Genomic DNA, 57,671 nt, shown 5'->3' with positions numbered 1-57,671 from the left:
CCGGATGTAATTTTTTCATAGCCGCAACTACCGCAGCCATATCGTTTCCTTTAAAAATAGCGCTAATTGTCAGTGCCACCAGCAATAAAAGAACTCCTGCACTGATTAAATTTTTCCGATTCATAAATTCTACTGCTCCATTCCCGATATCAACATGCTTTCTGTTCCAACCCTTCAGGCAAATTAAGCCACGCCATTTCTCACATAAGACAGCTTCCGCATTGCCTGACGGAAAAATCCCGGATTTTTGACAGGGTAACGCAGGCAGCTCTCATTAAATTCATGCAGCGTTCCCTCAAATTCCAGATTGGTATCCTTCAGTTCATAGAAATCCCTTGGAGTTACCAGGGAAAAGTGTTTGCCAAAGAGATCCAGCCCGTTATCCTCCAGAATACTTGCCACAAAAGAAGAACAGGTGTAATGGTTCTTCTGATAAAAAGGTATATTACATAATAACATGGGAAGGCCAAGGATACAATAATGAAACTGAAATCTCCTGGAAAAACATTCCTGCAATTGCCTGGATATATTTTCCTTCTGTTCCTTCGTGCATTCCATGCTTACAATCTTGTATTTCGCTGAGGGAAATACCTGTTCAATTTTCCTTGCATCTTCCTTTTCAAAGCCTGCCAGAATCGGAACAGCCGGATTCCTCCTGCCCACACTGTAGGCTTCATTCAGCTCTTCGTCCATAGAAAGCACCACATGTATGTAATCAATGCCAATCACCCTGCGTATCACAGATGCAAACAATCCCGGTGTATCCACTAATGCCAAATATAATTTTTCCATATTGTCCTCTTTTCTTCCTGTAAGTATTGTTTCTAATTAAATTTGTAAAATTTCTGAGCTGTCTTGTATCCTGCCAGCGTAAGCCCTGCGCCAAATTTCCCTGGAAGAAAGGTAAATCCGCTTAACGTTCGGAAACGCAGCGTCTGATACAGCTTCCTGTCATGGTTTTTCACATAATTCCAAAGCATTTCCCTTTTCTCCCATGCTTCCGGCGTTCCGATTAACAGCAGATGAATCGAAGAGATCGCCATCATAATCGAAATATTCCGTGTCAGATAATCTGCCAGCTTGGGATGTTTTTCTCTGACCTTTTCTAAATCGCTGCAGCCGGAAACCAGCTTAGTAACCCGGATCTGCTGATCAATCCGCTGCATCAGAACCTTTTCATTCACCGACTGGTCTTCCCTTCCCAGAAAATAATGGTACATATCCAGGTTCAGGTAACAAAGCGTCTTCACATAAGGCAGCGGCTGGTTGGCAAAAATATTATCCACATAAAAGGTATGCTTGGGCAGCTTCACTCCTGACTGTCTCAGCACTTCCGTCCTGAAAAACAAGGAGTGCATCACCAGATATTGGGAGGGACGGAAATGACGGATATCATCCCAGCCGCAGACCTGATTTTCCCTTAACACATTTTTATAGCCCATCCGCTTGGTTTTATTTTCATAAAAATGATCATAAATGTAATTGCATATAATTAAATCTACCTCTGTACCATTCTTTTCCCACTGACGGATTCTCCGGATCAGTTTCTTAAGCTCCCCTTCGTCCAGCCAGTCGTCGGAATCCACCACCTTGAAATATCTTCCCTCTGCCAGCGCAAGCCCTGCATTGACTCCGGCCCCGTGACCACCGTTTTCCTGGTGCACCACCCGGACAATTTCCGGATAATTCCTGGCGTAATTATCTGCAATTTCTCCGGTGCCGTCTGTAGAACCATCATCTACAATAATAATCTCAACACATTCATCTCCGCTGAGCAAACTGTCAATACACCGCTCCATATAGTCTTCTGAATTATAACAGGGCACCGTAAATGTAATGTCTTTCATCATCTTTTCTCTCCTACTGCTTTTTGCTTCTATCTTATTTAACGAAAATATTCTTGATATTTCTTCATAAAATTTCTTAATATTTTTTTAAGAATGAAAATAACCTCTCTGCTTGATAAAACATTATGCTGTATCACCTTCCTGTATATCAATTTTCTTCATTATACGTAATCTTCCTTAATTCTGCATTGTCTTTACCTTACAGTTATCTTACATTTCTGTTAGAATGCCGGAATATTTTTACATTAAAAAGGCCGGACACTTTTCACAACGAAAAATGTCCGGCGCTTCCATATGCTTTTTCTTTCAAGTTCTGTGAAACTGTCAGAAAACAATTTCTTCCAAATCCATCTACGGAACCGCTTCGCCCCGTTCCTTCTCCACAATCTCTCTCCATTCTTCCAGAGAACGGCTTCCAGAATAAGTTTCACCTACAATATTTCCTTCTTTATCTACAAAAAATGTTTCCGGAACCGCATTAATCCCTGCAAGCCTGCCGCCCAGATACCCGGCGTCCGGAATCAGAAAGGGATAGGCTGCTCCTGTTTTTTCCGCCAGAAGCTTTGCCTGTTCTACTGTTTCTGGGTCTGCATTGCCAGAACCATTCGCTGCATCCAGCACAATTCCTACAATATTTACGCCCTGCTCTTTCACTTCCTCAGACAACTCCTGCAGATCAGGAATTTCATTTACACAGGGGGTACACCAGGTTGTAAACACATTTACCATCGTCAGATCATAATCCGCAAACATTTCCTGGGTAAAAGAATTGCCCTCAATATCCTCCATCGCAAATTCTCCGATATTTTCCATGCTCCCCATCGTTTCCTGCTTCCCGGAATCCAAAGGCTCCTGAAGGGAATCCGCTTCTGCGGATGGAGCCTTTTCATTCTTTCCCTCTTCGGCAGAATTGTTTCCTTCCGAGCCGCAGCCGGCAAGCAAAGCCAGACAAAAGAAGCCGGACAGGAACATCCTGCTAATTCTTTTTTTAAGTATCATGGTCCATTTTCTCCTTTTCACATATTTCCTTTCGATAATTCATGAACTTTTTCTCAGGGTAGATGCATAATAATTCCCAATGCTGTTTTGGGCACGGAATCTGTGCCGTCTTCGCCGGGTACCGCCTTCCCTATAATTGCAAATTTATATTTCCAGATAGTTTTCTTCATTTTTCTTCACCTGGCACTCCTGCATCGAAACATCATTTTCCGGCAAGGCAATGGGAAGGTCGATTTTTATGTCCGTTTCAATCATAGCTTTTTGAATCACTTTCTCTTCCGAAGTAATCGTCTCATTAGCTTCATTGACCTTATCTTGTGTATCAGTTCCTTTCGTCCCATCCTTCTGCTCTGTTTCTTTCCAATCCGATGCGGTTTCCCCTTTCTTAGCCGGCTCCGTCTTTTCTGATTTGGGATTGGTCAGAAGGCAGGCGCCTCCTGTTCATTGGTAATAAACTAACTTTAGTTTATCGTCAATAAACTAATGTGTCAACAGAATATTTCATATATTCAGACATCATACACGCCCCGGCAGCATTTGCTTTTTTAATCTCAGGAAGATTTTCCGGGCATATTCCTCCAATGGCATACACCGGCATCGTTACGCTGCCGCAGATTTCCTCCAGAAATGCAATTCCTCTGGGCGGCGCGCCCCGCTTACAGTCAGTGGCAAAAATGTGGCCTGCCGTCAGGTAAGCGGCTCCCAGCCGTTTTGCCGTTTTTGCTTCCTCCAGAGAGTGAATCGAAACGCCAATGTGTTTTACTTCCAAAAAAGGATGATTATCAGGAAAAAGGCTCTGTTCTTCCCGATATTTTTTCAAGAGAAAAAGGGGCAGATGCAGACTGGAACATCCCATCCGGCGGACCACTGACAGATGGGTGTGGGGAATAATCAGGGCTGAATTGTTTCCTTGCTTCTCAGATGCATTCCATATCCGGCCAAACAGCTCCAGATATGCTTCCTTTGGCAGATTTTTCTCCCTGACAATTAAAATATCTGGTTTTCTCCGAATATCTTCCTGCCTAGATACATCTGCCCTGTTCGGAAGCTCCTTCTGCCTGGACAAACAATCTTTTTCAGGGACGGCAAGCCCAATCAGAAATTCCGCATATTCCTCCAGAGTTCCGCCTCCATGGAACTTACGGTAGAGCCCATAATCGGAAACGGCAATCCGCTTAAACGTACACATAATCATTCATCACAGGCTGCAGTCCCTGTGTTCGAAGGGCGGCAAGCACCTCCGATACATTCCTTTGATCCGCAATCTCAAACTGGCTGTCCCCCTGCCTTTCTACCTCGCCGGAATGGTTTCCGATGCCGGTGCTGACTCCTGCAGAAATTTTTGTCGCCGCCAGCCCCACCACATGATCCCTGAACTGTGCCCGCTCCCTTGTGGAAATGGTCATGCCTGCAAATGGCAGAAACAGCCGGTATGCGCACATAATCTGTAAAAGCTGGCGTTCCGTCACCTTTTCTTTCGCTGTCCACACAGCATCTTCCTCCGGCTTTTGTTCTGCCGGCGCACACTCCCCGACCCAGGCGTGAACCGGCCGGAGTCTTGGGCAGGAGAAAGAAATTTCCGCATAAGGATATTTCCGCTGTATGTAATAAGCATGAAGTCCCGTGGCAAACGCGTCCTTATGATAGTCTGACAGTCCCAGCAATGCAGCAAAAGCCACGCCGCGCATTCCCCCAAGCAGCGCCCGCTCCTGGGCATGAAAGCGATAAGGAAATACACGTTTCTGTCCTGCCGGATGCAACAATTCGTACTGTTTTGGATCATAGGTTTCCTGAAACACCGTCACATAATCTGCCCCGCAGTCCCGAAGACGCCTGTAATCCTCAGAATTCATGGGATACACCTCAAGACCTACCATTTTAAAATATTTCCGGGCGGTTTTACAGGCTTCCCCAATATATTCCACATCGGACTGACTGCGGCTCTCCCCGGTGAGTATCAGAATTTCCTCCAGCCCGTCTTCGGCGATTGCCGCCATTTCTTTCTCAATTTCCTCCTGGCTCAGTCTCATTCTCTGAATACGATTTTGGCAGTTGAATCCGCAATATACACAGTGGTTTTCACAGTAATTAGAAATATAAACAGGCGTAAACAGGTACACGGAGCTGCCGAAATGCTTCTGGGTCTCCTCCTTTGCTTTTCCCGCCATTTCCTCCAGAAACGGCTCTGCAGCCGGAGACAATAGTGCGGCAAAATCCTCTATGGTCCTGCGTTCTGCCTGTAAGGCGTTTTTCACCTCCTGCCCGGTATAACGCCGGGGCTGATACGCTTCTCTTGCCGCCAGCACTTTATCCAAAATATCTGAATTAATCTGTTCCATCCCGTCCTTATATTCCATGCAGCTGGTTCTTTTCCTCTGATTTTCTTCCATATGATTTCTCCATTCTGAAATAAATTTTCTCTGCTAAACGAAATTTACAGCAAAAACAATGACATACGCAGCCTTCGTCAGTCCCGCAAAAATCCTGTCATCGGCGAGGACGCTTCCCCGCCTGTTTCCCGCACTCTTCCCAGGCCGGAGCGATAAGCTTCCCGCCCCGCCTCAATTGCCTTGCGAAACGCCTGGGCCATCAGAGGAATCTTCCCTGCTGTGGCAATTGCCGTATTTGCCATCACTGCCGCCGCTCCCATTTCCATTGCCTCACAAGCCTGGGAGGGCCTGCCGATTCCTGCATCCACAATAATCGGCAGATCGATTTCATCAATCAGAATCTGAATAAATTCCCTGGCGGCAAGCCCCTTATTGGAACCAATGGGCGCAGCCAAAGGCATCACTGCCGCCGCTCCTGCCTGCACCAGATCCCTTGCAATGTTCAAATCAGGATACATATATGGAAGCACGGAAAAGCCTTCCTTTGCCAGTAATTCCGTTGCCTTTACCGTTTCCTGATTATCCGGAAGCAAATATTTGGAATCCCGCATAATTTCCACTTTTACAAAATTTCCGCATCCAAGCTCTCTGGAAAGCCTTGCAATCCGCACTGCTTCTTCGGCAGTTCTGGCTCCAGAGGTGTTGGGCAAAAGGGTCACTCCCTCTGGAATAAAATCCAGAATATTCCCTGCTCCGTCAGAGTTGGCCCGGCGCACTGCTAATGTGATAATCTCTGCCCCGGCCTGCTCAATAGCTGCCCGAATCAGCTCCACGTTATATTTTCCAGAACCTAAAATAAATCTTGAGGTAAATTCCTGACCTCCCAAAATCAACTTGTCTTCCTTTTGATTATTCCATGTGCTTTTCTCTTCTCCCATTTTTTCTTATTCCTTTCTTCTGTCATCCGGACGTTTCCCCCAGCATCAGCCGGATCGCCATGTTTGCCTGATGGGCTGCACACACCATCACCCGTGAAGGCATCAGGCAGACGCCGGAGGCCAGATCTGTTTCTCCGTCGCCGCAAAGATATAACCGCTTCATTTTCCTCTGGGTGACAATGGTATTTGCCGAGGAACATCCCGCCATACCGTTTCCGGAAATCACCACTGTATGAGGACATTGCTCTAAGACCGCATTCACCAGCATTGCTTTCTGTCCCGGTTTGTCAAATGCTTCACAGAGGATCGGGTATCCCTGAAATAATCTTCCCGCATTCTCTGCCGTCACCTTTTCCCTGACTGCTGTCACTTCCAGATAGGGATTAATTTTTTTTAAAATCTCCGTCAGCGCTTCTGTTTTCTCCCGGCCCAGATGGGTAAGATCATAAGCCTGCCGGTTCAGATTGGTAAGCTCTATCCGGTCAAAATCCACCAGAAATAATTTTCCCACGCCTGCTCTTGTCAGCATCACGGCAATCTGGGAACCCAGGCCTCCTAGGCCTGCAATTGCCGCAGAGCCGCCAGAAATTTTCTCATACATTTCCGGGGTATACCGTTCCAGCAGCGCTTCCTTTAGCTGCCGGCGGCTGATGTGTTTCTTTTCAGATTCCAAAGCCGCTTCGGGCTCCGGGGACGTCCCCTGCCCGCTTGCTGCTTTGGTTTTAGCGTACTCACAGAACAATTTTTCTCTTCCCATCAGCCCCCTCCCACAAAACTCACTACTTCCAGCTTATCTGTTTCACTGATCCAGGTTGCTTCGTAAGCGGCTTTGGGTATAATTTCACCGTTTTTTTCTACTGCAATTCTTTCTGTCTGAAATCCCTCCTGCTGCAGTAATTCTAACAGGGAAATCTTACCAGGCACTTCTTTTTCCACTCCATTCAATGTCATTCCATTCCTCCTGAACTTCTTTATGGGCCGAGTGCGGCTGCGCAGCGACATGGGTCACTGCCTTTTCCAATTGAACAAAAAAAGACCGCCACAAAGGAATTACACCCGCGGTGGTGTACCCCTTCGTGTGGTCTTGTCCTGAAACTTTTCCAACACTCTGCCTGAAATTATAAGTCATATTGTTTCAGCTGTCAAGAGATCACAGCTCTTTCGCATCTTACAGCTATTTTAATTAAAACCAACCACTTTCTGAGATATCTTATAAGCGGCAACCGAAATCTTCCTTCCGCCCTTTCCCGGCAGGTTCATAGCCTGCCCCATAATTCCGTTCCTGAGATGCCAGAACAGCCGGATATCATAATTTTTCAGATATTTCCAAAGCTCTCTCTTCTTCTCAAGATTCTCCTTCGTGCCGGAACGGATCAGCATAATTGTAGAAACAACGGTTATAATTTCCAGATAATTGAACATATATTTCCGCAGCCTGCGGTTGGGAAGCTTCCACAAATCCACCGTTTCCACCATGATTTTATTTACTTTAATCTGCTGATCGATTCTCTGAATCATTACCTTTTCATTGACAGACTGATCGTCCCTTCCAATATAATAGCGGTAGAAATCCACATTCAGATAATACATATTCTTAACGTAAGGCAGGGGCACATACACAAAGAGATTATCCACATAAAAAGTATGCTTCGGCAGCTCCAGTCCGCATTCCCGCAGCAGTTGGGTACGGTAAATCACAGAATGCATCAGGATATACTGCCCCTTGCGGAAATGCTTTGCATCGTTCCATCCAAAAACCCTGCCTTCCGGCAATGTTCCTGTATATTTCATTACTTTTTTGCGCTTTGCACCTTCTTTTTCATAGACAAAATTGCTGATTAACATATCCAGAACGGTTTTTCCGCCGGACAGCTCCCGCAAAGTGGAAAGGATTTTCTGATATGCTTCCCCATCTACCCAGTCGTCACTGTCCACTACTTTGAAATACAGTCCCGTAGCGTTGCGGATTCCGGTATTCACCGCTTCCCCGTGTCCTCCGTTCTCCTGATGAATGGCTTTCACAATGGCAGGATATTTCTCAGCATAGGCGTCTGCAATTTGTGCCGTCCGATCCTTTGAACCGTCGTCTACCACAATAATCTCCACATCCTCCCCGCCCGCCAGCAGAGATTCTATACAATGCTCCAAATAATCTTCTGAATTATAGCTTGGAATTGCAACAGATAGTAATTTCATTCCTCTTCTCCTTTGTCCTTGCATTCACTGTTCTAAAACGATACTTTCTTATTATACACAATTTATTCCGAGAATCAAAATTTTTTCTATTAATATTTTTATAAATATCTTCCATACAAAAACCTTACAGGAAATAAATTTGTTCATATATTCTTTACACAATTCTCATATTATGAACACACCGAAGTCACATTTTACGTCTATACTAACAACCATAGAAGAAAAACATTACTTCTTTCATAAAATGAATATCTTTTTCATAGCCTTGCCCGCCAGGGCAAGGTCCTCCCGATAACATAGTGTATCCTCACTTTTTTATATAAATCTTTTTCATATGAAAGCCGGTGCAGCTAACGCACCGGCTCCTCTTTTCTTCTCAGCCGACAACACAGGCAAACCATTCCATACTTTCATACCTTTCCGGCATATCAAATGTTCCTCCACTGCGGTGAACACTTCCAAATTGCCCTCCATATCCACATACAGCATGCCCGTTTATGAACCACCCGAAAATTTCTCATTTCCAAGGCGGATGTTTATATATTTTGTATATGCGCCAAAAGCCGCCGGAATAGGATAGCGCTCCTCCGACTCCGCCTGTTCCACAAACATCATATTCCCCTTCTGTTCCGCAAGCTCGTCCACACGGATCACATATCCTGTCATATGCCATTCCACATGGGAAAAAATATGCTTTGCCGGTTCTAATTTCCGGATGCGGATGGGGGATAAATTCTGTTCCTTCAGCCAGAGAAGGGCTTCCTCTTCAGACAGATGGCCGCTGATATTGGGAAATTCATACAGACCTGCCAAAAGCCCTCGGGAAGGCCTTTTGCGAAGGACGATTTTTTCTTCATCCTGTATGATAAACACCGTCTTTTCTTCAATCTTTCTGGGCTTGGCTTTGCTTTTTACCGGAATTTCACTCCAAAGATCCTGCCTGTATGCTTCACAAAAATCCTGCCAGGGGCACTTGTCACACTGAGGCGCACCGCCTGGCAGACAGACCGTAGCCCCCAGCTCCATCAATGCCTGGTTGAAGGGGCTGGCCTGATCTTTTGGTATGATTGCCTGCAGGGCGCCTTCCACCTTTGTGCGGAAAGACTGCTTCATAATGTCGGAATCATCTGCAGACACTCTGGTAATGACCCGCAGTACATTCCCGTCCACAGCCGGAACCGGAATCCCATAAGCAATGGAGGCAATGGCTCCTGCCGTATAATGGCCGACGCCCTTTAACTTTAACAGCTTCTCATAATCTGCCGGCAATTGTCCGCCATGCTCTTTTATCACTGTTCTGGCTGCCTCCTGCATATTCCGCGCCCGGTTGTAATAGCCTAAGCCTTCCCATAACTTCAGCAGCCTTTCTTCCTCACATTCCGCCAGGGAAGATATCTCTGGCAGCGCTTTGATAAAGCGTTCAAAATACGGTTTCACTGCTTCAACCCTGGTCTGCTGAAGCATAATTTCTGATACCCAGACATGGTAGGGAGTTGGATTTTCCCGCCAGGGCAGGGTTCTTGCATTGTTCTGAAACCATTCCAGCAACGGCTTCACGGTTTGTTCTAATGGAAAGTTCTTTATCATAAGGTCCCTCGATTCGGCATTATTCTATCATAAATTGTTGGCTGCAGTATGAAAGCGTACTAGAAAAGTACATTTTTCAAGCACGCTTTCATCTTAGATCAGAACATGAATTTTTTCAAGTCACAATTGCATGTTACACTGCAACACGCTCCAGCCGTTCTCCCATTCGGCTTAAAATCTCATTGCTGATAGTTCCTGCCCACCCCGCCATATCCTCCGCTCGGATTTCCAGTTCCCCAGATGTTCCAATCAGCACGGCTTCATCTCCCGGCGCCGCCTGTTCAACGCCGCTGAGATCCACCAGCATCTGATCCATGCAGATACGGCCAATTACCGGAGCCGCCTTGCCATTGCAAAGCACCTGGCCCCGATTGGATAAATTGCGGGGAATGCCGTCAGCATAGCCAATGGACAATACGCCGATTTTCTGAGTTTTCCCGGCGCTGTAAGTCAGCCCGTATCCTGCGCTTTCCCCCTGATACAGCATTCTCACGCTTTCCAGCCTTGCTTTTAAGGAAAGCACTGGTTTTAAATCCACCGATGCATTGACCCTGTCATTTTTCTCACTTAAAATCCCATACAGTGCAATACCGGCCCTGGCGTAATCAAAACACAGCTCGGAATAATTTAAAATCCCATAGCTTCCCTGCAAGTGGCATTTAAATCCGTCAATTCCTCTCCTGTGAAGCTCTTCCACCACGTATTCAAAATGATGGATCTGCTCTAAGGTATACGCCTTTTCTTTCGAGTCCTTTCCGTCTGACACACACAGATGGGAATATACGCCCGTTACATTCAAATTGGGAATCCGGAATATTTTTACAATTTCCTCCAGATTATCCCAGCGTTCCCCCAGACGGTGCATGCCTGTGTCAATTCCGACATGAACCGTGAATCTTCTGCCGTCACGCTTCAGTTCCTGTGCATAATTTCCGTCTACCACGGTTTGAGTTAAATCATATTCTATCAAATCGCCAAACTGCTCTGGGTGGGTATAGGCCAGCACCAGGATTTCTCCGTCAATTCCGCTTTTGCGAAGTTCTGCCCCTTCTGCTGCAGAAGCAACGCAGAAGCTCTTCACTCCCTGCTTCTGCAGCGCCTTTGACACCAGAACTGCCCCATGGCCGTACGCATTGGCCTTCACTGCCGGCATCAAAGCACAGTCCGGCGGAAGCAGAGCGCGGAACTGTTCCATATTATGTTTTAAATGCTCCATATTAAGTTCAATCCATGCCCGTCCTTTTTGATACATAATCACACCTCTATGTTCTGTTTTTCACAAATCGCATTCCTTCTGCTGTGCAAAAGGAGAGAACCAGCGTTACCAGACAAACCAAAAGATAATGCACCAGTGACTGCTTCACCATCAAATCCGTCATCTTCACTGCGCCTGCCATGCCCCGCACCAGAATAATGCTGATGGGATGAATGATATACACGCACATAGACAAATCCCGCACAATCTCTGCAGATACGCCTTCCAGCCCAAGCAGCAGCTCAAACAGGAAAAACATCACTGGAATCAGCATCAAATACATGCTGTTATGCTTCTGCCACTCCATAGCAAAGGTCAAATATCCTTCCGCTAACATTCCCGCCATGGAAACGGCAAGCCCAACAGCCGCTTTCTGCGTTTCCATTTCCACCTTCCCATTGGCCAAAAGCACTCCCATCCACAGAAATAACGGCGCAAAAAAGATTCCGTTTCTGGTATAGGAACTAATGCAGAAAATTCCCTGGTAAATCATTTTCAGAACCGGAACCTGGCTGATCAGCTGATAATAACTGTCTCCCGCCGTCCCAATCAAATACAGAAGAAAAGTAACCAAGGATATGGCCATTGGGCTTAGAAGCCGCATGCATCCGGCCAACAGCAGACACCCCAAAAGCACAGCCGGCAGATACCAGAGATGGTAAAATGTTCCGTCAAAAAAGATTTCCTTCAGCCATCCTCCCAGGCCAATGTTCCACTGTTTGGCATAAATTTTTACAGGCAGATACAGGCAAGTTGCCGCGCCGTACAAAAGAGCCGTTTTTTTCAGAAATTTCCCTAATTTTAACGATGCCTGCTCCGCCTGACGTGAATTTCTTCCTATAGATTTCTGATAGGGAGCCAGTACAAAAAATCCGGTTACCATCAGGAAAAAAGGCACTGCAACCCTTCCAATGCAATACGTTACAAGAAAATCTGCAGTTTCACTGAAAGACTGCAGGGGCGACGTGTGAATAGCCACAATCAAACATGCAGCAATCAGCCGGAACTGATCAATTGCGCCGTAATTTTTTATTCGTCTCATGGTCCCTCCCTTTGCGCTGAAAATCATTCTGTCTCATAAAGCGGCGATGGTGATGATAAATCCATCTGCATTGTTTCCGGAAATTACTGTCTGCAGTTCTGCTTCTGCCCCAATGCCCGAAAGGCTGTGTTCTCCCGTTTTTTGCAAAGCAGTGAGTCCCTTCCATTCCGTAACAGCGCCCCGCGCCCTTACATATCCGATTCGGTACTGTTTCCAGGTCAGGGGATGCACTGTCAAGTCAAACTGTTTCAGCCACTGAATATATTCCTCCAATGCCAGCCCTGTTTTTTCCATGATCTTTGCATGAGGGGTTCCCACATACCTAAAATGCCAGGGTTCTGAGCCGATTCCCGTAATTTTCTGCTTCTCCGTTTTGTAACGTTCCACAAAGCCATAGGCAGACGCCCGCTCCCGGAATCTCTGGCAGATTCCATATCTGGGAAATTCCGGCCTGATAAAATCAATCTCCGGCCGATTCTCTGCCAAATCCATGGCAAGTCCTGTCTGGTGCTCGCTGTGATCCGGAAACGCCACATATGTTTCTGTAAATTCCCTGCCGTTTTCCATCAGGGAATTTTCAAAAATCTCTTTCTGTTCTTTCTTTGTGCGGTATCCGCTGACTCCTGCAATTTCCCCAGGTTTCTGATGTATTTGGCTTTCTCTTTCTACTGCCGTCTGCGCCCGGCGCCTGAAAGATTCCCAGGCCTGTTCTGTATCTCCCGTAATTTCTTTCAACAGCAGCTGCAGCATTTTTGCGCTTTTCTTTTCCATCAGAATTTCCGGCTGTTTGGGAAATACAGAGCACAGCTCTTCCCTGGAAAGCCGGTATCTTACCGGATGCTTTTGATTTACCAGTACAAGATTGCCCTGATAAATCTGTTCTTCCTTGAGCAGTATACCGTCTGAACTGCTTCTGTACAAAAACACATTCCTTTTTTCTTTTTCCGCCAGCATGGTATGTTCCATAATGTTTCCTCCTAGTCCCTTCCAGATAATTCCAACAAACGTGATAACAGCTCTTCAAAAGAAACTCCTGCTGCTTTCATCATATTGGGATAACGGCTGTGGGAGGTGAAGCCGGGAATCGTGTTGACTTCATTAAAATAAATCTCCCCTGAGGGCGTTAAAAACATATCCACCCTTGCAAAATAATTGCATCCAAGCCCCCTGTAAATGATTTTTGCCGTCTCCTGGATCTCTTTTGCTTTCTCAGGGGAAATCCGGGCAGGCACATGTATTTTTGAGGTTTTTAACGTGTATTTCTCCGTATAGTCAAAAAAACCTTCCGACAATTCGATTTCATCCACTGCGCCTGTCATCAATTCTTTCGTTCCAAGCACGGCGCAGCCCACCTCAAATCCTGCTATCATTTCCTCTAAAATCACAGAAGAATCATATTCAAAGGCATGTTCCACTGCCAGGCGCAAATCCTCGGCTTTTTCCACTCTGGTAATTCCAAAGGATGAGCCTGCCCGCAGAGGCTTAACAAACAGGGGATATCCCAGTTCTCTTCCTTTGATTTTTATGTCCATCAGATTCAAATCTTCTCTGGGAATTGTGTAAGACCTGGGAACCTTTACTCCCTGTTCCCCTGCCAGCCGGTGGGCCATTTCTTTATCCATACAAACAGCAGAACTCATTGTGCCGCATCCAATTACAGGAATCTCCGCCAGCTCCAGCGCTCCCTGCACCGTTCCGTCCTCCCCGTTTCTTCCATGCAGAATGGGCAGCGCGCCGTCTAAGGAAATCTCTTCCGTTTCCCGCCCCTTCATCAAAAGAATTCCGTGCAGCTCCTTATCAGGAGAAACAACGGCAGGAATACATTCCTCCTCATTGTACCAGCTGTCTCCCTGAATATTGACCGGATCTCCCTGATACAGATACCATTTTCCTGTTTTCGTTATTCCAATGAGAACAAGCTCATATTGTTCCGTGTCAATGTGGGTAATGACTGCATATGCTGATTGAAGGGAAACTTCATATTCACTGGAGCACCCTCCAAATAAAACCGCTATTTTCTTTCTGTTTTTCATTTCCATAACTTATTTCTCCTTTTGTATTTTTCTTTATCTTACCCTCGGGAAATGACAAGCCAGTGACTTTCCTGTGACAAAATTGTCATTTAGCTCGCAGGTATGAAAAGTCCCGCCTGTTTCATAAATTAATTCTACGAAACAGGCGGGGCTCTTGTCTTAATATTCTGTTGTTTCTTTCCTAAGAAAAGATTAAGTCTTTTTCATGTTTTTCTGAAGGCCGCAGGCGGAAAAAGCCAATTCCTCCATGCAATTATTCCCAGCGTTTTCCAGTTGTTTGATATGTTCTGCCTCCTTGCATGAAAGCTATCGGGAAATGATTAGCATCCCACAATATATACTTTCCTTCTTTGGGCATTGCAGCAATATGTCCTTTCGTAAATTTTATTTTCCTGCTGCCCAGTATTTTTCTTTAGTATATCCCAGAAAAAGCATTTTGTACATGAGAAATTAATTGCAACTTACTTGAGCAGCTCTCTATTTTAAAAAGAATTGAAGCTGCAACAAATGACGAAGCTGCATGAAAACAACTTGCCATCAAAAGACAGCATATGATTTACAGTAATCGGAAAAATGAAAACAAAACCCCTGCTTTGCATATCAACGATACAAAACAGGGGTTTCACTTTCATTTTTTATGTATGCTTACCATACAGTAACTTTGATATAAATTTTCTTCACAACGCCATCTGCATTGGTCGCTTTGATTAACTTCGCATATCCCTCTGCATCACTGTCTGTGATTTCGGCTGTAATAGACGTATCTTCAAAAACAAAGCTTAATTTGGACAAAATCTCTTCCTCTGTCACATCTTCATTCCGTTCAATCCTAAGAACCGCACGCTTTCCGATTTCATTCTCTTCGCTTTCATCATATACGATTTCCTGTGTCGTCCACCAGTCTTCGAGCCCTGCGTCTGCAGTAACTGTATCAATGCTGAATGCATTGGAAAGTTCCTGGTATTTATACAGAATTTCATAAAGGCTGCCACTTGCTGTTTGATAACTTTCTGTATTTGTTATCTGATCTAAGTTGGTTATAATACCATCTACAGCAGCTTTATCTGCCGTAATTTCCGAATTTTCTACAAACAGACTCATCCAATTGCTGCAATTCTGCGCCAGGTTCGACAATTCTACCTGTGCCTGATTTGCCAATATCTGTACCCATACGTCGCAGACAAGTCCTGTTGCAGTGTCTGTGACATGAATCACATAAGCATATTCTGTTTCGGCTGTGGCTTCTAACACTGCTGTTGAGCCTTCATAAGCTTCAACACTGGGATTTGCCAGCTCTTCCCCAAAGTTAAGGCTGCACCGCATAACAGAACGCACTCTGGTAAGATTATCGTCTTCGTCATATTCATTAACAACATCCCTGGAATACTCTATTAAATTGTCCGCTTTCAGGTAGAAAGAGCTTATTGCATTGTTCAGCGTTTTCTGAATCTGCTGCAATCCATTTATTACAGCTCCTATGGCATCCAAATTCGCTGCAGACTCCACCTGGCTTTCCAATGCTGCAATCTGTGCAGCAACTTCCGTTTTTGCTGCATTATCAGAGAATCTCAATAAATATCTCTTTACTGACGCGGCGTTTTCTAACGCCTCTGATTTCTTCCTCTCCAGATATTTAGCGTTCAATTCCTCTTCGGAAAGGCCGATATCCCCTGTATTACCTATAAAATTGCTCACGATGTTTTTGGGAATAATCGTATGGGTTCTGGAATCATAATCGCACACATACCACAGATTTCCTTTTTGGTTGGGACAATGGTATACATAAGAGTTTGAACCAATAGTCACCCGTACCCTTATGGATGATTTTCCAAACATTTCTGAATCCACTGTTTCTCTTTGTGAGAAATTGTGGATATAGAACCGGTAAACCCCATCTGTTTCTTCATAGATGGTGGTATGCTCCGGCCCTTCATAATCTGTGTCATCTACGTCTAAATCCGCCATTTTCTTTCCATTGGCATAATAACTTTCATCACCGTAATACACATGGAATTCTCCATCGCCGTCCGCCCTTGGCCCTACCAAATGAGAATCAATATCCGCGCTGGCTCCGGAGGCTTCCGTTCCCCAGGTTAAGGTAAACTGCACCCGGCCCCGGCCGGTAACCGTTTCCATCTTCTGGTCCACTACGCATTCAGGCAATGTGATAAGATACGGATAGGCCACTACAATATCAACGCTGGAAGAATTATACCGCTCTTCGCCTCCGGTTAGATTTTGCCGCAGATCTAATACTTCTACCGTATAAATTCCTGCCGGAACGTTGTTAAACTGATACTTTCCTTCTGCATCCGTTTCAGTTGTCATAAAAGCTTCGCCTAATACATTGCCGGCGCCTTTTCTTAATTTTACCTGGAATCCGGCGGATACCGGCTGTGCAGTCAAGCCAATCCTTACCAACCCTGTAATGGAAGGCGCAGGTTCGCGCGCTGCAAGTTCATTGCTTAGAAGGATGGTTGTGCCGCATGCATATCCTTCTGCCTGGTTGCTGGTGATTACAACATTCTTAACATTTGCCTGATAGCCCTCTTTCTCTGCAATCAGCCAGTAATTTCCAACTGTGGCGTTTTCTATCCGAAAGCTTCCCATACCGTCTGTGACAGCGGAGCTTTCAATTCCCTGAAGAAAGGTTTTGTAATTTTCTTCATTTATGCCGCGGTTTCCATTGGAATAAGGCAGCAAATATATTTTTGCATTTGCAGAAGCTTCCTCTACCGCCTGTTTTTCTCCAGTGCTTTCACTTTCAGACGCCCTTTCTGCCTCTTCTGGAGTTACTATGTCTGGATTCTCTGGCTCTGGTTCTTTCAAATTATACTCATTGACGTTGCCTGATACATTCACTTTCTGGCTAATGCCCAGATCCTCTTTCATTTCGGCGGGAATATTCACAACATCATTGTCCGAAATAATTGTCACGGAAATACATCCCAGGCCCCAGATGGAGGGCATGCAGGATTTATTATCAATGTTTGCCCTGGTATGCTCCCCGCCCGGCAGGATTGTCATATCCCAGGATACGCTTGCCATAATCCGCAGCTCTGTTTCTGCTACTATGGATGAGTCCGCTGCCTGGGCGCCCAGCGTAACATTCACATACTCTGTTCCCTTAATATTCAATGCGGTATTTCTTCCAGGAACATTTAAATCTTTCACATATCCATTATTTTCCAGCGTAAACTGCTGGTTTCCGCTGTTGCTCAGATTGATGGTTGCGCTTCCGTTCCTGCCCACTACAATCCGGCCTTTTGACGCATTGAAATACACCACATTCAGGGAATTTTCCACATATGTATTCTGTGCAATGGCGTTTATTGTCACTTGCTTGAATTTGCCGTTATTGTCCACATCTGCATTTGGCGCATTGATCTCCAAAGTCTTGCTGCTGTAATCTCCTTCCGGAATTACAATTTGCCCGGCAGCGTTTGAAGTATATACAATACTGCTTACCATTTTGCTGGAAAGAGCCTGATTAAGCTCTGTCTGATTGGTGACATCGCCTTTATAGGCAACCTTTACGCTACAGGCTGCGCTTTTGCCGTTGGAAGCGGACGCGGTTATATTCGCTGTCCCTTCTCCCACTGCCTTAATGGTTCCGTCATTGCTTACTGTTACAACAGCTGGTGCAGAGGATTTCCAGGTAATTGTCTTGTTGGTTGCATTGTCAGGCTTTACAGTTGCTGACAATTTTTTCGATTCACCTGGCAGCAGGCTTAAGCTTGTCTCATTCAAAGCAACGCTTCCTACTGCAATATCAGGATCTGATGGCGGCGTAACTACTTTTTTTCTCTTTACCGTCACTTTGCAGGTTGCAGATTTTCCCGTTCCGTCTGCTGCTGTCACTGTAATTTTCGCATTTCCGGCTTTTACTGCCTTGAGTTCTCCTTTGGAATTTACCGTAACCACAGATTTCTTGGAAGATTTGTAGATAACTTTTTTATTGGTGGGCTTTTTGGGCGACACCGTAGCTTTCAGCGTAAGCTTTCCGCCCTCTTCCAATTCCACGGATTTCTTATTTAATTTCACGCTGGTCACAGGCTTTCCCACTACAATCTTGCAGGTGGTTTTTATTTTTGTTCCTGCAAGTTTAGCCGTAATGGTAGTCTTTCCATTCTTTTTCGCCTTTACCTTTCCCTTTGAGGAAACTGTCGCAACCTTCTTGTTGCTGCTGGTCCATACTACCTTTTTCTTCTTCGCCGCTTTATTCTTCGACGCTTTTAACTGTACGGACTTTCCCTTTTTCATTGTATAAACCGACTTATTCATTGTCACCTTATACTTGGGGGATGATTTTTTGGCTGCCTGGGCTGTGATGCACTGGCCTGCGGTCAGACATACCAGCAACAGCAGCAAAAGTGCCTTTCTCCATTTCTTCATAAATTTTCTCCTTTTTGAAAGATTATAACTGCAGCGTCCTAAAAGTCTTCCAGTTTGTACAGACAATGATTTCTCTGCAGCAAATTAATTTGAAATATTCAGGAATATGCAATTATTATATTTATGATAAGTTACCCCTCCCCAAATTGTCAACACGATACTGGAAAATTTGTGAAAATTTTGTGAAAAAGTAGTCAGAGATTCATTTCTGTTTTTTTAAATTTCTTCTTCCCTCATTGCTTTACATCCAACTTCATATCATCAAATCTGGCATTTTTTTGATGCCGATATTTTAAGAGAAGATTCAGTTCGGATTTCCATGTAAACTTTTATGTTTTTGATAATCAAGGAAACAAATTAGCAGATAGTACAAGCGATGAATACAAAAAATATTATTAAAACGCTGATACGCTTTCAAAAACGATTTTACGTTGTCTTTATCACTTCTAAATGATATTTTTAAATACCTTGTTTTTAGTGACTTTTATAGTTATACAGATAGTACTGGGAATGAACAAGGCAGCCATGTTACATTTACAGATAAGAATGGTTTGAATTTATGTTTTCTTCCCGTAGCTAATATGCACAACGCTATAAAATTAAATATAAATAGTGTGCTTGATAAATTAAAACAACACATGAAAAAAACAGGGTTCTATACATTACAGAGACCAACACTTGAAAGTTTGCTTAATGAGATAAAAGAAAATCAGGATAAAATAGATGATTATAATAATGAATTACAGGAAATATTAAAAGGAAGAAGCTCTCCGCAAGATAGAGAAGAATACACAGGCGTGTTGGAACGCTGCAAAGGTTCATGTTTAGAGAGGATATATCGGATAGAACAAAGTATAATTGTAAATCACAAGGAGATGCTTCAAAAGAAAGATTTTTCACGTTTTCCTGTTTGGCAACAGTCACTTTTTGAAAAACTTTATAACGAGAATGAATACTATATAACTGAAAAGCTATGATAAAACATATATTAATGCTACATTGATTCTGAATATTATGATTGTACGACAAGAAAATGTATGCTACACTTCCTTTATGGGAAAACCATAGAGCCACGGCGGCTTTACCCCTCTTGCATTTTCGGAGGGTATAACAGCCCTCCAGACGAAAGAAAGGAGGGCGATACAATGTATGTTACATATGCTGATTTGATGGATACCAGATAAGGATAAATTTTTTATGATAAAGCCTTGAGTTTCCGCATTTTGCATTTTCAAGATGCCAAAAGGCTCTGCTGCTATTGCAGCAAGAGCATATTGCACAAGATTGCATCTGGAAAACTTGTTTTCCAAGTGCAATCTATATGCAATTTTCACCTGTCACTGAATGTGACAGGCGCTTTTGGCATCAAAATATAGGGTAAATAAAAAATACGGAAACTCAAGGATAAAGCATATTGAAAAAGATTTTTACATATGCTATAATGCCAATAGGCAAAAAGAGATTACAAGTCCATTTGGACGAAAGAACGAATCCCCAGACCGTGTTGCAGCACAGTTTGGGGATTCTTCTTGTCTTTTATACCAGCAAAGCACCCGGTAGGCTATTTGTTGCCTTTATGATTACCATCAAGCCATTTGACAATGAGGTGGCAAACCACACCGCCCACGACAGTAACGAAAAAAGAGATTACAACTTCCATTCAGACACCTCCTCCCTGTTGCGGGTTTTGGTGAGCAACACAAAAATTATAACATACTATTTGACGTTCTTCTATCTTTTTCATCAAAAAGAATTTAGATTGGGATTGTGGCTAGCAGAATCCGATGCTCGCTATTCCTATGGACATTGTTTAAGGGCAATTTTCTCGTGAAGTCAATATTCATTTTTACTATCCGAAATAACACTTATATCTTTCTTCGTTTTGCGTTATCTGCTTTTAACATAATTTTAAGTGTTATCCTTATCTGGTTTCATACTTAATTCAGATTGGAATACTCATTGTTGCCCTTGCTAATTTGATTTATCAGATTTACAAGGGAAAAAAGAAATAGCCGCCACTACTCACAATAGTGACGGCTTGCCTCTTATGAGGTAAAAATGCGGGCGCATTTGTGCTGTAATAGAAAGCATCGCTTTCAAAAGCCATTTTTGAGTCTGCATATTTATCGCCTTTCAAACGAAGCAATGGTTATCTATGCTCTTTTAGAGATTTGTTTTGTAGTTTTTGCTGGTGATGAATACATTATGGGAGAAAGTAGATTTATTCGGATTATAGGGTTGAGATTGGAAAAATAATTTAAAATACATATAATAAAGCAGAGCCTTATGGCTCTACTTTATTATATGTGAAACAGAAAACCACTTGCTAGGGGTAATGTAACAACATGCTCATGTGTAAATTATTTCTTCCTCTACAATTTCCATTGCACATGCTTTAAGATTGTTGATTCTTCCCGTCCATTATAAAGCGTTTTCTTCCTTTAGACGTCTGTTATGCCTTGTGTCTTTTTCATGTCCCCTATAAGCCTTTCAAAGCGTCCTGTGCTTGTTTGTCGATGCCAGCAAGGTAGGCGTTCAGTTTACCGCTTGTGAGAAGATTGGCGTATGTAACCTTTCGGTACTGCTACAGATAGTCCAGACGCCGCTGTCCTCATATGTCTATTGAATGTTCTTCTTCAGTGGATACAGTTAAGCATGGGATTATATAGTCACCTTGCCTTATATATTTACAGCCTAATTTTTCAAAAATTGTCTTTGGCATTTTATAATTCCTCCATATGATTTGAATTTGCCTACAATCCAATCATTCTGGCTGATTACAAAGTCCTTTGGTTTTAACTTTCTTATAGAACGCTGCTCTTCAGCGGCAGTTTTTATTGCTCTTTTCCTTAGGAACCGTTCAGAAATAACTTTTAATTTCTGAGCGGTGCTGTCGAAGAAAAAGCAAGCAATATTAAAAGCTATTTTTGAACCGCCCGCCCTTAGCAGTTCTCCAATTTCAGATAACCGCTCAGACCTGTCGTCAGCAGTTGAAATACTGTATCCTCAGTCTCCTGATTATCCGTGAGAACTCCCTCTACCACGTATTTGGCGTACATTACCGTGGAACTAAGTACATGGAGCCACAAAAGATCCTGATTCATCTGTCTCAGATTTGGAAATGCTTCCAGAAAATCGTGAACCATCCCCGCAAAGGAATTAAAATAAGACGCATCCCGGCACTTATCAAATCTCGGAAAAAAGGCGCTGTCCCGAAAACGGTGATAAAAAATAGTTTCATCCGGATGCTTCACCCAAAACTGAAAGTAAGGCTGCCACAGGTTCTTTATTGCCCCCAAGGGATCTGTAAGCATCATCTGGGGTTCAAACTTCAGATGATCGAAAATTGACGCAGCCCGTTTATCCACATATGTAAAGCACTCTATCAGCAGCTGATCTTTACTTTCAAAGTAACGGTACAACGCTCCGGGTGAAATTCCCGCCAGATTGCTGACGTTTTGGATGCGTGCCCCTTCCAGGCCATATTGCCGCACGACCTTCATCGTTGCAAAAATAATTCGAGTTCTGGTATCATCCAGAATGACCACGCTCCCTCCAAAAATAAATGGTTTGCCCAATTTACAGTTTCTTTTGAAATTATACACTTTAATACTGTTGTTGACAATACTTTTTTCAAAAGAAAGCCCTTGAATTTTTGGAAAAAGACTGACAGAAAAACAGGGTCAAAAATTTATGAAACAACTTCTTGCATTTTCAAATGATAGTGTTATAATAAATAGTATGGAAGCATAGCTCAGCCGGGATGAGCGTTCGCCTCACACGCGAGAGGTCATGGGTTCGAGCCCCATTGCTTCCATTTTTTATTTCCATTACATTTTGATGTCATTTCTACTGCACTATTCATTTTACATAAGCTGAATTGTCATCCTTCCACCGGCAGCTCCACCCGAAAGATGATCTGTTCCTTCTCACTCTCCGCAAATATTATTCCGCCGTGCCTTGTAACAATCTCTTTCGCAATGGCGAGCCCTAATCCGGCGCCTCCCGTATTGGAATTCCTTGCCTCATCCATTCGATAGAATTTATCAAAAAGCGATTCCAGCTTTTCTCTGGGAATTGTTTTCCCCTGATTCTGAAAAGTAATGATAATTGTCTTTGGCTGCCGTTTTTCATTCTCCCCTGTATCTCCCAGCTCAGTATGATTTACAGAGAAATCTTTTGCGGCCTTTACGCCTGCAGCTTCCGTATATATTTCTTCCACAAAAATGTCGATCTGAGTATTCCTGTAGCTATAGGCGACAGCATTTTTCAGAATATTGTTAAACACTCTTGCCAGCTTCACCGGATCTCCGTAAATGCTCACATTTTCATCGCTGTGAAGCACTGCACGGTTCCCTTTCTCTTCCAGAAGGGGATAGAATTCCTCCAGCATCTGCAGCAGCATATAATACAAATCAATTTCTTCTTTTTCCAATACGATTTCCTGTATATTATATCTGGTTATTTCAAAAAATTCATTGATCAGCTGTTCCAACCGATTCGCTTTTTCCAGTGTAATATGCACATACTTGGCCTTTTGCTCCATAGGCATGTCCGGCGCTTCTTCCAAAAGGCTTAAATAACCAATAACTGAGGTAAGAGGGGTTCGGATATCATGGGCCAGATACATCACAAGATTATTTTTCCGTTCTTCAGAAAGCCTGGATTCCAGCTCGCGCTTTTCCAAAGTCTGGCGCAGGGCGTTTAATTTCCGCTCCATCGGCGCCATTTCCGGGGTCAGATTAATCTCTTTATTGTCCCCCTGAATCAGCTTGTCCAGCGCAGCGTCTATCTCGTTAAAATATCGGACAAACCAGGACAAGGAAATCCGAAACAGCACCAGAAAGCAAACCGTCACCGCCCCGAAAATAAACAGCCAGGAATTCTCTCTCAGGCCATATTGATAAATATTCAGTGCATCCAACAATTCCAGTTCAAATGCATCCTGCAAAAACTGCACAATCCAGTCCCCTACTCTGCGGAACCAGAAACGTCTGTACAAGGTGGAAATAATTAAAAATGTCAATATCACAATGGCAAAGGTCTGCATAAATATCCGAAAAATCAATTTGGAATAAGCGGAATTTTTCTTTCTTTTTGTCCGGAACCTGCGAAAAGGAGTTTCGCTTTTTTTCCTGAAATCGAATTTGCCCAAATCTATTTTGCCCATATTCCCGGATTTTCCCCTTTCCTCCTGTTTGATGGATCAGTTTTCAATTTTATACCCCACTCCCCAGATTGTTTTGATGTACTTGGGATGCTCTACGGAATCCTTCATTTTCTCCCGCAGATGGCGGATATGCACTGTTATGGTATTATTGCTCTTACTGTAATATTCATCCTTCCATACGCCGTGAAATAATTCTTCGGAGCTAACCACTTCTCCCTTCCGCTCACAGAGAATTTTCAAAATGGAAAACTCCGTCGGGGTCAGCACCAGAGGCTTTTCATCCAACTGGCATTCATGGGTTTTTACATTCATCACAAGACCGCCGTGCACCAGGAGGGAACTGTCCTGGGCTTCCGGGACCGGGGAATTGTTATAGCGTTTATATCGGCGAAGCTGGGCTTTGACACGGGCCACCAGCTCCAAAGGCCGGAACGGCTTTGTCATATAGTCGTCAGCCCCCAGCATCAGGCCGCGGATTTTATCAATCTCCTCATCCTTTGCCGTCAGCATAATCACCGGGTAATTATGGCTTTCTCTGATCATTTTACATATCTCAAACCCGTTGACGCCCGGCAGCATAATATCCAGTATGGCAAGGTCAAATTCCCGCTGGGACACATTTTGCAGGGCTGTCTCCGCCGAATAGCAGGTCACCACCTCAAAGGTTTCGCTTTCCAGATAAAAAGCCACCAGATCGGCAATTTCTTTTTCATCATCTACTACCAGAATTCTGTCTTTCATATCATTACCCTTTCCTGAAGATCGAATATTGTCAAAACTATTATAGCAAAGACCCTGGGGAAATTCTTGTTTTATTTTCTTTAAAAGTATTAAAATTTCATTAATTCTGTCCCATGGCGTTCAGGTATTCTTCAGGATTTTCTTGCGCAAGCCGGCGTCGCTCTGGCGCAGAAAATGAAGGAGCTGTCGGAAAATAACAGATTTCCCACAATATATCTTGAGATTCTTTCGATGTCACAACCATATATTATGTAAAAATATCATTTCCCGACAGCCCCATTTTTCTATTCTTTTATCTCGTCAATGGCTTTTCCAATATCATTTCTCATGTATTTATTGTCAAATTCCGCCCATTCGGCAGCCTTATAGGCATTGGCCCGGGCCTCCTTCAAATCCTTTCCCTTGGCAGTGATTCCAAGGACGCGGCCTCCGTTTGTCACAATCTTCCCATCCTTTAAGGCTGTCCCGGCATGGAAGCAGTAATAGCCCTCTTCCTGATTAAACTTCTCCAGACCCTTGATTTCAAACCCTTTCTCATAGGATACAGGATAGCCGTCGGAAGCCAAAACCACGCAGACTGCTGCATTCTCTTCAAACTGCAGATCAATTTCTGACAGCCTTCCTTCCACACAGGCTTCCATCACCTCAATCATGTCGTTTTTCATTCTGGGCAGAACCACCTGAGCCTCCGGATCGCCGAAACGGGCATTGTATTCCAATACCTTCGGCCCTTCTTCTGTCAGCATCAGGCCGAAGAAAATAATTCCGGTAAAGGGACGTCCCTCAGCAGCCATAGCGTCCACAGTGGCCTGGTAAATATATTTTCGGCAGAATTCATCCACTTCCTTCGTATAGAACGGACTGGGGGAAAAGGTTCCCATTCCGCCTGTATTCAAACCCTGATCTCCGTCCTTGGCGCGTTTGTGATCCTGGGCGGAAGACATGATTTTGATGGTTTTTCCGTCTACAAAAGACAGCACGGACACTTCCCGGCCTGTCATAAATTCTTCCACCACCATATGGTTTCCGGCAGAGCCGAATTTCTTATCCTCCATAATTTCTTTCACGCCGGCTTTGGCTTCTTCCAGAGAATTGCAGATTAACACGCCTTTTCCCAGAGCCAAACCGTCTGCCTTTAAGACAATTGGCGTCTTTGCCGTTTCCAGATAGGCCAGAGCTTTCTTCGGATCGTCAAAGGTCTCATAACCGGCTGTGGGGATGTTGTATTTCTTCATTAAATCCTTGGAAAATGCTTTGCTGCCTTCCAGGATTGCGGCATTTTTCCTGGGTCCGAACACCTTCAGTCCCTCTGCCTCAAATACATCTACGATCCCGCCCACCAGAGGATCATCCATGCCGATAATGGTAAAATCGATCTGCCGCTCCTTGGCAAAAGCCGCCAGCTTATCAAATTCCATAGCGCCGATAGGCACACATTCCGCAATCTGCCCGATGCCTGCATTTCCCGGCGCGCAATATATTTTATCTACCTTCGGACTTTTTGCGGCGCTTGCTGCAATCGCATGCTCCCGTCCGCCGCTTCCTACAATTAATACTTTCATTCCAATCTCCTTCTTCCTGTTCCTATATATTATTAGGATAATTCTGCATCGAATCCAGACTATTCCACAGGAGCATCCTGAACCAGAACTTTGCCGCCTTCCACCTGGATTTTATCATTGGCAATCAAATCAATGGCCTGGGGCAGTATTTTCCATTCCGCCTGCTCCATCACCCGCCGCTGCAGGAGTTCTGGCGTATCATCCTGTTCCACCAGCACCGGCTGCTGCAGAATAATGGGACCGGTATCAGTTCCCTCGTCCACAAAATGCACGGTTGCGCCTGTTACCTTCACTCCCCGTTCCAATACGCCCTCATGCACCTTCAGTCCATAATAACCCTTGCCGCAAAAGGAAGGAATCAGCGAAGGATGAATATTGATAATCCGATTCCGATACTTCTTGATCATCATTTCCGGCAATACTACCAAAAAACCGGCAAGCACCACCAAATCCGCCTGGTAACTGTCCAGCTTCTCTAAAAACGCCTGATTAAAGCGTTCCCGATCGGCAAATTCTTTCGGAGAAATGCATACCCCTTCGATTCCATGGTTTCTGGCCCGCTCCAGGGCGTAAGCCCCCGGATTATTGCTGATCACTGCGGCAATGCCTGTATTGGTAATGATTCCGCGCTCAATGCCGTCTATAATTGCCTGCAGGTTTGTACCGCCGCCGGACACACAGATTACAATTTTCAGCATAAGGTAACCCCTTTCTCTCCATCTTCCACTCTGCCGATAACATAAGCCGTTTCTCCTGCTTCCTGGATTGCCTTTAGGGCCTTCTCTTTATCTTTGGGATCTACTGCCAGTACCATGCCGATTCCCATATTGTAAGTATTATACATCATTTTCTCTTCCACATGACCCTCCCTTGCCATCATTCCGAAGATGGGCGGAATGTCATAACTGTTTTTCTCAATCACCGCATGCTTCCCTTCCGGCAGCATTCTGGGCACATTTTCATAGAAGCCGCCTCCAGTAATATGGCTGCAGGCTTTGATGCGAATGCCTGCTTCTTTTACTGAACGAAGGGCTTTTACATAGATTTTAGTGGGTGCAAGCAGTGCTTCCCCAAGAGTTTTCCCCAGTTCTTCCTGATAAGTATTCAAGGTTTCCTGGTCCATTTTAAATATTTTCCTCACCAGGGAAAATCCATTGGAATGAACGCCAGAGCTTGCCATGCCAAGCAGCACATCCCCTGCCTTTAACTCTTTTCCGGTAATAATATCTTTTTCATCCACTACTCCTACTGCAAATCCGGCAAGATCGTATTCTTCTTCCGGATAAAAGCCAGGCATTTCCGCCGTCTCTCCTCCAATCAGGGCTGCGCCGCTTTGAATGCACCCTTCGGCCACACCGCTGACAATAGTAGCAATTTTTTCAGGATAATTCTTTCCGCATGCAATATAATCCAGGAAAAACAGGGGTTCTCCGCCTGCACACGCAATGTCATTGACACACATTGCCACACAGTCAATTCCTATTGTGTCATGCTTGTCCAGCAAAAACGCCAACTTCAGCTTCGTTCCCACTCCGTCTGTGCCGGATACCAGCGTGGGTTTTTCCATATCTTTGAACTTCTCCATGGAAAAGGCACCGGAAAATCCGCCTAATCCGGTCAGCACCTCCGACCGCATGGTCTGCTGCACATGCTTTTTCATCAGTTCCACAGACTTGTAGCCTGCCTCAATATCTACGCCTGAATTCTTATAATCCATTCTTTTTCCTCCTAATAATTCTGATATCCCACTTCCTGAAGATGGGCGTCCTTCGCTTCCACCTGCTCTTTTAATGTCCTGGAGTAATCTTTCAGCCTGCCAAGCAGCGCTTCATCCGAAGTCGCCAAAATCTTTGCCGCCAGAAGCCCTGCATTGGCCCCTCCGTTGATTGCCACTGTCGCCACCGGAATGCCGGAAGGCATCTGTACAATAGAATACAGGGAATCCCTGCCCCCTAACGATGTTGTGTGCATTGGAATCCCAATCACAGGCATTGGAAAAATTGCGGCGCACATCCCAGGCAGATGGGCTGCCATTCCTGCCCCTGCAATAATCACCTTAAATCCTCTTTCCTCTGCGGTTCTGGCGTATTCAAAAAACACATCCGGTTCCCTGTGGGCTGAGATAATCTTCATTTCATACTCAATTCCCAGCTCCTCCAAAATATCTGCTGCTTTCGCCATCACTGGCATATCTGAGTCACTGCCCATTACAATACCTACTTTTGCCATCATGTATCTCTCCTTTATCTAAATATATTTTTAATTCTGATATTTTGCAAACCCCTGTACAATCTCCTGCACACTGTTCAAAAGCTTCTTGGCTTCCTGTGCCTCCATCTGGTTCTGCTGGCTCCGTTCCTCTGCCTCAGAGGCGCTTGCAGAAACCTGCTGGCTGGTGGCCGACAACTGGCTGATACTTTCAATAATTTTATCATTGGAATGAACCAGATGATTAATCTTGGAATCAATATCTCCAATTCTCTGGGTCAAAGTCTCCACATTATCGCGGATTGCCATAAATCCTCCGGCAGTATTCTCTATCATTTCATTTTGCTTCTTGCTGGCTTCAATGGAAACCCCTACAATATCAACAGCATCCTGGGCGTTGGTATTCAGTTCTTTCACAATCCCGGCAATCTGTTCCGTAGATTTCCTGGTCTGCTCAGACAATTCCCGAATCTGCTCCGCAACCACTGCAAATCCCCGGCCTGCTTCTCCTGCTCTGGCGCTCTCTATGGATGCATTTAAGGCCAGTAGATTGGTCTGACTGGAAATCTCAAAAATAACCTCTGTAATCTGCTCTACCTCCTTTGCCTTATCCTGAAGCTGAGACATGGATTCTGCTACATGGGAGTTCGTTTCTCCAATGGTTTCTGCGCCGGCCCGCATCTGGTTCATCATATCCATGCTTTCTTCGGCCATACGGGCAGACGCCTCGGCTGCCTCCACCATAATCCTGGCGTTTTCTGCCGTCTCCTCAATGGCGTCTTTAATCTGGGAAGTCATCTGCGTCTGCTCCTGCACGCTTTCCGCCGTAATCTGAGTGCTGACAGAAATTTCCTGAATGGAATTATGTACCACCTGGGAAGAATTCCGCAGATTCTCCACAAGGCTGTCGGTATATCCCACTTCTGAGGTCACCGCCTCTGAAATACGGATAATATCCTCCATCATCATATTCTGCCTTGCCTGTTCATCCTTGATCGACCATATGGTATCATGGTCAAAATCTTTGGCCGCCCTTGCCGTAATATGGTAGGAAAGGGTTACCACAATACCAGTGCAGACACTGACTAACGTCAGATCATCTCCTATCAGGCTTCCGGTAACTGCCAGTGAAACGCCCCGCAGCACCATGAATAGCATAATTCCCCCAAATGCCCGCTTCTCCAGTTTCCTGTCATAATAGAGAATCAATGCAAACATAATCGGAAATATATAAGTACAGGCAAGAACGCTTTTTTCTGTCAGCATCATATAACCCCAGCCAATTAAAAAACTGCCAAGCATTACATATCTTAAAGCCTCTTTGGACTTGTCCTTCACATAGATTCCCCAGCTCACGAGCGTCCCCAAAAGCGTAATGGCAATTGGCACAATTGCCGCTTTCCCATAGGAAACATCTTTCGCTGTAAACTGCATCAGCAGAGCCAGGGTTAACGGTATATCCATAAATGACATCAGCAGAAGCACTGTCTGATTTGCCTTGGCGTCCCGAATCGGTTTCTCACTGTATTTCCGCACTGTCTGATTGACTTCCACTGCCGGTTCATTATTTTTTCTCTCCTCCATTTGGTATCCCTCCGTAGCATATTTTTCTCTTTTGATATTCTATCACACTTTTTCTCATAATGAAACAGCCACTTTTTTAAAATAAAACCTCTTTTCCTTTCCGGTCTACAGCCAATTCCTTATATACTCACATCATGTATATGACATTTTTTGAATTAATCTGGTATATGCTTTTCCGAAAAATAGCTACACTAAAAAAAACAAAGGAATGGGTGGAAGCTATGAAGAAAAAATTAAGCATTATATGTTCGGCCATAACAATTTTCGCTTTATTCTGCGGATGCCAGCAGAAAGAAAATACCAATGGCAGCAATGTAAAAATCTATTACGCCGCAATTGAAAGCGGAGACTATTATGAAGGATGGGCAAGCCAGCTGCAGGAACAAGCCGCATCCTATGGCTCCGCTTTTGAAACAGGCTACGCAGAAAATTCTGTTGAAGCGCAGAATTCACAGATTAAAAGCGCTGTCGCAGATGGGTATGACGTCCTTTTATGCGGCCTGGTTTCTCCTGACACCGTCACTGCAGTGAAAGCCGCCGCAGGCGGCACCCCAATTGTATTTATCAATAATGCGCCGGACAGCAGCCAATTAGAAAAAGATCGCTATATATATGTTGCATCCGATGAATTTATGGCAGGGCAATACCAGGCTGAATATATTCTGGAACAATTCCGGGACAGAGATGAAATCAACGTGGCGATATTAAAAGGGCCCAAAGGAGCGTCCGGCACCATCGGCCGGACAAACGGACTGAAACAGACTCTGAAAGCCAGCGGAAAGAAAATTAATTATGTATTTGAAGATTACGCAGGCTGGAGTTCAGATACTGCCCGGGAACTGACAAGTCTGTTTCTCAAAACAGGAAAACCTGTGGACTGTGTAGCGGCAAACAATGACGATATGGCTCTTGGAGGACTTGCCGCATTTGAGGAGGCAGGGGCAGACATTGATTCTGTTTTATTTCTGGGCGTAGACGCTTCCGCAGCCGGATGTCAGGCTATCATCGACAAAAAGATGGATTTCACGGTATACCAGCCTATGTCCGCCCAGATCAGCGCTGCTGTAGAAGCGGCAGAAATACTGGCTTCCGGCCAATCCATCAGTAATATAGAAGGCGCTTCCGAAGATGGAAAATACATCCTGATTCCTTTTGAAAAAGTAGACAGCCAAAATGTAACGCAATATCAGTAAATTTAATCGCCCAAAAGCACATACCCGGAGGAAATCCAAATGACAGAAAAAAGAAAATTTATTTCCATAAAAATAAAATTGTTAGGCATCCTTCTGCCTGTAATACTTGCTATTATCATTATCCTTATCGGCTTGTCCTACTATGTATCCAGAAACGTAATAAAGTCAGACGCCCATAAGCTTTTAAAGACGTCTGTAGAGAGCCAGGCCGCTGAAATTGAAGCATGGCTGAGCCAGAATCTGACTTCCATCAGCGTTGCAAAGCAAACGCTGGAAGAGATGGACTTTGACGATCAACAGCTGCAGCATTTTTTAGACGCCTATTATAACTTCGACAGCAACTATCCAGAAGGGCTGTGTGTTGCTGACTCCAAGGGTTTTCTCTTTAAATCAAAGCCGGCGCAAGATGCAGACATATCCACCGCCACGGCGGACCAGCCGGATTTGGCTGGCTCTGCCGGCATTCAGCAGACCGAGTGGTTTCAGGACGGACTGACCAGAGTAAACCTGGACTATACCAATGCATATGCAAATGAAGAGGGCAAACAGGTCATCAGCGCATGCGGCATGCTGAGGACGTCTTCAGAGAATATACGCATCCTTTCCGCCGATTTATCTTTAGATACAATCAGCGTATACGTCAGCAGCTTTGTAAAAATGGAAGACGCTGAATCATTATTAATTAATATGGAAGACGGCACAATCCTCGCTTCCCGTGATACGAAGCTGATTTCGCAAAAATTAAGCGAATCAGAAGATGCTTTTATGAAAAAGCTGGCAGATAAAATTTCACAAAATGAAACTGGCTTAATGGAACTGGACGGAAACATATCTGTCCTGGAAGAAGTTGCAGGAACAGATTGGCTCCTTGTGTCCTATGTCCCCGCCAGAACGGTATACAAAGATTTGGATCATCTTCGGAATATTACGGCGATTTTCGGCATCATTTCTGTATTTGTCCTGATGCTGCTGCTTGAAAGAATCGTACATATTGTAATCAGTCCGGTAAAACGCCTGACAACTGTCATATCCTCTATGACAGAAGGAGATTTTACCATCCACAGCAATGACGAAAACAGCGATGAAATCGGTATTATGAGCCGATGCGTCAACAAATTTATAGACACAATGCGCACCATGATTGCCTCAATTGACAATGTTTCCCATACCTTGCACCACCAGGCGGACAACAGCAACGAAATATCCAGCCAAATGTTCCATGCATCGAAAAAACAGAACCTGTCAATGAAAGAACTCAATATGACGGTAGAACAATTGTCTGTTTCTGTCAGCGAGGTTGCACAAAACGCTACAACCCTTGCAGCTCTTGTCGCGGAAACCAAAAATGACGGCGACGGCATGAATGGGAAAATGCAGGAAACTATCGTCATATCCCAAAAGGGTAAGGACATCATGCAGAACGTGGATGCTTCAATGCAAACAATCAACCAATCGGTACGCCAATTGCAGTATGCCATTGACAATGTAGGAAATGCATCAGAAGAAATTACAGACATTACAAAAGTAATTGGTGAAATTGCAACAGAAACAAACCTGCTGTCCTTAAACGCCTCCATCGAAGCGGCGCACGCAGGTGAAGCGGGTAAAGGCTTTGCCGTTGTGGCGACAGAGATCGGCAAACTGGCACAGACAAGCATGAACTCTGTCAACCACATAGATAATCTGGTCCTGGAAATAAAAAAACTGATTGGAGACGTCATCAACTTAGCAAAAAACAACGTCGACAATATCAATGCCAGCAGCGCATTAATTGGAAACGCAGTAAAAACTTATGACAACATTTTTGAAAATATTGTTACCGTTGGAGATTTAGCGCAGCAAATGATGCGCAAGGTAAATCAAGTGGAAAATGTTGCAAAGGATGTTGCCGCCATTTCAGAAGAACAGGCAGACAGCTCCCAGGCAATCCTTGCCTCTTCAGACGTTCTGGTAGAACAGACAGACAATTTAATGCTAAACAGTGAAACCGTGGCAAAAGAATCAAAAGAATTAACAACATCAGCCGAAGAACTGGAAACGCAAATAAAAACCTTTAAAGTATAATTTGAATCGCCATGCAAGACAGCACAGAAATGTCTATTGCCTGGGTCTACAGAGCAATACGGTTCTGTGAACCCAGGCAAACTTATCACTCCAACGGCTTGTTTAGCGGTTCCGTTCCCGGCACTGCAAATTTTCCGTCCCGTATCACATCTATGCAAAGGCCGTCTTTTCTCTGTACCGTAATCCGGTCCAGTTCATCATAAGGAATGGTAATATCCGTATGGCAATTAAAATACGCTTTCTGAACATCCTCCTTCCGGAGTATGGACGCCTCATTGTCTCTTGCCACTATCTCTTTTCCATCCGGATTAAACACCGGCGTATCCTCCGCCAGACTGTAGCAGGTATCTCCCACAGCAAAATGCGGGCCTGTTTTCTCTGCAATCAGTATGGGAAGCTTATCCTGAATCTGATAATCAATACCCATCCGGTAAGCAGTGGTATTGGTTCCAATGGCAAATTCCCCCAGCGGCAGCGTCTCATGATGCTTCAGAAGATTTTCCTTTAAAAATGCCTGATTTTCCTGTTCCGTAGGAAAATTTTTGCAGGAATACCGACTGATCATGCCATCCTGAAACTCCAGCTCCAAATCCAGATATTTCAATCCATTCAGATATACCCGAGTCACATGGAGCCGCCCGTTGGTTCCCTTTAATACAGGAGAAGTAAAGACCTCTCCCACAGGAATATTCACATCTGCCACACAATTTTCAAAGGCAGTCTCCCGGCTTTTATCCTTTAAAGGATACAGGGCTACGGTCAAATCTGTGGTATTATTTCCTTTTCCGGTAATGCGTACAGTCTCTCCCTCATCCAGCACGTCAATGATTTTCTGCTGCATGTCCCGGTACAATTGATAATCCAGCGTATTTACCTTCACTGTTTCTGCAAAAATCTCTTCAAACCGGGGGCCAATCTCAGGAATCGGATAAGCGATGATGGTAAAGCTGCGCTCTTCCCCTTTAATATACTGATTAGTAATCTGCATTGCCAGATTCGAATAATACACATTCAGCTTCTGCTGCTTTGCATCAAACTGACAGGCATAAGGGTTGGTTGTCGGCTCAAAGCCTGCCTCCCCAAAAGTCTCCACCACTGCTGGGCCGGCATACCAGGCGGCTTCCTTCTTCCTCGCCTCATAGGCGGTTTTCAGCACTTCCAGCCTGCGCTCCACCAACGCCTTATCCAGATAAACTGCCCGATCCGATTTATGATCGTACTCATATTGACGGTTAGGAGACACGCTGACTATGCTGCCGCTTCCATTTCTGCCGAAAAAAGAAAGTTCTCCGGTTCTCGTTACCACCGGCTGCAGACCCAGTTTCTCAAAATTCTTCACTGCAGCCCGCATCATCCGTTCAAACCCGATGGGGTAACGCAGATCCACAAATTTCTTTTTGGATAAATCCTTTCCTGTAACTTCAAATCCCATTCGGTACCCTTCGGTATAAGTATCTGCCATCGCCTGAATCTGTTCCTCTGGCATCCGGTTCAAAAACTCTGCTGTTTTCTGTTCATTTTCCGTAATATACGCACCGTAACGGTAAAGATAACGCAAGTCTTCCAAATCACTGTCCATGATAATACGGGTATAAAAATCCAGCTCCGGACTGGTCTGGGACATGACGCCGATTTCGGCAAACACTTCCCCATAATCATGGTAAAACCAGTAGATCACCTGCTGTACCTCTTGTTCTAAGGACAGTTCTTCCTGCTCAAAAAGGTTGTAAAGTTCCACCAGAAGCTCACTGAATATGGTAATATCATATATTCTTCCCTCATAGGCGTAAGGGATCAGAGAACGGAGATCTGCATACAATACGCCAAGCAATTTTCCATACTGCTCTCCCAATTCTCCCGCTGCATACTCAGGATTACCATAACTTTTTCATAATGTTCTGGTAAAATCTCTTCATAGAGAGAACGGTTTTTCCTGCTCATTTCCTCCAGGCTTTTCTTTTCCCAGGCGCCTGACGTCACTTCCTCTTCCAGTTCCTTCAGTTCCCGCAAAAAAGCTGCTGCCCGCTGAAAATACGCCCGATAAGGCTGTCTTACTGTTTCTTCAGTCTCTATTTGTTCCAGCCGTTCCATCACCAGAGGATACCGCTCCTTTACTTCCTCCCGATATGGCTGCCAAACTTCACAATAACCCATAATTCAACTCTGTCCTTTCCAAATCATCTGTTTTTCAAAATCCCAGCATATAAACGGCCACCCATCCTGCCAATGTAAGCACAGAGCAAATACTGCCCAGCACCGGAAATAATTTATAGCTTTCCTCTTTCAGGCTGGAGAGTCCGATTATCAGAGACGTCAGGGACACAAACAAGGCAAACAAACCTGCACTCCCCACATATACACTGGCGTTCCCGTTACTCTGTATAGATAACACTACCATCCCAACTCCTGCGAAAACAGAGCACAATGCCAGAAACAGCGATATTTTCCCTCTCTTGGAATGCTTTTTCCCAGCTAATTTAAAACCGCTTTTTTTCTTTTGTCTCATAATTTCTCCTTATCCGGTTCATCCAATAAAAAATCAGGCAGCCCAGTGCGCCTCCTATGGTATTCAGCAGCATATCATCCACATCAAAGCTTCCCACCTTTGACACAAGCTGAACAGTCTCCACTGCCAGGCTGACCTCAAAGCTAAAAAATACAGTATACAGAAAATTTCTGCATTTGGGATACAGAATCGGCAGAAAAAATCCAAAGGGAACAAAGGCCACAATATTCCCCACCAGATTCAGCAGCACCGCCTGCGTTCCCAGCGTATGCCGATAGACAATAAAACGCCTGATTTCCTTAAACAGCTCCAGATTATAGTGATAGGTCCTCCCTTCAAAGGTACGGCCGGTACTCTCTGCAAAAAACAGGAAATAGGTCAAACAAATAATATAGACCCCGAACATGATTTTGCTGCATATCCGGAGTGTTTTTTTATAATCTTTTTTCAATTTATTAATCCTTAAAAAATGATATCTGATTTACGTTTTAAGATTCTTGCACCGCTTACAATGGACAAAACTCCGCATGTAATCCCGCATATCAGAACCACAACGCCCAGCGCAATATTACCCGCTCCTGTTACTGCCATTGTCTTATATATTTTTTCGTTCATTCCAAACCTCCGCATTTTCATAAATCTGGCCGTGAACCGGCCATAACGCCCCTGCTGCAATAACCTTTTTACTTTGCTCCATACTGGGCATAGTAACTGTCTATGGCTGCTTTCATTTCATCATTAATATATATATTTCCTTTATATGGTTTATTATACAAATATTCTGTAACATCTTTCATTGTAACAATGGCATTTGCGTCAAAGCCGTAGAGTTCCTTGATTTCTTCCAGAGCGCTCTTTTCTCCCTTTCCCCGCTCCATACGGTTCAGCGATACCATCAAGCCCTTAATCTCAATGTCAGCCTGGGCGCGGATAATGGGAACCGTCTCTTCCATGGATTTGCCGGAGGTGGTAACATCCTCAATAATCACTACCCTGTCTCCGTCTTTCAGCTTACTGCCCAGCAAAATTCCTGCGTCGCCGTGATCTTTGGCTTCTTTCCGGTTGGAACAGTAGCGAATCTCTTTTCCATATAACTCACTATAGGCCATTGTAGCGGCAACACTCAAAGGAATTCCCTTGTAGGCCGGTCCGAACAGCACGTCAAAATCATCACCGTAATGCTCATGGATTGCCCTGGCGTAATATTCGCCCAGCTTACGGAGCTGTGCGCCTGTGACATAAGCGCCCGCATTCATAAAAAACGGAGATTTCCGCCCGCTCTTTAAGATAAATTCGCCAAATTTCAACACCTGGCAGTCCACCATAAATTCAATAAATTCCTGCTTGTACTGTTCCATCTCTCTATGACCTCCTGTTTTATGCGGGTTCCCGCGGTTTTATTCCTCAAATACGAATTCATTTTACCATAACATGTTTAAAATAACAATTCTTTTCCTTTGATTTCGCGGCAAAGAATGAAATATAAGGATTGACAGCTTATTTGATTAGAGTTATACAAGATTTCCAACTGAGAATATTGGTTTTCGCCGCTATACACATAAAAAAAGAAGAAAGCCACTCAACTATTTTTGTCAATCAACTTTCTTCTTTTGCTGCACGAAACTTTACTCTGATGATATTATCAATCCATATAAGCACCCTTCATAGCGCTTACTGCATGCTGAGCATACAATTTCAGCAGTCCTCTGTCATATTTCGAGGTAAAGCCTTTCCAGTTTTTCTTTCTCTCTTCCAAAACTTCCGCAATCTCTTCTTCTGACATTTCTTTGCCCTGAATACCCACAATAGCCAGCTTACGGGCCTGTACGTCAAGCTCAATCAAATCTCCTTCTTCCACCAGCCCAATGGGGCCGCCGGCTGCTGCCTCTGGAGAAACATGTCCTATCACTGGGCCTCTGGAGGCTCCCGAAAAACGGCCGTCTGTAATCAGCGCCACCGACGCCGCAAGCTCCGGATCTGAGCAGATAGCTTCTCCGGTATAGAACATTTCCGGCATACCGCTTCCTCTCGGCCCTTCATAGCGGATAAAGACTGCGTCGCCCGGTTTGATTTTTTTCTTCAGAACGGCGTCAATTGCCTCTTCCTCACTGTCAAAGGGCCTTGCTGTCAATCTGGCCTGAAACATCGCTTGCGGGCATGCTGTATGTTTAATGACTGCCCCTTCCGGCGCAAGGTTGCCCCGCAGGATTGCAATGCTTCCATCCATGCCCAGCGCATGATCAAAATCACGGATAATATCATCTGCCTTGATTTCCTTGCCCAACGCTTTTCCCTTTTCTTTCAGAATCTCATTGCAGTGTTCATAGAATCCGTTCTTTTTCAGTTCCTCCAGATTCTCACCAAGAGATTTTCCCGTCACCGTCATAACATCCAGATGCAGAACTTCCTTTATTTCTTCCATTACCCTGGGAACGCCGCCTGCATAATAAAAATACTGTGCGGGCCAGTCGCCTGCCGGACGGATATTAAGCAGATAATGCGCGCCCCTGTGGAGTCGGTCAAAAGTGTCTGCGTCAATTTCGAAGCCAAATTCATGTGCAATTGCTGAGATATGCATCACCGCATTGGTAGACCCGGAGATGGCCGCATGCACCATAATCGCATTCTCAAAGCTCTTCATGGTCACGATATCTTTTGCCTGAATGCCCTTTTTCACCAGTTCCATCAACTGCTGTCCGGCCTTGTATGCCGCCTCCTTCAGCTCCCGCGCTGTAGCAGGCATCAACGCAGTGCCAGGCAGCATCAGTCCCAATGCTTCCGCCATTACCTGCATGGTAGACGCCGTTCCCATAAAGGAGCAGGCGCCGCAGCTGGGACATGCTTGCTGTTTATAATAAGTCAGTTGTTCCTCTGGAATCTCGCCCCGCTCAAACTGGGCGCTAAACTTACCGATCTGCTCTAAGGTCAGTAATTCGTTAATTTTACATCCCGGATCATTCTCCACATATTCTGGTTTCACAGCTGTGGCTTCCATCACACCGCCGGTTACCACAATGGCGCTCATCTCCTTGTTGCGCCCGATACTCATAAGCATTGCCGGCAGCGCCTTGTCACAACTGGAAACAAAGACCCCGCCGTCAAATGTGGTGGCGTTGATCTGGGCCTCCACAAGATTTACAATGGCGTCTCTGTGAGCCAGCGAATAATTGATGCCGTCATGTCCCTGGGCCATGCCGTCACACATGTCAGTGGTGTAATAACGGGCTGCTTTTCCGCCGTTTTCATCCACTCCCTTTACTGCTTCTTCCACAAAAATATTCAGATGGCCGCTTCCCGGATGGCTGTTGCCGTAAGTGCTCTCTACAATAATCTGCGGTTTGCCCAGATCTTCCACCTTCCAGCCCATCCCCATTCTCAGCGGATCCATCTCCGGAGCAATCTTTCTGATCTCCTGACTTTTATACATTGCAAAACCTCCTGTTTTGATTATTCTATGCTATCTTCTCTTTTAACCACCAGTTTTTCCAATGTCTCGCCTCGTCTGATGGCTTCTCGACGCAGCTCCTGCCCGTTATAGGTCAGATGCATCAGCATCATATCTTTTGCCCACATGGGATTATGCGCCTTTAACGCCTCCAGAATATCTCTGTGTTTTGCTTCCGTCTCAGGCTCCGCTTCTCTGTGGGTATATTTGATAAACAAATCCACCCCCTGGCGGATAATGGGAATCAGCTTAGGAATCACCAGATTTCCGCATGCCTTTGCCAGATAAACATGAAATTCCACATCCACATGCCATCTGTCCTGCTTATACTGAGACAGCCGCTCCATTTCTTCACAGATTTGCTCCAACTCTTCCAACTGTTTATCCGTGATATTCATCGCTGCCATATAAGCGATATCCGGCTCAAGCAGCATCCGGATCTGATGCAGATCCCAAGTAAGCCGGAACTGTTCCGGAATTCTCTTAAGCCCCAGCGGATCTCCCACATTCCCCTTTCCATCGGAAATAAAGGTGCCTGAGCCCTGGCGCACCTCTAAAATATTCTGTGAAACCAGAATCTTAATTGCCTCCCGGATGGTTCCGCGGCTGACCTGCAGCTGCTCAGACATTTCCATTTCTGTTCCCAGACGATCGCCGGACTTTAACCCATTCTTACTGATGTGCTCCAGCAGCCTGTCGGCAATCTGTTCTGCCAATGTCATACCATGTTCTTCCTTTTTCTTCATACCCCAAACATCTGCTTTCTCTTTTTCCTCAAATTGACAGCTTCCTGTTTCTCGCCGTTACTTCCCACCAGCCGCTCAGTTTTCCTTTTTCAATCACCGGAACTGACGGATACAATGCGCTTGTGGGGCATATGTGCATTGGAACGGCAAACATCACATCCCCCACTTTCGGCATATTCTCTCGGTGCTCTGCTGGAATTTTCACAACCCAGTGCTCTTCGTTCTGAAGCACTGTTTTGGCATATTCCATACCAGAAAGGACAGCCCTTTCCGGATTCGGGTCCGAAGCAACCGCTTTCGTTCCCATATCCAATGTAAAGGCGTCTTCCCCTTGTATGCTGATCACTCTTGTCAAAACTGCCGCTCCCGGTTCAAAAGGAAGATCCGGATAAGCCGCCTGATAACCAGCATCCTGTATCACACAGGTTCCGGGGCTTAAATAGTCTCGGTTTAATTTCTGATGACAGGGGAAGGAAGGGGTACCGCCTAAAATAACGATCCCGCAGTCCATGCCGCTGCCGGCCAGATCATTCTTAATCTGATCAATCTGTTTATCCACAGCAGCAACTTCTCTGCTGCGGACTTCATAATTACTTTCATGACGGTGTCCGTCATAACAGTGCAGCCCCCGCATACAAATCCCCGGTATCTGCGCCCACTGTTTATAAGCTGCCGCCGCCTGCCCCATGGGTACGCCTGTCCTGTGCTGTCCGGTGTCCACATCCATCAGCATTTGAATCTCTGTATGTTCTTTCACGGCTGCGGCTCCTGCAAGCTTCACCTGCTCCGTACAGTCTGAAACCGCGAAAAATTCGGTCTCCGGAAATATCTTTGCCAGTGTCAGAAAACGCGGAATATTCGGTCCCACCAGAGGATACGCCAGAGCAGCCTTTTTTGCCCCTGCCGCCCCGCACATCTCTGCTTCCGCGATGGTTGCGCATTTAAAGCGATCTATCCCATAATTCATCTGCAGCCTGATCACATCTGCCATTTTATGGGTTTTCACATGGGGCCAGAGCCGCTGGGGGCCCTGGGCATAAGTTATCATTTTCTTAATATTGTCCTCAATGATTTCTTTGTAATATACCAATTGGGGAGAAATCACCGTCTCCTCTCCCTCGAAGGAATATCTCGTCTTATTCATATTCTACCAAAACTTCAATCTCGCAGGCAATACCGCCCGGCGTAGCGTTTGTGCCGATAGCCGTACGCGCCGGAAGTCCCTTTTCCTCTCCAAACAAGTCTAAAATCAACTGGGAACCGCCGTTAATTACCTGGGGCTGCTGCTGGAAATCATCTGCGCTGCGGACAAATCCCAGCACTTTTACAAAACGCTTGATTCTGTTCAAATCCCCCAGCTTGTCATGCAAGTTAGCCAGCAGGTTCAGGGCACAGTTACGAGCCGCCTTCTGTCCATCCTCCACGGTCAAATCCTTTCCCAACGTCCCAATCACATTCTCTTCTCCGATTGCCGGACCGCATCCGCTGCAGTACAAAAGCTTGTCTCCGAATTCCTGCACCGGCGTATAAATTCCTCCTTTTGCCGGAGGCTCCGGCAAGGTCACTCCAAGTTCTTTCATTTTAGCATATACATCTGCCATTTTTATTTCCTCCTGTTTCTAAAGCTATTCCATGAGTTTTCTTATTTTTCTGTTCCAAATTCTTTTCATTGCTTCGCGGTTTTCTTATTCGCAAAGTCATTTCATTGCTTCGCGGTTTTCCTATTCACAAAGCCATTTCATTGCTTTTCTTAACTTTTCCGCTTCTTCGGGACAATCCTTGACGAAAGGACTGTGATAAAGATCCTGATAAAGCGTTTCCACATTTTCCTCAGTGGGCTCTATGCCGATATCTTTTAACGTCAGCGGCATGTCAAAAGAATTCATCATCTCTCTCAAAGCAGGAATCTGATCCTCCTGTCCGTTAAAGGACAGCTGCATACTCTGGCCCACAGCCACAATCTCGCCGTGGATGAAATCTTTCGCTTCTTGCGTAAAATGAGTGCGGATAAGCTCATAGCACTCATGTCCAAGAGCTGTCTGCCCAAACCCTTTGCTGCATCCGCTGATTACGCCTGCCACCGCAATATTCAGATAAGTTATATCTTCCACTTCCTTGGTCAGTTTCCCGGCTCTTACATCTTCCACTGCCTGAACGCCCCGTTTGCGGTAGGTTTCCATTGTATATTTTGCCAGTGTAAATGCTGTCACCAGCCCCACGTCAAACTCCTCAATGGTAATATTATCATGCCCATTCTGCATCTCCACCATTTTTGCCATGCCATCCAGAATGCCGCTTGCCACATAGCGGGCAGGTTCTTTGACAATCACATCCAGATCCACCACAATGGCGTTCACCTCAAAATTATGACGAAGGCTTCCAAGGGACGCCCCTTCCTGGGTATACATAACGCTGAGAGGCGCAAAAGCGGCACAAGTAGCAATGCTGGTGGGCACCTGAACCACTGGAAAATGCCCGCTTCTTGCCTTTGTCATTTCCCCGGCAAAATAAGCTGACGCTTTGGCCTGATCCATAATGCGGCCGCCGCCCACGCCCACGATAACATCGCAGCCGCTGCTGACTGCCTGTGAGGCATGCTCCCTGGCCTTTTCATAAGTATTCTGATCCGGATAAACGGATAAAACATATTCTATTCCGGCTTCCCTTAGAGCTTTTTCAATTCTTCCCTCTGTTGCCTCCCACGCCCGGGGTCCGGCAATGATCAGCGGTTTATCTCCCAGACGCTTAATCTCCTCAGGAAGCGTCTCCAATGCCTCACGCTGCTGAATATAACGGCCACAGCCGAATTTCCAGGCATAATCCAGCTTGATTTCCTCCAGGCTTCTTGCTTCTGCCATTTTATTTTCCTCCCGCCAAAATATTTCTGCCGCTGCAGATATGATCCAGCCATTCATCATCCCGGATTACTGCCTTCCCGTTGACAAACACATATCCCAGCCCGTCTGCCAGACGCGCAGGGTCCTGAAAGGTTGCATGATCCCGGAATATTTCCGGATCAAATACCAGGATATCTGCATAATTTCCTTCCGCCAGCACCCCTCTGCCGTCAAGCTTCATACGTTTGGCCGGCTGCCCGGTCATCTTATGAATCGCTTCTTCCATGGAAAGCAGCTTTCTTTCATTGACATATTCCCGGATGACCTTTGGGAAAGCCCCGTACATCCGCGGGTGGGGCATATCTGTCTGTGCATAAATGGCATCAGAAATAAAATTGGAGTAGGGCAGCTTTGCCACAGTATCAATGTCTTCCTGGCACATACTCATATTAATAATAGCTGTCTTACCGTTTTCACTGTGCATTAAGTCGGCAGCAAGGGCTTCCGCGTCCTCATATCCGAATTGTTCCGCAGCTTCTGTTACCGTCATGCCCAGCATTTTCTGAAATCTTTCCTGGGTCACACCACTTATTATAATACGCTCCCAGCCTAAAGTCACGCAGAAATTATCCCAATCATCATACGCTTTGCGGCTCAGCCGCCGAAATTCTTCCACTCCCTCCGGAGTGCCCAGCTTCTTCAGAGCCTTTGTCATATCGCCGGCCACAAATACCGACGGAAGCATGGTGGTAAGGGCTGTGCTTCCCCCCTCATAGGGATAGAAATCACAGGTCACATCCTGACCCTGGGCTCTCGCTTCTTCTATCAGCCGGATTGCGGTATGAATGTCTTTTCGCCAGTTGTGAACGCCGCAGCTTTTGAAATGGCTGATTTCCAGCGCACAGCCGGCTTCTTTGGCAATTTCGAGCACCTCTTTAACGCTCTCCACCATACTGTCCCCTTCTCCTCGGATATGGGTGGTAATCACTCGTCCGTACCTTCCCACCGGTTCCAGAATATAAGCAAATTCTTTCGTAGAGGAATAACATTCCGGCAGATACATAATTCCCAGAGAAACTCCCACTGCCCCCCGTTTCATGGCGTCCTCAATCAAAGCGCGGGCCGAATCCAGCTCTTCCTGGGTGTAAGGCGTATCTGCAAATCCCTTTACTGTAATTTTTACAGCGCCGGTTCCAATCATAGATGCAAAGTTAAGGGGAAGTTCTGCTTCCTCCAGCGCCTTCAGATAATCCTCGTATGTTCTGGGAAGGTTAAGCTCCATGGGACCTAACACCGCTTCGTCAAAATCATACATTTCTCTTGCTCCCTCGTCTGAAGAAGGGCAGGGCGTCAGGCTGATTCCGCAATTCCCTACTACCGTAGTAGTAATGCCCTGAGCCAGCTCTCTTCTCCCAAATTCTGGATCGTTTAGGGGTTTTGCATCACAATGTCTGTGAATATCCACAAAACCCGGACAGATAATTTTTCCCTGCACATTAATTACTTCATCTGCTGTTTCTTCCATACAGCCGATTTGTTCTATCCTATCGTCCTTGAGCAGAATATTCTGCTGCTTCGGCGGATTGCCTAATCCGTCATACACCATACCGTTTTTTAATAATATTGTTCCCATTTTTCCTCTCCTGCTGCCAATGGCAAAATGGGGGCTGAGTTCCCCCGCCCCCATTACTGGTCATTGTTTATGTATTTATTCACCAAGACGCGCATCAAACACTGCTTTTACACGTTCTGTTTCCGGAGTTGTATCTGCCGGAGTCACAAGGCTCACAATAACGCCGAATACCAGGGTAATGATCGTAGCCGGAACTGCAGCGCCGCCCAGATTTGCATCTACCCAACCGCTTACTGACGGGATCAGCAGGTACAGGAGACCAAATGCTGTACCGGAGAAAATACACGCCAGACCTCCCTGCCAGGTAGCTCGTTTCCAAAAACGTCCCATAAACATACAGACAGCAACGCCTGGAAGCAGAGAGCCTACCACTTTCTGAATATAGGTAATAACATCGTTAACAAACAGCGTAATCAGGAATGCGATTGCCAGAGTAACAACCAGAGCAATTCTGGAATATTTCGGGTAATCTTCTTCTTTGATCTTCTTGCCTGTTACGCTGGGATATACGTCTGTCAGAAGAATCGTGATGCCGGAAATGGCGTCGGAATCTCCTGAAGACATTGTTGCGGACAGACCCGCAATCATCAGAACCAGACCGAATACCGGCCCCAGTACATGTGTTGCCATAAAGGAAAATGCATAGTCTGCGGATTCCAGCGTTACGCCCTGCTCTGTTGCGATTGCAAATGCGCTCATACCAATCACAGCCGTTACAAAACTCCAGAAAAACAGCATGATACCGGAGCTTAAGAACGCTTTCTTTGCAGTTCCTTTATCCGCAGAGGTATAAATACGGGTACGGTGTGTAGGCGTACCAATCACGCCCATGTAAGTGGACAGCACCAACGCAAAAGCTGCCATCAAACCATAGGAACCGACTCCATAGAATCCCATAGCGCCAGATTTTCCGGCTGCGTCAAATGTTTCAGCAATCTTTGCATAGCCGCCTGCCGCCGGAATAGCCCTGACAGCGATAAGGGCAAAGCCTGCGATGATAACGCAGAACTGTACTGCGTCTGTTACAACTACCGCCAAATATCCGCCAATGAATACATATACAGCGAACGCCAGCACAGTAATCAGCTTACAAAGCACATCATCCAGCCCTGTGATATAAGCAAGATATTTCGAACCGCCGTTCATATGATTGCCCAGCCAGATAATTTCAATCACGAACATCATAAAGCCCATTACCTGACGAACAATCTTTTTCCCGCCGTAATAATACTGTGCTTCTTCCGACATCGTGATAAAATTTTTCTCACGTATGTTTACAAACATCAGCATGGACAGGATACCTGTGGAAGCGCCCAATCCATAGATGGCGCCGCCCCATCCGTGGTTGAAGCCGTTTCCGATAGCTCCCATAGATGAACCTGTACCGATCATCGTAGCTCCGACCGTACAGAAGATCAGGAAAAAGCCAAGGTTCGAACCACCTGTCAGGAAGTTGGAACCACTTGTTTTTCCTTTTGTTGAGAGAATGCCCACCATAATCATAAAGCCGATATACAGAAGAAAACCGACAATAAACAATGGCACATACCTAGAATCTAACATAAGATCCCTCCTTTAAATTTTTTCGTGCAGTTTTGTCCGACAAATCTCGCTTTTTTTGTCAAACAAATTTTTTGCTTCTTAGAAATTACTATATTTTTGATGTTTTGTCAATAAACCCTATGCTTTTTCTTCTTCTTTCCTGTTTTTTGTTATAATTATCCTAATTTTTGTTTGATAATTTATGCATTATGCCGAATTGTATTTCTATGCCAAATGGTATATTATTGTAATAAATATAATTTGCATTTCTGGGACGGATTTCCCAAATTCAAAGAGAATTATACAATTCGTCCTACAACTTTATATTTTGTTTATAATTTTGCAAGATTTTTTAAAAAAGGAGGAAACCACAGTGAAAATTACAGAAGTAAATACTTACACCGTCCGCCCCAGATGGGGATTTGTGGAGATCATCACGGATGAAGGCATTACCGGATGGGGCGAACCTGTCCTGGAGGGACATTGCAGTACGGTTCTTGCATGCGTGCAGGAAATGAAAGATTATCTCATCGGCGCCGATCCTGGAAAAATCGAAGACATTTGGAGTACCCTCTACCGGGCTGGTTTCTACAGAGGCGGCGGCGTTTTAATGAGCGCCATCTCCGGAATCGACCAGGCCCTGTGGGACATCAAAGGAAAAGCGCTGGGCGTTCCGGTCTATGAGCTATTGGGCGGCGCATGCCATTCCAAAATGAAAGTATACAGTTGGATCGGCGGCGATCGTCCTTCTGACGTAGGCGCCGCGGCTTTGGAAAAGAAAAACGCCGGCTTCCAGGCCATCAAAATGAATGCCACTGAGGAGCTTCAGATGGTAGATTCCTATGATAAGATAGACGCCGTTTTGGAGCGTGTAGCCGCTATCCGGGAAAGCTGCGGGAAATATTTCGGCATTGCCATAGATTTCCACGGCCGCGTACACAAGCCAATGGCAAAGATTCTCGCCAAGAAACTGGAGGAATTTGATCCGATGTTCATTGAGGAACCTGTGCTTTGTGAAAACATGGAATATTTTCCAGAAATCGCAGCCGCTTGCAATATTCCTATTGCCACAGGGGAACGGCTTTTCAGCAAATATGATTTTAAACGTCTTCTGCAGACCGGCGGCGTAGATATTATCCAGCCTGACTTAAGCCATGCCGGCGGCATCACTGAAGTAAAGAAAATCGGTTCTATGGCAGAAGCTTATGACGTTGCCTTAGCCCCCCACTGCCCGCTGGGTCCCATTGCCCTCGCCAGCTGCCTGAACGTGGACGCTACCTGCTATAATGCAGTCATTCAGGAACAGAGCATGGGAATCCACTACAACGTAGGCAAAAGCGTACTGGACTATGTAAATAATAAAGATGATTTCAAATTTACCGATGGCTATGTGAATCTGCCGAAGCTTCCGGGACTTGGAGTAGAGGTCAATAAAGAGTTGGTACTGGAAGAAAGCAAGACAAATCACAACTGGAAGAATCCTGTATGGCGACATGCAGACGGTTCTATTGCAGAATGGTAAAACGCCGCATAAGGAGAATCAGAATGAAGCCCACAAGAGAACAGATTATTCAAAACGTATATGACAACAGAATCATTGCCATTGTGCGGGGCATGGAGCCGAAGCACTGTGTAAAGCTGGCACAGGCCCTGTACGAAGGCGGCATTAATATGGTCGAAATTACCTTCAATCAGAAAAGCGCCGATCATTTTGAAGCAACGACCAACGCAATCCGTGCCATCAGTGAACAGCTGGCGGAGCAGGTAATGGTTGGAGCTGGAACGGTACTGACAAAGGAGCAGGTAGATCTGGCAAAGGAGGCTGGGGCTCTTTATATCATCACTCCCTCCACTAATCCAGAGGTCATCCGCTATGCAAAGGAACAGGGAATGGTGACCATGCCAGGAGCCATGACTCCTTCCGAAATAGTAACCGCCTATGAAGCCGGCGCAGACTTTGTAAAGATTTTCCCGGTAGGAAATCTGGGAGCAGCTTACATCAAAGCAGTCAAAGCTCCCATGAGCCACATTCCGGTGCTTGCAGTAGGCGGCGTCAACGAGAAAAATATCGCAGGATTTATTAAAGCCGGAGCCATCGGAGCCGGCGTGGGCGGCAATCTTGTAAACGCCCAGTGGATTCAAAACGGCGAATTTGACAAAATCACGGCATTAGCACGTGAATTTATTACCAACGCAAAAGAAGCGTAACAGAAAGGAAAATGATAATATGGCAAAAGTAGTGTGTTTCGGTGAAATCATGATGCGTCTGAACCCGGAAGGATATCTTAGATTTGTACAGGCAGGAAATTTTGAAGCAAGCTATGCAGGAGGTGAAGCCAATGTAGCCGTTTCTCTTGCAAATTACGGCAATGACGCCGCATTTGTAACGAAGCTTCCGGACAATGACCTGGGACAGTGCGCCATCAACAGCCTGCGCCAGTTCGGCGTGGATACTGCCGGTATCGTAAAAGGTGGTCCAAGGCTTGGCATCTATTTTGTAGAAAAAGGTGCATCTCAGAGGCCCTCGAAAGTCATCTATGACCGTGCAGGTTCTTCCATCGCTCTGGCAAAAAGGGAAGATTTTGATTGGGATAAGATTTTTGAAGGCGCAGACTGGTTCCACTTTACGGGAATTACACCGGCGCTGGGCGGCGAGAATCCCCAGATTTGCTTAGACGCCTGCAAAACCGCAAAATCAAAGGGCGTGAAAATAAGCTGCGACCTGAATTTCCGAAAAAAACTGTGGACCAGCGAACAAGCCGGAAAAGTTATGGGTGAACTGATGCCTTATGTGGACGTGTGCATCGCAAATGAAGAAGACGCAGCGGATGTATTTGGGATTCACGCAGAAGGAACTGATATCAATACCGGTAAAATCAGCCGGGAAGGTTATATCGGCGTTGCAAAAGAATTGTCTGAGCGTTTTGGCTGTGAATATGTTGCTGTCACCCTTCGCGGCAGCATTTCCGCTACGGATAACAAGTGGGCGGGTATGCTTTACAAAGACGGACAGGCATGCTTCTCCCCGGAATATCTGATTCACATTGTGGACCGTGTAGGCGGCGGTGATTCCTTCGGAGGCGGACTGATCCATGCACTCAGCCATGGCTATGAACAGCAGGACGCAATCAATTACGCTGTAGCGGCTTCCTGTCTGAAGCATACCATCGAGCATGATTATAACCTGGTATCAGAAGCAGAAGTTAAATCACTTGCTGGCGGTAACGCATCCGGCAGGGTGCAGCGGTAACAACCTGCAAGACATACTTGTAACCAAATGATTTGCCGTTCTTATTTTTTCAAGAAGAACGGCAGATCACTCGGCAAATAAATATCTCATGAGTAAGGTTGTAATAATTTTTCAAACACACTCCATACTTCCTCTGATAATCATGCTATTTCTCTCTATTCTTTTCGCCCCAGACACACAACTGGTCTAAGACGCCCATCAGGGATTTCCCCCTGTCACTCAGGCTGTATTCAACCTTTGGCGGTATCTGTGGATATTCTTTTCTGATAATGAGCCGGTTTGTCTCCAACTCCTTCAGATTGCTGCTGAGCGTTTTATCCGACACATTTTTTATATACCGTTTTAATTCATTGAACCGTACAACCTTAAATTCCATCAGGCAGTATAAGATAACCAGCTTGTGCTTGCCGGATATCAGTGACAGTGTATAACTGAATCCAGTATCTTCAAAATTTGCATTTTCAATATAATTCTTTATCATATTACACTTTCCTTTATGATAGTACCTTTCATAGAAAATAGTACTTGTACTTTTTTAATTACCATCTATAATTATATTTACAGATGTAAATTCTGTCAATCCCAGGAAAGAAACGAGGTAAATGCAATGAGAAAGAAACTCAATATAACAGAAGGTATTTTTCCAATGCCTGTTTTAATGGTGGCAACTTACAACGAAGACGGCAGTGTTAATGTCATGAATGCTGCATGGGGCACCATGCAGGAAAGAGGCAATGTAGCCCTCAATCTGACAGAAACACACAAAACAGTAAAGAATATCAAAGCAAGAGGCGCTTTTACGGTAAGCATTGCTGACGCTGACCATATAGTTGAGGCAGACTATTTTGGCGTTGAGTCCGGCAACAAAACTGCAAACAAATTCGAAAACAGCGGTCTTACCGCCAGCAAAGCCGAGATGGTGGATGCACCTGTCATCCATGAATTCCCGCTGTGTCTGGAATGTGAATTCGTGGAATATCAGGACGGCAAATATGGCTGCGGCGTAATCGGCAAAGTCGTTAACATTACAGCAGATGAAAACGTGATGGTAAACGGCAAAGTTGATATGTCACTGGTAAACGCCATTGCTTTTGACCCTTACACACATGGTTATTACAAGGTAACAGAACGGGTCGGCGAAGCCTTCCAGGATGGTTTGAAACTGAAAAAGTGATTTTTGCAGAACAAGGTCTTCCATTAATATGGGGGATCTTGTTTTGTCAGCATGAACGCGATTTATGAATATTCTTTCCAAATTCCCACGCCGCCCTGCACCACAAGAATTTTCTTCATTACTTTTCCTCCAGATTCATATGATATAGTCCTTATTCTTTTATAAACGCCCTGTCTGCTGCAGGAATCCCGGTTTCGTCAGACACATACCGTTCCACTCTCATATGCAGTCCATATTTTTCCCGAAGTTTCGTAATCTTTGCCATCATAGGAGAGGCATGGTGAGCGTCTATGGAATACTGATCATCCCAACTGTCAATTAAAAGCACCGTTTCCTCATCATCCATTGGGAAAAAGTATTCATAACCTATATTTCCATCTTCCGCACGAATGTCACTGACAATGCCGCTTGAAACCATCTCCTGGGCAAATTTTTTTGCATTGCCATCCTTGCCGCTATAATAAATGTTTATTATAATAGCCACTTCATTTTCCTCCTCAAATATCGATTTCTCGGTCTGATTATATTCCTCAATTATACACAAAACCATAGAATCTTTCAATTCTCCAAAATACTTTTGATTAAGTCCCTAAAAATAAATCCGGATTGCCTCTGCATTAAATTCCGTCAGCTTTGCAAGCACTGTCAGTTCTTCCTCAGAAACATCCGGTGCATGGGATAACTCCGCCTGTTCTCTTTCTCTGACTGCCAGCATTTCTTCCAATACATTGATTTCCTCCTGCAGCTTATCCCGAAGACTCCGCATTTCTTCCCTCGACAGCTTTTCCCTGGTGTAATCGTCATATGCCTGAAACCTCCTGTTCTCCAGCTTTTTAATCTTCTGGTGGATTACTTCCACATCCGACTCATTTGCCTTTGCTTTCTGCTGCGTTTTCCTTTTCTTCTCCAAATCCTGCAAAAAGGATTCTGCCGTAACACGTATATAGGTCAATACTGTGTTTTCAAAAACTTCTGCATCCATCCTTACCTTACTGCAATTTAATTCTGCTGAATTCAGGTTGGCAGGACATTTATATTTTCCATTCCGTTTTATCAGGGTTCTGTACAGCGTTCTGCTTCTGCCTGCATCTCCGCTTTCCTTTCTTCCAATTTTTTCATATCCATCTGTTGGAATGGAACCGTACCGATAAAAGCAAGGACTCTCTGCAAATCCATGATGTTTCCAATGTGTTTCCGTAACAATTCCAATACGGCACTTTCCAGCTTATCCGTTGCTATGCTGTGGGGGCTGCATTCCTTTGTCGCCTTGTTGGTGGCACAGATATAATAGGAATATGCCTTATCGCCTGATTTTGTCGTCTTGCGGACCATCGGCATGCCGCAGCCGCCGCATACCACCAGGCCGGACAGCGGGTACACCTCCCCATTCCCTGGTGCGGTCCGGGTGTCCATGGCAAGCAGCCTCTGCACCACCTCAAAATCCCTGTCGGAAACAACTGGCTCATGGTTCTTTTCAATCCTTACCCAGTCGCTTTCCTCTTTTAAGTAAGCCTGTTTGACTTTATGGTTCGGGGTTGTCTGCCTGCCCTGCACCAGATTTCCGATGTAAATCTCATTGCTCAGAATCCGCCGTACTGCCACCGAAGTCCACTCCGACTTTTCTTTTACCTTAAAACCGGTCTGGTAATTACTCCCTATGCTGGCTTTGTACTCTGCAGGGGGCAGGATGCCGGATTCATTTAACTGGTTTGCAATGGCATCCTGGCTTATGCCATGCAGCTTCATACGGAAAATATCCCGTACCACGCCTGCTGCATAGATGCCTGTCTCCAGTTTGTGCCTGTCATCCACTTTCTTCCGGTAGCCATAGGCGGCAAAGGAGCCGATAAACTCACCATTCCTCCGTTTTACTTCCAGATGGCTCCGTATCTTGACGGAAATATCCCGGCAGTAGGCGTCATTGATTAGATTCTTAAAAGGGATAATAATATCATCGGAACTGTCTTTCCTGTCCAGACTGTCATAGCCGTCATTGACCGCAATAAACCGCATGCCAAGTGCCGGGAAAAGACGCTCAATATACATGCCGGAATCAATGTATTCCCGCCCAAACCGTGATAAATCCTTGACCACCACGCAGTCCACAACACCCTGTTTGATGTCCTCCAACATCATCTGGAATGCGGGGCGTTCAAAATCGGAACCGCTGTAACCGTCGTCCACACGCTCTGATACGACCTCAATATCCTCCCTGCCCTTCAGGAAATCCCTGATTAAATTTTTCTGGTTGGAAATGCTGTTGCTCTCTGCTTTCCCGGCAGCGGCAACATCGCCATTCTTCCTTCGATAAACGGACGTAGATGGCGGCTTGGTAGATTTTTTGTGTAACCATAAAGAACCACTCCTTCTATTTTATTAGCCGGAAGAACCCAAAGGGAATCCTCCCTCATAGAAAGAGCTGCATTAGATTTTGTCCTGTAATCATTGTAACGCACATCTTTCCGTTTGTCCGCTGTTTTTTGGATTTTTTTGCCATCTGCTTATTTGTCTTTGTTTTCCATAACTAACACACCTCAAAAAACCGCCTTATCTGCCCGCTACTGAATATCAAATCATACGGATAACAGCAGATTTTCAAAGGCATCCTCCATCGAAACACCATTATCAGCAAAGCGTACCTTTACTTTGATGTTCCCCACCCGAACCAGATAGGGATTGCCTACCTTTTCAAAATACTGGTGCCTGCGCTTTTCTACCGGCCGCCTTCTGTCAATCCTAACTTTTGATATGTCCATAAGACTGCCAAGCCCTACATCTTCAAAATCCACCGCCTGTAATTCCTGATATTTCTTCACTGTCATTCCATACCCCCTCATTTTTGTGCTCATGCTGGTAGCCTCCTTTGCGAGCAGCTAATGTACTAATGTTTGCGGTGCTCGCCGCACAAACTTGGCAGTTGAAAGATGAATTTCTTTCAACCTTTACTTCTTAAATTTTTACTTCCCAAATGTATAACTCTGGCACATCCCAGAATTATCCATCTGCCTATGATACCATTGTATCTCCTTTATGCCTGATTGCAGAGTCCATAGTTCGGGCACTTTTAGTGACCGTGGCACGGACACCTCTGGTAATAAACGGATAAGAGCAATAACAAAAGAACAGATTGCCTTCTTCTGTTTCCAAGACCATTTTATAATGATTTTTTCATGCTGTGGGGTACACAGTTCGGGTACACAGTGACCGTGTGTCGGTTACCTGCTCACTAAATTACAGGTAAAATAATGGAAAAATCAAGAAACTCCCTGCTTTATCCTGTCCACATGATTATTTTATAGCTCTTTTTTTATAATGTGGAGACCACAGTTCGGTTACAAGTGACTGTAGGACGGTTACCCCATAAATTCATAAACGGGGAATCAATAAGTTTTTACAAAGGAATTAAAAAGGAAAACCACACTTTGAATCCATCTCGTTGCTCGAAAATATCTAAATTTTTTTCATAAGAAAACAGCCTGGTTTTTATCCAGACTGTCTTATGATTCATTGCAATTCTTCTGTTTCCACCTCCATACAGTATCCCAGTTCTCTCACGCACTGTATGGAAAGGGTGGGAATGTTACTAAGCTTTTTTCTTATATTTCGTATGTGATACACAACAGCAGTTCTCTCACCACCGGTTGCATACCCGTTCCAGACGCTTTGGTAAATCTGCTCATAGGTCAGCACCCGCCCTTTATTGACCGCCAGCAGATAGAAGATGTCAAATTCCTTTTTTGTCATGGTGATTTCGTGAGAATTGCTGCAAATTTTCCTGCGTTCCGGACGGATTTCCAGATCGGGGAGGGATAATATCACTTCACCCTTTAATGTATATCTGCAGAAATCCGGATACTTCTGCAAGACATTCATAATTTCAGCAAAAGCCGCACTTTCATTATTCGCAAATTCCATGATAAGTGGTTTGCCGATATCACCACCTTCCAATCACTCCTGCATAATCGTTTATAGTGTCTCCTCACCAAACACTGCTTTAAATACATTTTATAGTGCAATAAACAAGAAAACTACGCAGTTTCATTTTCCACTTCCCGAAAAATTCTACAAATTATATCTATACAGGATTCTTCACCCAAAGCGGAACTATTAAGACAAATATGATAGTTCTGCGGCATTCCACACAGACGGTCCGTATAATGGGAATAATATGTCTTTCTGCGGGAATCCTTATCTGCAATCCTTTTTTTGACGGGCTTTTCATTTTCCCCATACCTTTGCAGTATCCGTTTTTCCCTATCCTGCTCATCCGCATAAATAAACACGTTCAGGCAGTCTTTCCTCTCCCGCAGGATATAATCGCTGCAACGCCCAACAATCACACATTCTTCCTTTTCCGCTATCTTCCGGATAATTTCCATTTGTGCAAAAAAAACCGTATCTGCAGGTGTCGGTTCATTTCTAAGCTGAAGAGAACGGTTGACAACCATATTAAATAACAGACTATGGCTTGCAGTCGAGTCTTCTGCCGCTGATTCAATAAACTCACGGGAAAAACCCGTTCCCTCTGCAATCTTCTCCAACAGTTCGCGGTCGTAACATGTTATCCCAAGTTTTTCAGCAACAGCATTTCCTATGGTATGCCCTCCACTCCCAAATTCACGGCTGATTGTTATTATTCTTTTTCTCATGTTTTATCCATCCCTTCTATTCTCTTTTGATGCTATCCCATTCATGAAAGTCCAGTCAAACAAACTATCTATAGACAGGAAACTGACAATCCTGTCCTTAATCTGTATACTTCCTGAAATATCACTGTTTTTTCCAAAGATCGGTGTCATTTCCCCAAAATCTGCCGTAAAGACTGACTGTACATCATCAACCAGAATACACGTTTTGTATTCCCCATATTCAAGTAAAACACCTTTGGGATGGCGTGGATACCCCGGTTCTTTTTCTCCAAACTTTATGCGTAAATCCGCTACCGGCCAGACAGCATCGCCTGCCATAATCGTTCCAAGTATATATTCTTTTGTCCCCGGCACAGGCTGAATCCCATCCATAGACGTAATCCGAAACACATACGGCAATCCGACAGCATACAGATTATTGCTCACTGATAACAGAAGATACCAGTCTTCTCCCACATTCTTTTCCGGCATTTGATATTTATGACTTATCATTCCGGCATTCCATCCATTTTCCTTAATTCCCGTACGCAGAGGACGAGGCACAGCACAAAAGCCAGTGCATCTGCAACAGGACCCGCCCACAGGACCCCTGTCAGTCCTGAAATTCTTGATACGATTAACATAGCTGGAACATAAAACAATAGCTGCTTCGACAACGATGCAACCGCTGCCTTTACTGGCTGCCCGATTGCCTGAAACAATACGCCGGCGCACATCTGCAGGCCATTTAGGAAAGTCAGCAGCAGGTAAATGCGGAAACACTGAACTGCAAACTTCTCATATAATTTCGATTCCGTACCAAAGATACGGATCAGCTGCAATGGGAAACACTGGAAAATAACCCATGCCACAACCGTGATTAATGTACAAATCCCCACACTCAGCAAAAATGTCTGCTTTACACGTTTATACTTTTCTGCACCGTAGTTAAATCCCAGAATCGGCTGGCTGCCGCTTGCCACGCCAATCCCAACAGAAAATGCTATCATGCTCACTTTCATGCACAGCCCAAACGTAGTGATAGGAATGTCCGGCCCGAACTCTGAAAGGGCACCGTATTTTGTCAGCAGGTTATTGGAAACCATGGCAACTACCGTGGATGTAAGATTATTAAAACAACTGGCAAAGCCCAGGCTGGCAATCCGTCCAACCATGCACGCCTCCACCAGAAAAGAAGACCTCTTTAGGCTGATATGCTTAAAACGGAAAAGATATGCAAAATTGCACAGAAATCCGATGAACTGGCTGAGAATGGTAGCCAGTGCCGCACCTTCCACACCCCAGCGGAGTACAAAAATAAAAACCGGGTCCAGCGCCGTATTGATGATGGCACCTATCATCATTGCAAACATGGCATATTTCGGGCTGCCGTCTGTACGGATTGCTGAATTAATGACCGTCCCCACAATTACGAAAGGAAAGCCAGCCACAATAATGCGTCCATACCCAACCGCATAGGGAAGGATATTTTCTGTCGCTCCAAACATCATGCAGAGCGGCTTTAAAAAAGCAAACGCCAAAACTGCGAATACAATACTTATGACAGCAGACGACACCAGCGAATTTCCAACACCTCTCGCTGACTTTTCCGGTTCTCCCTTTCCCAAATGCAGGCTGAAATAAGCAGCCACACCATCACCAAACAAAGTAGAAACGGCTATTGCTATTGTGGCGATCGGGGCAATAATATTGGTCGCACCATTCCCAAGGAAACCAACCCCCTGCCCAATAAAAATCTGGTCAACCATGTTATAAAGTGAATTGATAATCAGGGAAATGATGCTGGGAATGGCATATCTTGCCAGCAGCTTTCCCACCCTTTCATATCCAAGCGGATTTTCCACAGCTGATGCTTTATCCATAATATTTCATCCTCCTATTTTGCAATAAAAAATTTTTCAACAAATGAACGTCTATTTACTTAGAGTTCTAAATAATAGGGTAAAATTTTTCATCCGCAAGCGGAACGCAGCGTGGCGGACGCATACCTGCTTCGATTTTTCTGTTCAAAAGTGTCATCTCCATTCCAAATTGATATATAGAATTCTAATTATATGGGTAAAATAATAGAATCCTCACCTGTCAGCATTTTGGGACATCCGTAAAATGACATCCTCAAAAATTTTTAAGTTTTCCTCTGCGATACCAGAAAACATACTGCTTATGTAATCGTCAACCCGCCTTAAAACATCCTCCTGCATCCCTCTGGTCTTTTCTGTCAGCACAAGCCTTTTATATCGGCCATCTGATTCCAGACTTTCCCGGCGCAGATAACCCCCCTGCTCCAGATTGTTAATCAAGCTAGTAACGGATGAACCCTTGATTCCTAAAAATTCTTCCAAATCCTTTGGGAAAACATCTCTCCGCTCAGCCTCCACAATGATATAGTGAAGAACCAATCCCTGTACACATGTCAATGGGGAATCAGAAAAATATCCCGCAAAATGACGCAGCATTTTACGGTTTAGTTTATCAAATTTCTCCATTAATTTTTTTTCGTCCATAACAATGCCCTCAAAAAAGTTAGAATTCTATGTAACAGAAAGTATTATACACCTCCCCATTCCCAAAGTCAATATCCAGAAAAAAATGAAAATCCCAATGAAAATTCCAATCCATCTGCCGGCTCATTTTGGTTTTTCCCTCTGTTTCCCACAATAGTGCCCTTATCCTTTCTGCCTTTTTCTGTATGTAGCCCAGCAAATTAAAGTTCCTGTCTCCCGCACAAAAACGTCAAATTAAAAT

General features: G+C 44.9%; 51 protein-coding genes, 1 tRNA gene and 4 pseudogenes (1 of these 56 running past the window's edge). 8 read left to right on the top strand and 48 right to left on the bottom strand.

Features of this window, described 5'->3' with window-relative positions:
- The 17 genes from E5329_RS02165 to E5329_RS02090 all read right to left on the bottom strand — a co-directional run.
- On the bottom strand, positions 1-124 hold the 5' portion of the coding sequence (locus tag E5329_RS02165) for a lysylphosphatidylglycerol synthase transmembrane domain-containing protein (protein ID WP_135987941.1). The gene continues 914 nt to the left of window position 1, outside the view; the window shows 124 of its 1,038 coding nt (coding positions 1-124); its start codon is at positions 122-124; its stop codon lies beyond the left edge, outside the window.
- A gap of 59 nt (positions 125-183) precedes the next feature.
- Positions 184-792: a hypothetical protein gene (locus tag E5329_RS02160; RefSeq protein ID WP_135987940.1), complete on the bottom strand. Its 609-nt coding sequence runs from the start codon at positions 790-792 to the stop codon at positions 184-186.
- Positions 793-824: 32 nt separating this feature from the next.
- Positions 825-1,847 carry a glycosyltransferase family 2 protein gene (locus E5329_RS02155; RefSeq protein WP_135988032.1) on the bottom strand — a complete coding sequence of 341 codons (1,023 nt, stop codon included), beginning with the start codon at positions 1,845-1,847 and terminating at the stop codon, positions 825-827.
- Positions 1,848-2,198: 351 nt separating this feature from the next.
- The gene (locus E5329_RS02150) at positions 2,199-2,846 is read right to left on the bottom strand and encodes a TlpA family protein disulfide reductase (protein WP_135987939.1); all 648 of its coding nucleotides are present in this window, start codon (positions 2,844-2,846) and stop codon (positions 2,199-2,201) included.
- 144 nt (positions 2,847-2,990) lie between these two features.
- The gene (locus E5329_RS30355; protein ID WP_275442928.1) at positions 2,991-3,116 is read right to left on the bottom strand and encodes a hypothetical protein; all 126 of its coding nucleotides are present in this window, start codon (positions 3,114-3,116) and stop codon (positions 2,991-2,993) included.
- 202 nt (positions 3,117-3,318) lie between these two features.
- Positions 3,319-4,041 carry a thiamine phosphate synthase gene (locus E5329_RS02145; RefSeq protein ID WP_135987938.1) on the bottom strand — a complete coding sequence of 241 codons (723 nt, stop codon included), beginning with the start codon at positions 4,039-4,041 and terminating at the stop codon, positions 3,319-3,321.
- Positions 4,022-5,236 (bottom strand): 2-iminoacetate synthase ThiH, encoded by a 1,215-nt coding sequence (gene thiH / locus E5329_RS02140; RefSeq protein ID WP_135987937.1) that lies wholly within the window; start codon positions 5,234-5,236, stop codon positions 4,022-4,024. Before thiH ends, E5329_RS02145 begins: the two co-directional genes overlap by 20 nt.
- Before the next feature lie 77 nt (positions 5,237-5,313).
- Entirely contained in the window at positions 5,314-6,114 is an 801-nt protein-coding gene (locus tag E5329_RS02135; protein ID WP_135987936.1) for a thiazole synthase, read from the bottom strand.
- A gap of 22 nt (positions 6,115-6,136) precedes the next feature.
- Entirely contained in the window at positions 6,137-6,871 is a 735-nt protein-coding gene (gene thiF, locus E5329_RS02130; RefSeq protein ID WP_135987935.1) for a sulfur carrier protein ThiS adenylyltransferase ThiF, read from the bottom strand.
- Positions 6,871-7,065: a sulfur carrier protein ThiS gene (gene thiS, locus E5329_RS02125; RefSeq protein WP_135987934.1), complete on the bottom strand. Its 195-nt coding sequence runs from the start codon at positions 7,063-7,065 to the stop codon at positions 6,871-6,873. The genes thiF and thiS overlap by 1 nt, the downstream gene beginning before the upstream one ends.
- 228 nt (positions 7,066-7,293) lie before the next feature.
- On the bottom strand, positions 7,294-8,310 hold the full coding sequence (locus E5329_RS02120) for a glycosyltransferase family 2 protein (protein ID WP_135987933.1): 1,017 nt from the start codon (positions 8,308-8,310) through the stop codon (positions 7,294-7,296).
- A gap of 495 nt (positions 8,311-8,805) precedes the next feature.
- Positions 8,806-9,897, bottom strand: a complete 1,092-nt coding sequence (gene mutY, locus E5329_RS02115) for an A/G-specific adenine glycosylase (protein ID WP_135987932.1) — start codon at positions 9,895-9,897, stop codon at positions 8,806-8,808.
- Positions 9,898-10,030: 133 nt separating this feature from the next.
- The gene (vanT, locus tag E5329_RS02110) at positions 10,031-11,149 is read right to left on the bottom strand and encodes a serine racemase VanT catalytic subunit (protein WP_135987931.1); all 1,119 of its coding nucleotides are present in this window, start codon (positions 11,147-11,149) and stop codon (positions 10,031-10,033) included.
- Between the two features lie 10 nt (positions 11,150-11,159).
- Positions 11,160-12,194, bottom strand: a complete 1,035-nt coding sequence (locus E5329_RS02105; protein WP_168356484.1) for an acyltransferase family protein — start codon at positions 12,192-12,194, stop codon at positions 11,160-11,162.
- A gap of 33 nt (positions 12,195-12,227) precedes the next feature.
- On the bottom strand, positions 12,228-13,160 hold the full coding sequence (locus E5329_RS02100; RefSeq protein WP_275442923.1) for a D-alanyl-D-alanine carboxypeptidase family protein: 933 nt from the start codon (positions 13,158-13,160) through the stop codon (positions 12,228-12,230).
- An 11-nt stretch (positions 13,161-13,171) separates the two neighbouring features.
- Positions 13,172-14,227 (bottom strand): D-alanine--D-serine ligase VanG, encoded by a 1,056-nt coding sequence (vanG, locus tag E5329_RS02095; protein WP_330571903.1) that lies wholly within the window; start codon positions 14,225-14,227, stop codon positions 13,172-13,174.
- 645 nt (positions 14,228-14,872) lie between these two features.
- Positions 14,873-18,622, bottom strand: a complete 3,750-nt coding sequence (locus E5329_RS02090) for an Ig-like domain-containing protein (RefSeq protein ID WP_135987928.1) — start codon at positions 18,620-18,622, stop codon at positions 14,873-14,875.
- A 431-nt stretch (positions 18,623-19,053) separates the two neighbouring features.
- Between E5329_RS02090 and E5329_RS02085 the strand changes: the two genes are divergently transcribed.
- Complete coding sequence (locus E5329_RS02085; protein ID WP_135987927.1) at positions 19,054-19,599, top strand: hypothetical protein; 546 nt, start codon at positions 19,054-19,056, stop codon at positions 19,597-19,599.
- A 1,372-nt stretch (positions 19,600-20,971) separates the two neighbouring features.
- Here the strand turns inward: E5329_RS02085 and E5329_RS02080 are convergent.
- Positions 20,972-21,344: pseudogene (locus tag E5329_RS02080) on the bottom strand (TnpV protein).
- Between the two features lie 220 nt (positions 21,345-21,564).
- Positions 21,565-22,200 (bottom strand): TetR/AcrR family transcriptional regulator, encoded by a 636-nt coding sequence (locus E5329_RS02075; RefSeq protein WP_275442922.1) that lies wholly within the window; start codon positions 22,198-22,200, stop codon positions 21,565-21,567.
- Between the two features lie 165 nt (positions 22,201-22,365).
- Here E5329_RS02075 and E5329_RS02070 point away from each other — a divergent pair.
- Positions 22,366-22,439: transfer RNA gene (locus tag E5329_RS02070), tRNA-Val, on the top strand.
- A 66-nt stretch (positions 22,440-22,505) separates the two neighbouring features.
- On the opposite strand, the gene E5329_RS02065 is transcribed toward E5329_RS02070, so the two are convergent.
- The 7 genes from E5329_RS02065 to E5329_RS02035 all read right to left on the bottom strand — a co-directional run bounded on the left by E5329_RS02065 (position 22,506) and on the right by E5329_RS02035 (position 29,887).
- Positions 22,506-23,672 carry a sensor histidine kinase gene (locus tag E5329_RS02065; protein WP_135988029.1) on the bottom strand — a complete coding sequence of 389 codons (1,167 nt, stop codon included), beginning with the start codon at positions 23,670-23,672 and terminating at the stop codon, positions 22,506-22,508.
- A gap of 156 nt (positions 23,673-23,828) precedes the next feature.
- A complete protein-coding gene (vanR, locus tag E5329_RS02060; protein WP_135987926.1) occupies positions 23,829-24,533 on the bottom strand; it encodes a VanR-ABDEGLN family response regulator transcription factor in 705 nt (234 codons plus the stop codon).
- Between the two features lie 284 nt (positions 24,534-24,817).
- The gene (gene purD / locus E5329_RS02055; RefSeq protein WP_135987925.1) at positions 24,818-26,095 is read right to left on the bottom strand and encodes a phosphoribosylamine--glycine ligase; all 1,278 of its coding nucleotides are present in this window, start codon (positions 26,093-26,095) and stop codon (positions 24,818-24,820) included.
- A 59-nt stretch (positions 26,096-26,154) separates the two neighbouring features.
- Positions 26,155-26,793, bottom strand: coding sequence for a phosphoribosylglycinamide formyltransferase (gene purN, locus E5329_RS02050; protein ID WP_135987924.1), 639 nt, complete (start codon positions 26,791-26,793; stop codon positions 26,155-26,157).
- Positions 26,787-27,812: a phosphoribosylformylglycinamidine cyclo-ligase gene (gene purM, locus E5329_RS02045; protein WP_135987923.1), complete on the bottom strand. Its 1,026-nt coding sequence runs from the start codon at positions 27,810-27,812 to the stop codon at positions 26,787-26,789. Before purM ends, purN begins: the two co-directional genes overlap by 7 nt.
- Positions 27,813-27,823: 11 nt before the next feature.
- Complete coding sequence (purE, locus tag E5329_RS02040; RefSeq protein WP_135988028.1) at positions 27,824-28,324, bottom strand: 5-(carboxyamino)imidazole ribonucleotide mutase; 501 nt, start codon at positions 28,322-28,324, stop codon at positions 27,824-27,826.
- Positions 28,325-28,354: 30 nt separating this feature from the next.
- Positions 28,355-29,887 carry a methyl-accepting chemotaxis protein gene (locus E5329_RS02035; RefSeq protein WP_135987922.1) on the bottom strand — a complete coding sequence of 511 codons (1,533 nt, stop codon included), beginning with the start codon at positions 29,885-29,887 and terminating at the stop codon, positions 28,355-28,357.
- Positions 29,888-30,108: 221 nt separating this feature from the next.
- Between E5329_RS02035 and E5329_RS02030 the strand changes: the two genes are divergently transcribed.
- Positions 30,109-31,080, top strand: a complete 972-nt coding sequence (locus tag E5329_RS02030; protein ID WP_135987921.1) for a sugar ABC transporter substrate-binding protein — start codon at positions 30,109-30,111, stop codon at positions 31,078-31,080.
- Between the two features lie 39 nt (positions 31,081-31,119).
- Positions 31,120-32,973, top strand: a pseudogene (locus E5329_RS02025) (methyl-accepting chemotaxis protein); the annotation flags it as partial.
- Between the two features lie 256 nt (positions 32,974-33,229).
- Here E5329_RS02025 and E5329_RS02020 read toward each other — a convergent pair.
- The 12 genes and pseudogenes from E5329_RS02020 to E5329_RS01970 all read right to left on the bottom strand — a co-directional run bounded on the left by E5329_RS02020 (position 33,230) and on the right by E5329_RS01970 (position 45,874).
- Positions 33,230-35,298 (bottom strand): annotated as a pseudogene (locus E5329_RS02020) (aminopeptidase).
- Between the two features lie 34 nt (positions 35,299-35,332).
- Entirely contained in the window at positions 35,333-35,650 is a 318-nt protein-coding gene (locus tag E5329_RS02015) for a DUF6142 family protein (protein WP_135987919.1), read from the bottom strand.
- The gene (locus E5329_RS02010) at positions 35,622-36,056 is read right to left on the bottom strand and encodes a VanZ family protein (RefSeq protein WP_168356483.1); all 435 of its coding nucleotides are present in this window, start codon (positions 36,054-36,056) and stop codon (positions 35,622-35,624) included. Before E5329_RS02010 ends, E5329_RS02015 begins: the two co-directional genes overlap by 29 nt.
- A gap of 56 nt (positions 36,057-36,112) precedes the next feature.
- Complete coding sequence (locus tag E5329_RS29585; RefSeq protein ID WP_168356482.1) at positions 36,113-36,265, bottom strand: hypothetical protein; 153 nt, start codon at positions 36,263-36,265, stop codon at positions 36,113-36,115.
- 68 nt (positions 36,266-36,333) lie between these two features.
- Complete coding sequence (gene pyrE, locus E5329_RS02005) at positions 36,334-37,008, bottom strand: orotate phosphoribosyltransferase (protein WP_135987917.1); 675 nt, start codon at positions 37,006-37,008, stop codon at positions 36,334-36,336.
- Positions 37,009-37,292: 284 nt separating this feature from the next.
- Positions 37,293-39,077: a dihydroxy-acid dehydratase gene (gene ilvD, locus E5329_RS02000; protein ID WP_135987916.1), complete on the bottom strand. Its 1,785-nt coding sequence runs from the start codon at positions 39,075-39,077 to the stop codon at positions 37,293-37,295.
- A 20-nt stretch (positions 39,078-39,097) separates the two neighbouring features.
- A complete protein-coding gene (locus E5329_RS01995) occupies positions 39,098-39,841 on the bottom strand; it encodes a FadR/GntR family transcriptional regulator (protein WP_135987915.1) in 744 nt (247 codons plus the stop codon).
- A gap of 28 nt (positions 39,842-39,869) precedes the next feature.
- Entirely contained in the window at positions 39,870-40,985 is a 1,116-nt protein-coding gene (locus E5329_RS01990) for a D-TA family PLP-dependent enzyme (protein ID WP_135987914.1), read from the bottom strand.
- Complete coding sequence (locus E5329_RS01985) at positions 40,978-41,442, bottom strand: RidA family protein (protein WP_275442920.1); 465 nt, start codon at positions 41,440-41,442, stop codon at positions 40,978-40,980. The genes E5329_RS01990 and E5329_RS01985 overlap by 8 nt, the downstream gene beginning before the upstream one ends.
- Positions 41,443-41,562: 120 nt before the next feature.
- Positions 41,563-42,699 carry an iron-containing alcohol dehydrogenase family protein gene (locus E5329_RS01980; RefSeq protein ID WP_168356481.1) on the bottom strand — a complete coding sequence of 379 codons (1,137 nt, stop codon included), beginning with the start codon at positions 42,697-42,699 and terminating at the stop codon, positions 41,563-41,565.
- Between the two features lies 1 nt (position 42,700).
- Entirely contained in the window at positions 42,701-44,311 is a 1,611-nt protein-coding gene (locus E5329_RS01975) for an N-acyl-D-amino-acid deacylase family protein (protein WP_135987911.1), read from the bottom strand.
- A gap of 75 nt (positions 44,312-44,386) precedes the next feature.
- Entirely contained in the window at positions 44,387-45,874 is a 1,488-nt protein-coding gene (locus tag E5329_RS01970) for a sodium:solute symporter family protein (protein ID WP_135987910.1), read from the bottom strand.
- A 352-nt stretch (positions 45,875-46,226) separates the two neighbouring features.
- Between E5329_RS01970 and dgoD the strand changes: the two genes are divergently transcribed.
- The 3 genes from dgoD to E5329_RS01955 are packed head-to-tail and all read left to right on the top strand — an operon-like array spanning position 46,227 to position 49,103.
- Positions 46,227-47,375, top strand: a complete 1,149-nt coding sequence (dgoD, locus tag E5329_RS01965; protein ID WP_135987909.1) for a galactonate dehydratase — start codon at positions 46,227-46,229, stop codon at positions 47,373-47,375.
- Between the two features lie 23 nt (positions 47,376-47,398).
- The gene (locus tag E5329_RS01960) at positions 47,399-48,061 is read left to right on the top strand and encodes a bifunctional 4-hydroxy-2-oxoglutarate aldolase/2-dehydro-3-deoxy-phosphogluconate aldolase (RefSeq protein WP_135987908.1); all 663 of its coding nucleotides are present in this window, start codon (positions 47,399-47,401) and stop codon (positions 48,059-48,061) included.
- A gap of 19 nt (positions 48,062-48,080) precedes the next feature.
- On the top strand, positions 48,081-49,103 hold the full coding sequence (locus E5329_RS01955) for a sugar kinase (protein ID WP_135987907.1): 1,023 nt from the start codon (positions 48,081-48,083) through the stop codon (positions 49,101-49,103).
- Positions 49,104-49,248: 145 nt separating this feature from the next.
- Here E5329_RS01955 and E5329_RS01950 read toward each other — a convergent pair whose 3' ends face one another.
- The gene (locus E5329_RS01950; RefSeq protein WP_135987906.1) at positions 49,249-49,584 is read right to left on the bottom strand and encodes a winged helix-turn-helix transcriptional regulator; all 336 of its coding nucleotides are present in this window, start codon (positions 49,582-49,584) and stop codon (positions 49,249-49,251) included.
- A 126-nt stretch (positions 49,585-49,710) separates the two neighbouring features.
- Here E5329_RS01950 and E5329_RS01945 point away from each other — a divergent pair, with 126 nt between their 5' ends.
- Positions 49,711-50,277 carry a flavin reductase family protein gene (locus tag E5329_RS01945; RefSeq protein ID WP_135987905.1) on the top strand — a complete coding sequence of 189 codons (567 nt, stop codon included), beginning with the start codon at positions 49,711-49,713 and terminating at the stop codon, positions 50,275-50,277.
- 151 nt (positions 50,278-50,428) lie between these two features.
- Here E5329_RS01945 and E5329_RS01940 read toward each other — a convergent pair whose 3' ends face one another.
- The 9 genes and pseudogenes from E5329_RS01940 to E5329_RS01900 form a co-directional block, all read right to left on the bottom strand.
- Positions 50,429-50,761, bottom strand: coding sequence for an antibiotic biosynthesis monooxygenase family protein (locus tag E5329_RS01940; protein ID WP_135987904.1), 333 nt, complete (start codon positions 50,759-50,761; stop codon positions 50,429-50,431).
- A gap of 105 nt (positions 50,762-50,866) precedes the next feature.
- Positions 50,867-51,259 carry a hypothetical protein gene (locus E5329_RS01935; RefSeq protein ID WP_135987903.1) on the bottom strand — a complete coding sequence of 131 codons (393 nt, stop codon included), beginning with the start codon at positions 51,257-51,259 and terminating at the stop codon, positions 50,867-50,869.
- 77 nt (positions 51,260-51,336) lie between these two features.
- Positions 51,337-52,630: pseudogene (locus tag E5329_RS01930) on the bottom strand (recombinase family protein); the annotation flags it as partial.
- A gap of 220 nt (positions 52,631-52,850) precedes the next feature.
- Positions 52,851-53,126: a DUF6870 family protein gene (locus tag E5329_RS01925; RefSeq protein WP_330571887.1), complete on the bottom strand. Its 276-nt coding sequence runs from the start codon at positions 53,124-53,126 to the stop codon at positions 52,851-52,853.
- A gap of 655 nt (positions 53,127-53,781) precedes the next feature.
- A complete protein-coding gene (locus tag E5329_RS01920; protein WP_275442919.1) occupies positions 53,782-54,225 on the bottom strand; it encodes a winged helix-turn-helix domain-containing protein in 444 nt (147 codons plus the stop codon).
- A gap of 80 nt (positions 54,226-54,305) precedes the next feature.
- Positions 54,306-54,926 carry a cytidylate kinase-like family protein gene (locus E5329_RS01915; protein ID WP_135987902.1) on the bottom strand — a complete coding sequence of 207 codons (621 nt, stop codon included), beginning with the start codon at positions 54,924-54,926 and terminating at the stop codon, positions 54,306-54,308.
- A gap of 3 nt (positions 54,927-54,929) precedes the next feature.
- Positions 54,930-55,418 carry a chemotaxis protein CheW gene (locus E5329_RS01910; RefSeq protein ID WP_135987901.1) on the bottom strand — a complete coding sequence of 163 codons (489 nt, stop codon included), beginning with the start codon at positions 55,416-55,418 and terminating at the stop codon, positions 54,930-54,932.
- The gene (locus E5329_RS01905) at positions 55,415-56,788 is read right to left on the bottom strand and encodes an MATE family efflux transporter (RefSeq protein ID WP_135987900.1); all 1,374 of its coding nucleotides are present in this window, start codon (positions 56,786-56,788) and stop codon (positions 55,415-55,417) included. The genes E5329_RS01910 and E5329_RS01905 overlap by 4 nt, the downstream gene beginning before the upstream one ends.
- 213 nt (positions 56,789-57,001) lie before the next feature.
- A complete protein-coding gene (locus E5329_RS01900; protein WP_135987899.1) occupies positions 57,002-57,430 on the bottom strand; it encodes a MarR family winged helix-turn-helix transcriptional regulator in 429 nt (142 codons plus the stop codon).
- Positions 57,431-57,671 lie beyond the last annotated feature (241 nt).

Source organism: Petralouisia muris, from assembly GCF_004793545.1.
Taxonomy (GTDB): Bacteria; Bacillota; Clostridia; order Lachnospirales; family Lachnospiraceae; genus Petralouisia; species Petralouisia muris.
This window is presented reverse-complemented; position numbering and strand designations above follow the sequence as displayed.

Excerpts from the sequence above, each read along its gene's own strand:
- E5329_RS02100 (WP_275442923.1), bottom strand. The coding sequence starts at position 13,160 with ATGGAACATACCATGCTGGCGGAAAAAGAAAAAAGGAATGTGTTTTTG.
- E5329_RS02090 (WP_135987928.1), bottom strand. The coding sequence starts at position 18,622 with ATGAAGAAATGGAGAAAGGCACTTTTGCTGCTGTTGCTGGTATGTCTG.
- E5329_RS02030 (WP_135987921.1), top strand. The coding sequence starts at position 30,109 with ATGAAGAAAAAATTAAGCATTATATGTTCGGCCATAACAATTTTCGCT.
- E5329_RS01945 (WP_135987905.1), top strand. The coding sequence starts at position 49,711 with ATGAGAAAGAAACTCAATATAACAGAAGGTATTTTTCCAATGCCTGTT.
- E5329_RS01955 (WP_135987907.1), top strand. The coding sequence starts at position 48,081 with ATGGCAAAAGTAGTGTGTTTCGGTGAAATCATGATGCGTCTGAACCCG.
- E5329_RS01950 (WP_135987906.1), bottom strand. The coding sequence starts at position 49,584 with ATGATAAAGAATTATATTGAAAATGCAAATTTTGAAGATACTGGATTC.
- E5329_RS01990 (WP_135987914.1), bottom strand. The coding sequence starts at position 40,985 with ATGAATAAGACGAGATATTCCTTCGAGGGAGAGGAGACGGTGATTTCT.
- E5329_RS01935 (WP_135987903.1), bottom strand. The coding sequence starts at position 51,259 with ATGGATGCAGAAGTTTTTGAAAACACAGTATTGACCTATATACGTGTT.
- vanG (WP_330571903.1), bottom strand. The coding sequence starts at position 14,227 with ATGAAAAACAGAAAGAAAATAGCGGTTTTATTTGGAGGGTGCTCCAGT.
- E5329_RS01970 (WP_135987910.1), bottom strand. The coding sequence starts at position 45,874 with ATGTTAGATTCTAGGTATGTGCCATTGTTTATTGTCGGTTTTCTTCTG.
- E5329_RS02065 (WP_135988029.1), bottom strand. The coding sequence starts at position 23,672 with ATGCAGACCTTTGCCATTGTGATATTGACATTTTTAATTATTTCCACC.
- purE (WP_135988028.1), bottom strand. The coding sequence starts at position 28,324 with ATGGCAAAAGTAGGTATTGTAATGGGCAGTGACTCAGATATGCCAGTG.
- E5329_RS02105 (WP_168356484.1), bottom strand. The coding sequence starts at position 12,194 with ATGAGACGAATAAAAAATTACGGCGCAATTGATCAGTTCCGGCTGATT.
- E5329_RS01995 (WP_135987915.1), bottom strand. The coding sequence starts at position 39,841 with ATGAAGAAAAAGGAAGAACATGGTATGACATTGGCAGAACAGATTGCC.
- E5329_RS02145 (WP_135987938.1), bottom strand. The coding sequence starts at position 4,041 with ATGATTATGTGTACGTTTAAGCGGATTGCCGTTTCCGATTATGGGCTC.
- E5329_RS01925 (WP_330571887.1), bottom strand. The coding sequence starts at position 53,126 with ATGAGCACAAAAATGAGGGGGTATGGAATGACAGTGAAGAAATATCAG.
- thiF (WP_135987935.1), bottom strand. The coding sequence starts at position 6,871 with ATGGGAAGAGAAAAATTGTTCTGTGAGTACGCTAAAACCAAAGCAGCA.
- E5329_RS02035 (WP_135987922.1), bottom strand. The coding sequence starts at position 29,887 with ATGGAGGAGAGAAAAAATAATGAACCGGCAGTGGAAGTCAATCAGACA.
- vanR (WP_135987926.1), bottom strand. The coding sequence starts at position 24,533 with ATGAAAGACAGAATTCTGGTAGTAGATGATGAAAAAGAAATTGCCGAT.
- thiS (WP_135987934.1), bottom strand. The coding sequence starts at position 7,065 with ATGACATTGAATGGAGTGGAAAAAGAAGTGCCTGGTAAGATTTCCCTG.
- E5329_RS02150 (WP_135987939.1), bottom strand. The coding sequence starts at position 2,846 with ATGATACTTAAAAAAAGAATTAGCAGGATGTTCCTGTCCGGCTTCTTT.
- E5329_RS29585 (WP_168356482.1), bottom strand. The coding sequence starts at position 36,265 with ATGAACGAAAAAATATATAAGACAATGGCAGTAACAGGAGCGGGTAAT.
- purD (WP_135987925.1), bottom strand. The coding sequence starts at position 26,095 with ATGAAAGTATTAATTGTAGGAAGCGGCGGACGGGAGCATGCGATTGCA.
- mutY (WP_135987932.1), bottom strand. The coding sequence starts at position 9,897 with ATGATAAAGAACTTTCCATTAGAACAAACCGTGAAGCCGTTGCTGGAA.
- purM (WP_135987923.1), bottom strand. The coding sequence starts at position 27,812 with ATGGATTATAAGAATTCAGGCGTAGATATTGAGGCAGGCTACAAGTCT.
- E5329_RS01985 (WP_275442920.1), bottom strand. The coding sequence starts at position 41,442 with ATGGCAGATGTATATGCTAAAATGAAAGAACTTGGAGTGACCTTGCCG.
- E5329_RS01900 (WP_135987899.1), bottom strand. The coding sequence starts at position 57,430 with ATGGACGAAAAAAAATTAATGGAGAAATTTGATAAACTAAACCGTAAA.
- pyrE (WP_135987917.1), bottom strand. The coding sequence starts at position 37,008 with ATGGAACAGTACAAGCAGGAATTTATTGAATTTATGGTGGACTGCCAG.
- E5329_RS02010 (WP_168356483.1), bottom strand. The coding sequence starts at position 36,056 with ATGTTCGGGGTCTATATTATTTGTTTGACCTATTTCCTGTTTTTTGCA.
- purN (WP_135987924.1), bottom strand. The coding sequence starts at position 26,793 with ATGCTGAAAATTGTAATCTGTGTGTCCGGCGGCGGTACAAACCTGCAG.
- E5329_RS02160 (WP_135987940.1), bottom strand. The coding sequence starts at position 792 with ATGGAAAAATTATATTTGGCATTAGTGGATACACCGGGATTGTTTGCA.
- thiH (WP_135987937.1), bottom strand. The coding sequence starts at position 5,236 with ATGGAAGAAAATCAGAGGAAAAGAACCAGCTGCATGGAATATAAGGAC.
- E5329_RS01910 (WP_135987901.1), bottom strand. The coding sequence starts at position 55,418 with ATGATAAGTCATAAATATCAAATGCCGGAAAAGAATGTGGGAGAAGAC.
- E5329_RS02120 (WP_135987933.1), bottom strand. The coding sequence starts at position 8,310 with ATGAAATTACTATCTGTTGCAATTCCAAGCTATAATTCAGAAGATTAT.
- E5329_RS02135 (WP_135987936.1), bottom strand. The coding sequence starts at position 6,114 with ATGGGAGAAGAGAAAAGCACATGGAATAATCAAAAGGAAGACAAGTTG.
- E5329_RS02155 (WP_135988032.1), bottom strand. The coding sequence starts at position 1,847 with ATGAAAGACATTACATTTACGGTGCCCTGTTATAATTCAGAAGACTAT.
- E5329_RS01905 (WP_135987900.1), bottom strand. The coding sequence starts at position 56,788 with ATGGATAAAGCATCAGCTGTGGAAAATCCGCTTGGATATGAAAGGGTG.
- E5329_RS01980 (WP_168356481.1), bottom strand. The coding sequence starts at position 42,699 with ATGGCAGAAGCAAGAAGCCTGGAGGAAATCAAGCTGGATTATGCCTGG.
- E5329_RS01915 (WP_135987902.1), bottom strand. The coding sequence starts at position 54,926 with ATGAGAAAAAGAATAATAACAATCAGCCGTGAATTTGGGAGTGGAGGG.
- E5329_RS01975 (WP_135987911.1), bottom strand. The coding sequence starts at position 44,311 with ATGGGAACAATATTATTAAAAAACGGTATGGTGTATGACGGATTAGGC.
- ilvD (WP_135987916.1), bottom strand. The coding sequence starts at position 39,077 with ATGTATAAAAGTCAGGAGATCAGAAAGATTGCTCCGGAGATGGATCCG.
- vanT (WP_135987931.1), bottom strand. The coding sequence starts at position 11,149 with ATGTATCAAAAAGGACGGGCATGGATTGAACTTAATATGGAGCATTTA.
- E5329_RS01960 (WP_135987908.1), top strand. The coding sequence starts at position 47,399 with ATGAAGCCCACAAGAGAACAGATTATTCAAAACGTATATGACAACAGA.
- E5329_RS02015 (WP_135987919.1), bottom strand. The coding sequence starts at position 35,650 with ATGAGACAAAAGAAAAAAAGCGGTTTTAAATTAGCTGGGAAAAAGCAT.